Source organism: Paenibacillus sp. EKM10P (assembly GCF_011800655.1).
GTDB classification, from domain to species: Bacteria; Bacillota; Bacilli; order Paenibacillales; family Paenibacillaceae; genus Paenibacillus; species Paenibacillus polymyxa.
Genome location: NZ_JAALET010000003.1, coordinates 173,015 through 230,685, shown reverse-complemented (window position 1 = coordinate 230,685; position 57,671 = coordinate 173,015). Strand labels below are relative to the sequence as shown.

The window sequence follows — 57,671 nt, the reverse complement described above, 5'->3', positions numbered from 1 at the left end:
GAAGAAACTAAAAAACAGCCTGAAGCAGGCTGTCCCTGAGGTAAAAGAGTTACTGGAGCCGCTTATTCCATAAAAGCATCGTATTCTTGATCATATCGCAGTCCCTGCGCAATGTGTTGAATATCTGGCTCGCTTCCACTGCGGCGTAGCACTTCAATAACATCCTGTACAGTCGCTATCTCTAGCCAAGATTGCACGTGATGGTCTGGGAAACGGTCTGGCCCAGTGCTTCTAGGCTGTCAAAAGTTTGTATACTCATGTTTGGTAATGCTCTCCCTTAGACGCTTGTTTATGCTGTAGCTTTTGTAATATTTTTAAAATGGTCTGGCGATTTTTAGCATCCTTAATGTATTTGGGAATGGAATGGGAAGCCGTACGCATCATACCGGATGAGGGTTTTTCTCGCAACTCGGCAGAGATATAGGAGAGCAGGTAATTCAGGTGTATCCGGTTAAGAGCCCAGACTGGTTTCCCCCGATAGTAATCAAGGAAGTACAGCTGGAGCTGGAAAATAGGATCTTTCCCATTTTGGATCACGTCCGTATGCCATTCACGTGACTGCATACGATGCACCGGAACCTGATTGCGTGTCTCACAGTGCGGACAGTGTATATTTGTATTTTTGTGAGTAACCGTTCGGTCATCATGAATTTCGATATTAAAATACCGCTCACAGTGGCTGCATACGCCGCGTGCATAGAATTTATACGATTCTGGCTGCTGAAATGTGTAGTAACAATGAGAGCAGCGAACAACGTAATAACAGTCTTCCTTTGATTTGGAAATAGAAGCTTGACCCTGACAGCGAGGGCAGTGGACAGCTACCTGTTCTCCCCTCCAGATCACGGCGGCAAAGTCATATTTATATCCATATTCATCTTTGAAGCGTTTTTGCTCCATGTTCGTTCCTCCTTTTCGGAAAGAGCGTAAAAACGTACTTTTTATATATCGTATGTTATAATATTCCTTAACAACAGAATGGCTTAGATGGGCGGTCGGCTAGTCTCCTGTGAAGGAGGTGAGGGTCCTGATTCTTTCCTTCCATAAAAAGAAATAGACCGCCCGTGGTAGGAACCGGTCTATTTCATGTACCGTAAACTTGCAGCCACCGCCCTTAAAAGCGGCTGTTGCCAAAGAGTGGGGATGTTGACGCATCTTCACTCTTTTTTAGAATATACATCTTATTCCCATTTTAACACTTGAAAAAGGCCTTTTCAATGTGCCGAAGCGTGGAAATAGGATTACGTAGTGCAAAGGAGAATGGTGATATGAGCATTTTTACAGGTTTGCAGCGTCCGCAATTCCAGGCCTACTATGATAAGGAATTTCTTATAGAGCATCGTTTTGAAAACGGTCGAGGGTTTCCGCCTTCCTATATAAATTACGTCAAAACTCTCGGCTATGGGCGGTTATTCGGTCTATGGAACATCCATATTCCTCTCGGTGATCACCCGGATTCATGGCTCCATCGTTATTATGACTGGCGTGCCTGGTTTGATGATGTACTGGAATCGGAAGAGGTTTTACAAGAAGCGGCGCTGGAGCCAGATGGTTTCCCGGAACTATTGGAGCATGCAGTTCCCTTCGCTTCCAGTGAAGGAAATGACCTGCTGGTCTGGGATGTTCAATCGCCTGATGAACGGGGGGAATTCCCAATTTATGCTTTGAATCTGCGCACATGGGGCAACTTTCGGTATGCAGCCCCTGATTTGTATAGCTTCGTCGGAGCGCTGCTGGATGGGGAGCGTGTAAAGTCGGTTTTGGGAACACATCGTACACCATTCCCTTATACATTTGAACCCTTTTAGATCGTTAAAGAGCCACCCTAGTTTTCGAAGTCTAAGGTGGCTCTTTGCGTTGCTATTCTTCTAGCTTTTATGTTTGGCTAAATATTGCTGTACTAGCTCATATCCAGCCACGCCCATTACAGTATATTGATTATATTCTTCCAGTTCCAGATTGCGTATATATTCATCCCCGCAATACAGATGGCCCGCACAATTAAAATACTTTAGCTGCTGTTGCTCCTCGGATAGAGGGCGATGATCGATAATGGGCCATACTCCCTTCGTCAGATTTTGGGTAGCGGTGAATATAACCTCAAATCGACCCCGGTAATGTGTGAAGGAGAGATAGGTGGTTTCATCCTCGTACGTTTGATTCTGGCCTATGGATAGCACCCCAAAGGAGAACGCCTTTTTGAATCGACCATACAGCGCGCAGATCACCTGACATACCGCAAAGCGGCCGTCATGCATGGGGATAACAAAAATATCGCCTTCCTGATGTTTGATTCTTTTGAATATCATCGTCAGGCCAGCTCTTCCTGAATGATCTCTGTTTTTAGACCTTTAGCGCTGGTAATCGTAATACTGATCGCATCAAAACCGTTTCGCTTTACCTCTTCAAAATCACATCGTTCGCCGCTGATCAACTCCAGTTGCCCGTTCTCATCCACATCATCCGCAAACTCGTCATCCCAATCAACATTATAAAAAGCAGTCACGGTCACCTCAAAGGTATCTTCACCATCATCGTCCAGATAAGGTAGCAGGGGAGTGCGATTGTTCTGCTGTTCTTCCGTATACACTTCACACAGCAGTGCATCGTAACCATGGCGGGTTCCATCAAAAATCACGATCTGCTCACCTGTGACTGCATCTTCTGCAATAATGAGCTGGGGTGCAAACTCCGTTACAGCGATCAGCTCGTCCATGAACTCTCCATAATAAAAAATGTGGAATTTCGTATTTCCGGCCTGTGAACGGAGCTTACCTGTCCATTCCTGCTCGACCCATGCCTCCGGGTTTTCGGGTACAACCCAACCATCCAAATAAGCGGGTCCTAATTTAACATGATGTGTTTCTGTCATCCGTAGCGCCTTCCTTTCTTTTCGTTCATTATGACATGGACAGGGTCACGATTTTGTTGTCCTCGTCAACATCTACCTTCACGTTCACTCCCAGCTTGTCCTTAAACAGCTTACTGATATTGATATAGTTATCCTTTACCGCACGGCTTGAATTACCAGTGGTGCGAGTCATCCCAGCGGTGATGATGGAGCGAACATAGGTTTTGTCGAGCTTGGCTTCAGGATTGTAAGTATAAATAACCTGCTCTTGTTGATTGTAATAATGGGTTAACTCCGTATAGTCGTTGGCGTTCTCATACTGTTTTTCCTCACGCACATAATCGGGATGGTCCATGGTGTAGTGGATTCCCCCGTCCAGAAAAGGATTATCCTTGGAGGGTCTGAGTTCATATTGTCCATATGCGAGTTGAAACAGGTATTCTATGCCTGAGCCCTCTGCTTGATAGTAGAGCTGACGATGATCCCCTTTTTTATCGATCGCGGTATAGCTGCTGATTAAAGGCCAGGTATCATACTTTTTACCCTTTACCTCAACGGCAACCTTATAATGTATGAGCACCTTTTCATTTTGGAATAACCCAAAGCTGCTCATAATGAAATACGCAGGCACACATATAATTCCGATAATCAATATGAATATAAATATTCTTACACGCATGAGTAGAGTAATTCTCCTTTGGTTGTCGATTATGTGGACAGCTCTCGTTGGGCAGATGCGCCGAATTCCTCATGTTGCAATAATTGCTTCAGCGCATGTTGTGCAAAAGGGTGGGCTTTATGTGCGCGGAGCAGTGCAAAAGCGGCCCCCTTGACTAAGATATATGTATCACTGCAGATTATGTCCAAAGCTAAACGTAGCTCTGCTTCTGAACAAGGCATCCATGCCAAAGTTTGTAAAGCGGCGTTTTGCACATCATCATCTTCATCAGGCTTGCACAGCAGCTCGCGAATTCCTCGCATGATCATCGGCTGCTGGCTCTGATCTGCATATAGTCCGATGACCTTCAGCGCTTCTATACGAAGCAGATCCTCCTCGGATGATTGCTGCGCAAGCTGCAAAAGTAATGCGGTGGTGTCCTCCACAGGCTGGGGGATCGCTGTTAATTCGCGTAGTGATACCAATCGATCTTCATACGATAGTGTAGGGAAAATAGATAAAAATGTCTTTCCCTCATCATCGGTTTGTATGGACATATACCCTCCTTATTTCTTAGCCAGATTACTTTTGGCATTGTGTATTACCTACTCTTATGTCTGTAGTTCGATAAAGCCTCTTCCGTTCCGCCCCCCTCCAGCAGCACCATAATCGCATAGGAGATTGTATCAATCCAATCGCCAAGGGTACTAATCTGCTCTACGGTCAGCAGGTTGTTTCGCTGCAGCATACTATCAGGATACAACGCCCATGCCCGTGTATATTGGCAAATTCCCCACAGAGCGGATATAAGCTCCCGTTCTACGGTTGGTTTCTCCAACTCATCTGCCAGAACCTCAATGATAGTCATCAGCTCATGAAAATTATCCTCGATCAGTTCGCCTTGAAAGGGACGAAGCATCCCTAGAAATCCGCTTTGCATTTTGGGATGCTCCAAATCATCGTGAATAAAAGAATGACAGCGCAACAGCTCACGGGCTTCTTGTTTATTCATGAAGTTCCGTAATCTCTGCACGGATACCTCTGCACAGAAAGCTACCTGACAGTCCCGACAAGGCATCGATATCAACGACCATGTCTGCTTCTTCATAGCGGAAATCAAGCTGCAAGATAATATTTTCTGTTTCTACAGGGGTTAATACATGCTCTTTGGTTTCCAGAAATGTAAACGTCACTGCATAGCGTGGAATATCTTTGACTGGAGTTTCAGGAATCACAGGTGCCTCAGCCGAAGGCTCCAGATCCGGTGATTTAGGAACCAGCACACTAGCGGGGGATAGCTCAATCGTCAGTGTAATCTGGTCTTTGGTCATATTGGCAGCCGTGATTCGGTCATAGTGAAAAGGTGGAAAATAGCCGAGCTTTTCGACAATGCTGTCTGCACCTTGAATAGAAACGGTTGGAGAGAAAGCGAGTTCCAGTCCGATGGCCCCTGTCAGTTGGTCTTCATATTCTGGATTGATACGGATAAGGACTTGTTCCGATTCTACTTTCAAAATCGTACCTATAAAATACTGTTTGCCATGGATCAGGACAACATCATGCGGAACGAACGGCAGCGATCCCCCGGCTTGATAATGAATGAGATATTCGTTTTCTTTTTTTTCAACCTTGTGAACTTGAATTTGCATAAATTGCAGCCTCCTAGGATTAATGGGATGACGGATTGTTTAAGTGTGACATAAAGGGTACGGAGTCCACGATTGAAAAACATACTTCATATCCGGGGTATCCTTTTCGAGCATAAATGGGAGAATATCCATAATAGCCCTTGCTTTACTGCCAGCATAAAAGTTGCGGGAGCTATGTAACAGTTTGTTTGCCTTTATTAACTGGCTGAGCTGCAGCATAACGTTTTCCACGCTTGTTCGGTCAATACGTTCATAAACGTCCTGACGAATCGAAACAAGCATCCCGCAATTGTTGGAAGATCGGGACATGGTGTCATTGGACAAAAGAATGTACACTTCCGGCGTCGTCCCTTTGTTATAGGACGATTTGATACTAGGAGCCTCTATAACCAGCATCAAAGGAGTCATTTCATCATCGGTTACAATGCGGAGCAGCTCCTGCTTGTCCCAGCGGATCTTGCCGTGTTTGGCTTTCTTCGATTGATAGACAGACACACGGGTATTGCGGATTCCTGATATATTCAAGAGCGCTTCAAAACAATCGAACAAGTTAGTAAAGCAGTCTTCGGCAAACAAAGTGTGCTTCTCCGACAAGGAACCTGTCATTATGAAATTATAATGTAGGTTGTTAACCACAAGCATCCACCCTTTATTCATGAATTACCAATTATCCTACCATAATATATGACATGGTGATTGAATTCACCTTTTGCGGGATTCGTTAAAATCGTTTGGAAACCAGTTCAACTTCGCGTATACTAGGAAAGTCATATATGGAACGGCCTGAGCCGCCTTGCGGCCGTATGTTGAGTTACATGAACAGATTCAACGATAACGGATATGCTCCCTTCCTGAAAAGGGGAGAATGAGAACCGATACAAAAATGGGAATTCTGAACTATGGAACGATAGATGTCATATGGCACATGAACCTATTTTACGTGACACATATTGAATACAGATAAGGGAAGTGAATACAACTTGAAGAATTTTACAGCATTAGGCGTGGAGCAACATTGGGTAGAAGCCTTGAAAGAGCAAGGCATCTCAGCGCCAACACCTGTACAACAGGAGTCCATTCCACTGTTGATGGAAGGTCAGGATGTGATTGCCGAGGCACATACGGGCACGGGGAAGACGCTTGCGTTTTTACTGCCGATTCTACAAAAGCTGAATTTGGACAAGCGGCATCCGCAGGCGCTCGTGATTGCACCTACGCGTGAATTGGCGCTCCAGATTACAGAGGAAGCAAAATGCTTGGCTGCTGCGGAACCGAGTTTATCTCTGCTAGCTGTTTACGGAGGACAGGACGTGGAGCGTCAGCTTCGTAAACTAAAAGGTGGCGCACAACTGATTATTGGTACACCTGGGCGACTATTGGATCACCTGAGACGTGGCACGCTTGATTTAGGCGGCATTAAAATGCTGGTCCTGGATGAGGCTGACCAAATGTTACACATGGGCTTCTTGAACGATGTGGAAACGATTCTTCAGGAGGTTCCTTACCGGAGACAAACCATGCTGTTTTCCGCTACGATGCCAGCTGGTATTCGCAAGCTGGCTCGTGTCTATATGAACGAACCCGTTGATGTCAAAGTGAAATCGGCTTCTTCCGTTCCCGTGAGCCAAATCCGTCAGGTCGTTGTGCAAACAACAGACCGTGGTAAGCAACAGGCATTGGTAGATATGCTGAATACGGATCGTCCGTATCTGGCTGTTATTTTCTGCCGTACCAAGCGCCGGGCTTCCAAACTGAATGAAGAACTCCAGGAGATGGGGTTCGAGAGCGGTGAACTGCACGGGGACTTGTCCCAGAACAAGCGGGAGCAAGTGATGAAGGCGTTCCGTGAAGCGAAACTTCAATTGCTCGTAGCGACAGATGTAGCCGCACGCGGCCTCGATGTAGAAGGCGTCACGCATGTTTTCAACTATGACATGCCGCAGGATGCCGAAAGCTACATCCACCGCATCGGACGTACCGGTCGTGCCGGAGGCAAAGGCGTTGCGGTGACGCTCGCCACGCCAAGGGATGTTCCTGAGCTTCGGAACATCCAAAGAGTTGCTGGTGTCACATTCACCAGCAGTGAGGGCGGCGGGCAGCGTAGATCTGCTCCCGATACGGCTGAGCGGCAGGGTAGAAATGACCGCTCAGGCAGAAACGACCGCCGTTCCTTTGGCGGCAACGATGCTGGCGGCGGACGCCGCAGCGGCCGCGAACAGGCGGGTCGTCGTGACGGTGCAAGCGGCGAGCGTCGTTCCAACCGCAGTAGCAGTGAACGTGGCGGATATGACCGCAGCAGCGGCGGTTCTGCACGGGGAGGTCAAGGCCGCTCCGTAGAGCAAAGCAGCGGACGTGGCGGATATGACCGTAGCAGCGGCGGTTCCGCACGCGGAGGCCAAGGTGGACGCGGTGGACAAGCCAAAGGCGGTCCGCGTGGTGGTCAAGGTCAAGGAGGCCGACGCGGTCGGTCCAGATAGATAAAATGGGGGTATTCTCATAGAATGCTCCACTATGGTTATCATAATAGCCCCGGGGAGGCTCATCTTCCGGGGCTATTGTAATCTTCAACTATGCCGCTGCAAGAACAGCATCATAAGATAAAGAGCAACCAAAGATGCCCTGAGATAACCGAATAGCGGTCAGGACATTTTTTAAAAGATAATTTGGAGGGGTTATACATCATGCAGGAACAGGATATGGGCAAGCGTGCCATGGTCTCAGCATGGATCAGCCTGATCAGCAACATCCTCTTAACCGGCATCAAAATCATCGCAGGACTCATGTTCAACAGTAAGGTGCTGGTGGCTGATGGTGTGCATAACGCCGGGGACGTCATTGCTTCTGCAACGGCACTGGGAGCGATGAGAATATCCAGCCAGCCGCCGGATGAGGATCATCCTTATGGTCATGGCAAGGCAGAAGTAATTGGTGCTAGTGTAGTGGCGGTCATACTGTTCGGGGCAGGCATATTTATCGGCTATCATTCCATTGCCGCACTGTTCGAACCGATGCCACAGGAGCATATACTGGCATTGGTGGCCGCGATTATTTCCTTGCTCTGGAAACAGTGGCTGTATATCTACACGATTCGTATTGGCAGAGCGGCCAATAGTCAGGGCCTCATTGCGACGGCAAAAGATCACCTCGCTGACGTGTATGCCTCTGGAGCCGCTGTATTGGGCATCGGATTAGGGCTGATCGGGGAACATTGGGATATTCCGATTTTATCTTACGGCGACCCCATTGCGGGGTTTGTAGTGGCGTTGCTGGTTCTGAAATTGGCGTGGGAAATGGGCCGCGAATCCATAGATGTGCTCATGGAGAAGGCTATTGCAACCGAGGAAATCGAAAGCTACGCAGCAGCCGCACTGAGTGTAGCCGAGGTTCAGCGTATTGACCGTATCCGTGCCCGTGAGCACGGTCATTATATTATTGTAGATATCCGAGCTTCAGTGGATGCCTCTTTGACGATTCAGCAGGGACACGATATTATCCGGCTGATCAAGAGGGCCGTCATGAAGCGGGAGCCACGGGTTTATGAGGTGCTTGTCCATTTGAATCCGTGGTATGCAGACGACCTCCATGCTGTAAAATCAACACAAAAAGAGCCTGAAGATAAGGTGTAACCGATACGAATAACGCCCCTAGAACAAACGCCTCGAATTGACAGATAACTTGCCGGAAGGGTATGCTTTTAAAAGCCGAACGATGATGAATAAAAGCGAGGTTACCCGAAAATATGCGAAAATTTTTAAAATGGCTAGGTATTTCTGTGACTGCTGCAGTCCTTTTAGTGGGCGGATATTATGCTTATTCTATATATCATTTTACGAACCAAATTTCGGTTGCTTCCGGACAGGATTCGAAATTTAAACCGCAAACCCAAACTTCAACCAATGTACAACCTGTAGAGGTATCACTCCCACCGGAATGGGATGGAACAGAGAGAGTGAATATTCTGCTGCTTGGCGGAGATTCCCGTGGAGAAGATTCAGGGCGTTCTGACTCGGTTATGGTTGCTTCTGTTGATCCGGTTACGAAAAAGGCCACTCTGATGTCGATTCTTCGTGATACGTACGTCAAGATCCCGGGTCATGGGCAAAGTCGATTGAATGCTGCCTTTTCCTACGGTGGGCCGGATTTGACTAGACAGACTGTGAGCGACCTTCTGGGCATACCGATTCAATATTATGTATATACTGATTTTAATGGTTTCATTGCACTGGTTGACTCTGTAGGTGGTATTGACCTGGATGTCGAAAAAGATATGCATTACACGTCCAAGGCAGACAAACACCAGTTTGATATTGACTTGAAAAAGGGAATGCAGCACATGGACGGTAAAACAGCCTTGCAATATGTACGTTTCCGTCATGATGCGACTTCGGATTTTACACGTACGGAGCGACAGCGCAAATTCATTACCGAACTGGGCAGTAAAATACAATCGACCTCGTCGCTCATTAAACTGCCAAGTATTTTAAATAGCATTTCTCCTTATATTGAAACGAATCTGAGTACAACGGAAATGCTGCAGTTGGCTTCATTGGGTTTTAATATCGATGCTAAAACAGTAGCGAAGCAGCAAATCCCGCCAAATGAACTGGTGCGCGGGGAAACCATCAAGGGTGCACAGGTGTTGGGTGTGGATGAGCGGAAGCTCAAGCGGTTCATACAGAATCTTTTTGATCAAGAAAACAAACCTGTGACTACGACGGTGGAGGCTGCCACCACGACAAATGATACTCCATAACCATTCAAAGCAAGCGAAGTTCGTACAATAACGTACAACTTTGTTTGCTTTTGTGTTTATTGGGGTATAACCTTGTATATTTTGTTCCAAAAATATATCGTAATTATGAAGAACGTATACTCATCTGTCTAAAGAGAAGGGGAATGTCATGTGGAAATAACTCCGGCATGGAAAGACCGGTTTAAGAAGTTTTTTCTGAACAACAAGTTTGTGTTATTCCTGTTGGTACTGCTGCTGATCGGCTTGAATATCTTAGTGCTTACCAAAATTTCATACATATTTACCCCTGTCATCGTGCTGCTGAAAACGATTATTCTCCCTGTCATTTTGTCCGGTGTATTGTACTATCTGCTCAATCCGTTGGTAGATGTACTGGAGCGGAATAAGGTAAAGCGAGTATACTCCATTGTTGTTCTGTTTTTGCTCATTATAGGGATTATCGCTATTGTGGTTACGTCGGTGGTACCTGTGATCCGTGATCAGATACAGGGCCTTATCCAAAATGTCCCTGCTTATACCGAGCAAGTCAAACAACAGTTTGAGCGACTGATTGGCAGTAACTTTGTGAACCAGTTCCAGAACACCATTCAAATAGATCCATCTGAACTGGCCTCCAAAGCTTCTGAAAAGTTATCTGGCTTTATCAATAATGCATGGACGGGTGTGGGAAGCTTTTTGGGTGTGATTACGGAAACTGTGCTTGCGATCGCTACGGTTCCGTTCATTCTGTTCTATTTGCTGAAAGATGGACACAAGCTGCCGCAGTGGATTCTAAAAATGCTTCCACCTATGTTTCGTAAAGAGACAGATCGTATCATGACCGAAATGAATCATCAGGTCAGCTCGTACATTCGTGGACAAATTATTGTTAGCTTCTGTATTGGAGTGCTGCTATATATAGGTTATCTGATTATTGGATTGGACTACTCTTTGACGCTTGCGGTCATTGCGTCTTTTACGAGCGTGGTTCCCTACTTAGGTCCTGTCATTGCCATTACACCCGCTTTAATCGTAGCTATAGTTACCTCGCCGATCATGCTGCTCAAAATGGTTATCGTATGGACAGTCGTCCAGCTTATTGAGGGTAAATTTATTTCACCACAAATTATGGGCAAATCTCTTCGAGTACACCCGATTACGATTATCTTTGTTATTTTGACAGCAGGCAATTTGTTTGGTGTGGTAGGAATTGTACTGGCTGTTCCAGGTTATGCTGTCTTGAAAGTCATCGTGACCCATCTGTTTAGTTTCTTCCAAAAGCGTTCACATCTTTATGAAGCAGATAAAGTAAAGTAAAAAGCAGTCTCTATGAAAAGTAAACATGACTAATGGGCGTGGTAAATCTACTATTTTGCCCCTCTTGGTTAACTGTGGCTTTACGTGCTATACTTAATGCCTATTCTTATTCCAAAATAGAAAGGTCAGACTTTTTATGATAAAACTCAGCATTCTTGACCAATCTCCGGTATCGGAAGGCATGACACATGCACAAGCATTACAAAAGACTGCTGAGCTTGCTATAGAGGCAGAACGCTTGGGTTATCATCGCTTTTGGGTATCCGAGCATCATGCTGCCTCTAATCTTGCAGGGTCCAGCCCCGAGGTATTGATTTCACATCTGGCTGCTCGTACCCGGACGATTCGGGTAGGGTCGGGCGGTGTGATGCTGCCCCATTACAGCGCTTATAAAGTAGCGGAAAACTTCCGGGTACTGGAGGGATTGTATCCGGGGCGCATTGATCTGGGTCTGGGGCGAGCGCCTGGAGGAATGCCGATTGCTACCCGAGCTTTGCAGGAGGGGAAAATGCGGGGCGGCATTGATCTGTACCCCGAGCAGCTGGATGATCTGCTAGCCTACTTGCACGATAGCACAGGCAGCCAGCATCGCTTCGGTTCGCTACAGGCGATGCCGCTCGTAGAGACTGTGCCGGAAATGTGGCTGCTTGGCTCCAGCGGTGATAGCGCGGGTCTGGCCGCCGAGCGTGGCGTAGGCTTTGCGTTCGCGCAGTTTATTAATGGTGAAGGCGGCACAGGTGCTATGAAGGGATATCAGGAAAACTTCCAGCCTTCCCAGCATAGTGACCAACCGCGTTCGCTTGTCTCCGTATTTGCGATCTGCGCGGATACCGAAGAGGAGGCCAATCGTTTGGCATCCAGCATGGACTTGTCCCTGGTGCTTTTAGAACAGGGCACGCGTTCCGCAGGCACACCTTCTGTCGAAAAGGCGCTTGCGTATCCGTATACGCCATATGACCGGATGCGCATTCGTGAGAATCGCAAGCGTATGGTGGTTGGTTCACCCGCACAGGTCAAGCGTCAGCTTGAGCAATTATCCAAGGACTATAATGCGCAGGAGATCATGGTTGCGAGCATTATTCACGATTTCGATGCCAAAATGAAATCTATACGTCTCATGGCTGAAGCATTTGGACTGTCCTCTGTACAGGCTTAATGCGAATGGCCAGAATCAGAAGATCACAGCTTGAGGGCTGTGATCTTTTTTTGTGAGTTAACACTTGATAATGATTATCAATATCTTTATTATATAAAGATAGAATGAAGTTTTGATGAATGTCGTGCGTTAAGCCCGTGATTATATATATTGGATTAGGGAAAGGGATGATTCCAAATGTTTCGTCTGAAAACGGCAAATCTGGATATTGCTTATGAAGATCGATTGATAGTAGAAGATCTGAACGTAGAAATACCGCAAGGGAAAATTACAGCGTTGGTGGGTGCAAATGGTTCCGGTAAGTCGACCATTTTGAAAACGATGGCTCGCATCATGAATCCTAAAGGCGGTAGTGTTCTGTTGGATGGTAAATCCATTCATAAGCAATCCACCCGGGAGGTAGCCAAGCAGTTGGCTATTTTGCCGCAGAATCCGACGGCACCGGAAGGATTGACCGTGACGGAACTGGTATCATACGGACGTTTTCCCTATCAAAAAGGTTTTGGTTCCATGAAAGCGGACGATCGCAAAATGGTAGAGTGGGCCATCCAAGTAACAGGAATGAGCGAATTTCACGATCGTCCGATTGATCAGCTTTCTGGGGGGCAGCGTCAGCGTGCCTGGATTGCTATGGCGCTTGCACAAGATACGGATATATTGTTTTTGGATGAGCCGACTACATTTTTGGATATGGCGCATCAACTGGAAGTGCTGCATCTGCTAGAGTATCTGAATACTTCGGCAGAACGCACCATTGTTATGGTCGTGCACGACTTGAACCACGCAGCCCGCTATGCTCAGCATATGATTGCGATCAAAAAAGGGAAAGCGAAGGCGGTAGGAGCCCCGACGGAGGTTATGACCCCAGATGTGCTACGTGAGGTGTTCGGGATTGAGGCGGATATTGTTACTGATCCTCGTACGGGGGTACCACTCTGTCTTCCGTATGCTTTGGCTGGTCAGCCTGCGGTAAGCCAAGCAGTAAAGGGAATGAATGTAGAAGAGAAACAAACGGTGGGTTCTGTTGCCGAGCGGCGTGATGCTAGACCACAAGTAGCAGCAAGAGGTTAGAGGGTGCGCCAAGTGGCAGCATCATGGTAAGGGTTTGTGAATATTGGCATGTCCGTCACGTTTTGGGTAAAATAGGTTGAGAACCTAAACCAAGCGACATGAAGGAGGATGCTATATGTCTGTCTATTCATATAATGCCGTAACACCAGCCAATCAGGAGGTTTCTCTGGAAACTTACACAGGTAAAGTGCTGGTTATTGCGAATACCGCTAGTAAGTGCGGACTTACCCCGCAATATGGGGATTTGCAAAAGCTTTATGACGAATATAAGGATCGGGGACTCGTTGTTTTAGGCTTCCCTTGCAACCAGTTTGGCGGTCAGGAGCCGGGCAGCAGCGAGGAAGCGGCTGAATTTTGCCAATTGAATTACGGGGTTAATTTCCCGGTATTCGCTAAAGTGGATGTGAACGGACCAGATACAGCCCCTCTGTTTGAATATTTGAAGAAGCAACAGCCTGGAGAACAGGAAGATGGTACAATTCAGTGGAATTTTACAAAATTCATTGTGAATCGGGAAGGTGTGCCTGTGGGACGCTTTGAGCCCAAGGAGTCACCGGAAGCGATGAAAACGGCCATTGAGCAGTTATTATAATAGCTTCGTGTAATTCCAAAGTATATGTGTAAACAAGGTCTGATTTCCGCTTGTCTTAGGGGAAACGGACCTTTTTTTATTCCCTACATACGCATTTGCCTAAAGATTGACGTATCGTGTGAAAGTCTGTTCCAGGAGCATAATCAAGAGGCAGGTAGGGAAAACTGAATGGAGCAAAAAAAGATTTCAGCAAACGGCTGAGTTCAGATATCCTTGCCTTTTAAAATGTGGACAAATTGTGAATATCATAAAAAGCTATTGTAATGTGAAAAATATCACACTATAATAAGCGCATGAAGTGAAATAAATCACAAGAAGCAACGAGTTATCTAAGTGAAAGTATTCACAATTATTATACATTTTATGCCCACACACCAAGGAGGAATTCAACATGAAAGTAGCAGTTATCGGATGTACACACGCAGGTACGGCAGCCATAGTCAACACAGCTAAGTGTTATCCGGATGCCGAAATTACGGTCTATGAGCGTAATGACAATATTTCATTTTTATCTTGTGGTATTGCACTGTATGTAGGTGGTGTCGTCAAAGATCCGCACGGATTGTTTTATTCGTCCCCAGATCAACTGGCTGATATGGGTGTAGTGACCAAGATGCTTCATGAGGTAACGAGTGTAGATACAGCGGGCAAGACGCTGCATGCACGTAATCTCCAAACAGGTGAGGAATTTACGGATACATTTGATAAATTGATTGTGACTACTGGATCGTGGCCAATTATTCCGAAGCTGGAAGGCATTGAACTTGATCATATTTTGCTCTGCAAAAACTATAATCATTCGAATGAAATCATTGAGAAAGCCCAGCACGTACAGAACATTACTGTCGTGGGAGCTGGATACATTGGTGTTGAGCTGGTAGAAGCTTTTCAAATGAACGGTAAGAACGTAACACTGATCGACAGTGCTGATCGTATATTGAATAAGTATTTAGACCATGAGTATACAGACCGGATTGAGAATTCCCTGAGAGAACATGGCATTAAGCTGGTACTTGGCGAGACAGTAAGTCGTTTTGAGGGGACTAACGGTAAAGTAAGTAAGGTCGTGACCTCCAAAGGAGAATATGAAACAGAGCTTGTTATACTCTGTATCGGTTTCCGACCTCAAACGGATCTGCTCAAAGGTCAGGTAGATATGTTGCCTAACGGTGCGATCATTGTGGACAATTATATGCAAAGTAGCTGCCCAGACGTGTTTGCAGCAGGCGACAGTTGTGCAATTCGTTATAATCCGACCGGCAAAACAGCTTATATCCCATTGGCGACCAATGCGGTTCGTATGGGTACGCTGGTGGCACGTAATCTGGTACAACCTACCATTGCCTACATGGGAACACAAGGAACCTCGGGTATCAAAATTTACGAAGACAATATTGCAGGAACAGGAATGACGGAAGCCGCAGCAACGGACGAGGGGATGACTGTAGAAGCTGTAACCATTGAGGACAGCTACCGTCCTGAGTTTATGCCAACTTCTGAAAAGGTGTTGCTGAAGGTTGTATATGAGCAGGAGACACGGAGAATTGTTGGGGCACAAATTATGTCGAAGGTCGATTTGACGCAATCCATTAACACCCTGTCTGTAGCCATTCAAAATCATATGACCATTGATCAGTTGGCCTTTGTCGATTTCTTCTTCCAGCCGCACTATAACAAGCCTTGGAATTTCCTGAACGCGGCAGGTTTGCAGGCATTGCCTACACTATCCGAACGGAACCCAGTTACTGTATAATCCGATTTGTCTGTGACATTGTTCATAAGTTTGTCAACAATCTGAAAGCGTACGGATGAATCCTTATAGTACAATATAGAGAGCATAAGGATTAGGGGGAGAAGTAGATAATGGGTTTGTTTTATATCCTTTTTCTTGTAGTTGTCGCAGCCATCGGTCTGGGCGGAGTACTTTGGTTCTTGAAAGCCGTTGAAAAGGAAGAATACAATTAAATGTAAAGCGCATAGCAGCGCAGTAGCAGTAGATGTAATAAAATAGAAAGACAGTCCTTTTTCGAGGGCTGTTTTTTTTTATAGCTGAGAAAGTGATTTTTTTCACAAACAAAATCACTGATTTTAAATAAAATATGAAAGAAGAATATTTTGTTTAAAAGATATTAAAGGAGCGGGGGCAGATGGCAAGCTATAAACCGGGGCAAATTGCCGAAAAGACGGTGGAAACAGGAGTGGCCAAGGCGAACAACCCGTGGACTGTGGCGGTGGTATTGGGATTTTTGGCAGGTGCATTTATTGCACTCGGGTTTTTGCTGGATATACGCGTTATTGCAAGTGCACCTAAAGAATGGGGAAGCATTGCTACCTTTATTGGAGCTGCGGTGTTCCCTGTAGGTCTGGTGTTAGTTTTGATAGCTGGTGGGGAATTGCTGACCGGCAATATGATGGCAGTCCCTTTGGCGAGATGGGCAGGACGAATTAAGACAGGAGCCATGCTTCGTAATTTGGCAATTATTACGCTCAGTAATTTTGCAGGTGCATTATTTGTTGCGTTTTTCTTTGGGCATGTTCTAGGCTTGACCGAAACGGGTCCTTACCTGGATAAAGTGGTGGATATGGCAGGACATAAGCTGCATGAAAGCTTTTTGCAGTCTTTTATATCAGGTATAGGATGTAACTGGCTCGTAGCACTGGCTGTATGGATGGCATATAGCACAGACTCTATCGGCGGCAAAATTATGGGAATTTGGTTCCCGACCATGGCCTTTGTTGCTATTGGATTCCAGCACGTTGTTGCCAATATGTTTCTCATTCCGGCGGCTATATTTGCAGGTCATTTTTCGTGGGCAGAGTATGTTATGAATTTCATTCCGGTCTGGTTGGGGAATTTGGTAGGAGGCAGTCTGTTTGTGGCTGGAGCCTACTGGCTGGCCTATCTGAAAAAAACTCAAGCTAACACACATTCCGTGAATGAACCTCAAACTACTTCTTCAGTTACATCCAAGCCGTTGAGTGATCATGCATAATCACGTTACTTTATGAAGCAATAAACAAAGCAAATCCGCCATGACAGGCCCGGGGGAACGAAACCTGTCATGGCGGATTTTTTTGGGAGTGGTCCATGATTTGGCATGGAGGATGAGTGTGCTCTCGTCCATAATGCCTTGATCTCTTTTACCCTGGGTATGTAATGATGAAACAGAATGATAAAAAAATAATTATACTTTTTAAAATCCGTTTTGCTCTATGCAGCAGGCGGATTTTTTTATATTTTGGAGAACTGCTGTGTGGTAAAATCCTTCTCTTGCCATAGGCCAAAGCTGTAGATATGATAAGAACAGTGTAATTTTTGGAAACGGTAACGGAAAGGAGCATTTAACCATGGATCATCGCAATAGCGCGCCTCTTGAGGCCACACTTCAACAAAATCTACAAAGAGGACAGCGGATGACGGAGCAGCAGAATGGTATTTTTCCGGCTGTATGCCCGTTGGATTGCCCGGATACGTGTGGGCTCCTGCTTCACAAGGAAGATGGAAAGATAGTCAAGGTGACTGGTAATCCGGATCATCCCATTACCAAAGGGGCTATATGCAACAAAGTCCGCAATATGACCGAGCGCGTATATGATCCGGATCGGGTGCTTTATCCGTTGAAGCGTGTAGGTGCCAAAGGGGAAGGGAAATTTGAACGAATTAGCTGGGAGGAAGCGGTCGATACCATTACAGGTCGGTTCAAGGAGCTGATACGTACGGATGGACCGGAATCCATACTCCCCTACAGCTTTTATGGCAATATGGGCGTATTGAGTGTGGATGGAATGGATCGTCGCTTTTTCAATGCACTGGGTTCAAGCCAGCTGGATCAGACGATTTGTAGCGTGGCTGGGAATGAAGGCTGGGCATCCGTTATGGGGTTTAAGGGCGGCACGAGCCCGGAGGATACAGAAGATGCAGATCTCATTATTGTATGGGGTGGAAATGTCATAAGCACCAACATGCATCAGGTCGTATTGGCTGAGAAAGCACGTAAAAAAGGTGCTAAGGTGGTCGTAATTGATGTTCATCGCAACCGGACGGCGCAATGGGCGGATTGGTTCATTCCATTATATCCGGGTACGGATACGGCGCTTGCGCTGGGGGTTATGCATGTACTGTTTGATCAGGGACTGACAGACGACGAATTTTTACATCGCTATACTGTAGGTCACGAGGAACTGCGCGAGCATGTTAAGACCTATACACCAGAGCGGGTTTCGCGGATTACCGGCGTGCCGAAAGAGGATATTATCCGTTTGGCGGAAATGTACGGAAAGGCGCGAGCGGCCTATATCAATATTGGAAATGGGCTTCAGCACCATGATAATGGCGGTATGAACGTACGCGCAGTTACATGCTTGCCTGCACTCACTGGACAATGGTTGAAGCACGGCGGAGGAGCGTCGCGCTCCAATGGCGCTTATGCCAAGATTAACAGCGCCCATCTGGAGCGTCCTGATCTGCGACAGAACCCGGATGCCCGGGTGATCAACATGAACCGGATTGGAGAGGCGCTGCTACAGAAGGAACAGCCGATTAAGGCGTTATTCGTATATTGTAGTAATCCGGTAGTTGTAGCACCCGATTCGCAACGGGTAACGGAGGGATTTGAACGAGAGGATCTGTTTACGGTTGTTCATGACCTGTTCCTTACTGATACGGCCTGCTATGCAGATATTGTGCTGCCTGCTGCGTCTTCTTTTGAAGGAACAGATCTATACAAATCGTACTGGCACCACTATATCCAGATGCAGAAGCCTGTTATTGATCCGTTAGGTGAAAGCAAAAGCAATTATGAGCTATTTAGCCTGCTCGGACAGGCAATGGGCTTTGATGAAGCTGTCTTTACGGAAAGTGAAGAGGATATGATCGCAGGCGCGCTTGATAATCCAACGAACCCTTATCTCAATGGTGTAACCTTGGATGCCTTAACAAAGTCGCCTTTTGTAAAGCTCGATATGACGCCAAAGGCTACTTATTTGGAGCGTTTAACTACGCCTTCAGGCAAGATAGAGTTGTATTCGGAAAAGATGAAACAAGCAGGTCTGCCTGCATTGCCCTCCTATGTACCGCTGGTCGAAGGGTATGACGGAGAGCATCGGCCGCAAGCGGATGATCGTTTTCCATTGATGTTTGTTTCACCGCCAAACCATAATTTTTTGAATTCTACATTTGCTAATTTGCCCAAACATCAGCGCTTGGAACGGGAGCCCTTGCTGCAAATTCACCCGGAGGATGCTCAGGCAAGAGACATCGCAGATGGTGACCTGGTTACCGTCTGGAATGACAGGGGAATGTATGAATTGAAAGCCAAGGTCACCGATCTGATGCTGCCCGGCACGGTGATTAGCCAAGGATTATGGTGGAAAGGCAAAGGACGCAGACAGCGCGCCAATGCGTTAACCTCTGACCGGCTGTCGGATATGGGGCAGGGGGCTACTTTTTTCTCAACGGTGGTGAATGTGAAGCGCCAATGAGAAACTGCCTTTCATGGCGCCAGGTGCAAAAGGAGAAGCAAAACATATGAAATGGTTGGAGTCTTATCCGAAAGAAGTAAAAGTATTTCTCATTGCCAGCCTGATTAATTCCGCCGGAAGTTCCCTCATGTGGCCGCTCGTTAGCATGTATGTATTTGACGAACTGAACCGTAGTATGGAAGACGCGGGAATTGCAATTTTAGTGCAGTCTTTAGGCGGAATTTTTGGTCAAGTGCTGGGCGGGGCCCTTTATCATCGTATTGGAGCCAAGCAACTGATTGTCGGCTCACTGGCCATGAATGCGTTGGGACTTCTCTCGCTTCCATTTACCAGTGGTCATTGGGTGGCTTTTGTCATCATGATGGGCTTTATCGGCTTTTTTAATGTGGTATCTGTGCCTGCGATTCAGGCCTTTGTAGGTTTTCGTTTTGCTGACCGGCGTGGAGAGCTGTTTAATATCATTTATGTCGCGAACAATATTGGGGTGGCACTCGGAACGGGACTGAGCGGCGTTCTGGCCGACCTTTCCTATCAGCTCAGCTTTGTGATGAACGGGGTGACTTCTGCGGTATTTGCTGGATTCTTCTGGTCTTATCTAAGCAGGGTAGATCGGGAAGAGGGAGAAGTTCAGCTCAGCAAGTCTGTGATGAAAAAAGAAGAAATACCCGCTCGGTTGCTGTTTCGTGATACCAGGCTGTATCTCTTTGTGGGGTTAGGCTCGCTTTTTTTATGGTTCGGCAATTCGATCTGGAATACGGGAGTCTCTCCCCATATTATTGAACAGGGCTTGCCTAAAACGATGTATGGATTATTATGGACGTTGAATGGTATTCTCATTTTTGCCGCACAACCTATTATTTTCTGGATCAAACGGCTGTACGCTCATCACGCTTCTGCGCAAATGACATGGGCTGGAGGATTTTATTTGGCAGCTTATATTGTCATACTGGGCACACAGAACTATACTGGGATGATATTCGCTATGGTACTGGCGACTCTGGGAGAAATGCTGATTGCACCTGCGGTTCCAGCATTCCTGTCTGATCATGGAGGTCGGGGCGCACCCTTTTACATTGGACTTGTGGGGGGCATTGGTGCAGCCGGACGGGTGATGGGACCTTATTTTATGGGGAAGTTGTATGATGGCGGTGGGTTACCTCCTACACTTTGGCTGGCAGCGGGCGTAGCGGTGTTGTCGATTCTATTTTTCGTCCTGCATAGCTGGTTGAATCGTTACCGTCACAATATGGGTGATTTTGATACTTCTTCCAAGGTGGACGTTCCCAGTTCTTAAGTCCTAATAAAAGTTCAGTAATGAGCTGCGATTATGGTACAATAAGTGACGAATGGTTGCAGTTATTGCTCAGGAAAGCCTTCACAGGAAGGATTGAAAGGAATTGTTTACAAGTCAACCCTTGACGATACGTCATTCGGAGATGAAGGATGCTCCTGATCTGATTGCGCTGGATGAATTGGTATGGAATGAACGCACGGCTCCTGCTTCGCTGTCATGGAAGTCGCGCGGAGAGTTTCTGCGCAATACGCCTCCAGGCTCTCAACTGGTCGCCATCGAACAGGAAGTGCTCTGCGGGTATATTGGATTTCGTCCTCCAACGCTGTTGGCTAGTAATTGTCATGTACTCGAAATAAATATAGCTGTGCGTCCAGACTATCATCGCAAAGGTATTGGGACGGCGCTCATGAACTCCATGAAGGAGATTGCGGCTGCGGAGGGCATACGCAAGTTAAGTTTGCGTGTACTCTCCTGTAACACGGAAGCCCTTATGTTTTATGAAAAATGTGGTTTTGCAATTGAAGGGCGACTGCATGAGGAGTTTTATATCGCAGGTCAATTTGTGGATGATGTTCTAATGGCCTATTTCTTAAAATAGACCGGAGGATACAGACAGGCAGCAACATTCGGTTGTAATGTCCAGCTCATAATCAACAACGCCGCAGACCTGATCAGGCCTGCGGCGTTGTTGTGCAGTACAAGGCTATCGAAGTTGCTTCCATTCATTCTGGAGCATACCATACACTGCGTGGTTCATATAGCCATCTGGCAGCAACTCAGCTTCGCGTACAATGCCTTCGAGCACAAAGCCCAGTCGTTCTGGAATACCGCGGCTGCGGCGGTTTGTCGTTGCACAACGGATTTCGACCCGATGCAAGTCCAACTCCATCAACGCATATTCGACGAATACGCGGCAGGCACTGGTCATGAGACCCTGTCCTTCGTAACCGTGCCCAAGCCAGTATCCGATGCTAACCGAACGGTGAGCCCAATTGATCTCATGGTAGCTGATGATGCCAGCAAGCTCGTTGTCTATCCAAATTCCAGCGGTCAGGCTACCGTTCTCTGCGGCTTGTTTCAAGGCGCCTTGCACGAACTGCTCTGTATGGCTGATTTCCGTGGTGGAGTCTACCCATGGAAGCCATTGACGCAGACGGTCACGGGACATTTCGATCAGCTCAAACAGAGGCTGCACATGCTCCTTGGTGAGCGGCCGAAGGACTGTGCGTTCGTCCAACGCATATGTAAACATGATTAATCCCCTCTTTCACTCGGAAAATCGCTAAACCAGCCAGTCTAGCATTTAATCCCATGCTACCTTATTCTGCGAGAGTCGTCAAAAGGGAGAGGAAGCTTCAAATTTTATAGGTCCCACCCGGAACCGCCCCTGCTCGTATACATATTTCAGATCCAAATCCCCTACAAATTCGCTTGGCGATACGCTACCGGATAGAGTGGCATGGAGTGGGAATTGTTCGGCGTCATACATTACAACAGAGCTAAAATCGAGATGCTTTGTAAACTGGGCTGGATCATCGTAAAATACAGACGCTTTGAGGTCCATCGTGTGTGTAGTACCGTCAATCATAACAGCGATATGTACCTGGCGGTTGTGGTCACGCAGCTCCACGGAGCTGTGTACTCGCTGGGATATAGCATTTGCTGCTGATTCAATGGCATATTCCTCCATTGTTTGTACGTTAACAATATGCAACTCCTGCAATTCCACACCCGTTCCCGAGGCACGCGTGAGAATGACAACGGCTTCACGGATCCCGTCTTCGTTTACATCTCTGTAAAATAACTGTGGTGCGGTGGAAATATCCGCCGAGCCCGACCACTGGAATGTGCGGCGCTGCTGGCCAATTTCCAGTACGGCTGAATGAAAGAGCCCCTGAGACGGGCTCACGGCATATAAGCGGACAGATGAGTCTTCTGGCGCGCTGGCCAGCGGATGAGATAATGCAGTTTCGGTCACCATGCTTGAAGAAGGATGATCGGTAGTCATAACGGAAGAGGACAGTAGCATAGACAGCAGGATGACGATCAACAGCTTAAACACGGGTGGGTCTCCTTTTCCGGTAAAATAAAAGATATATACACTATAACGAATTTATTTGCCGAAAATGTTAACTCTTTTTCATAACTTGCATCTTTTTTTGCTGAAGAGAGCATCCCGATTTTCATTTTATTGAGTTATGCGGTGTGAAAGGGTATATTTAAGGGAACAGGTTGTATACAGATTATACGGAAGAAAGGTTGATTAGTGTGGAGAAGCCGATTACTCCCCCCAATTTTATTAAAAATGTTATTGAAGAGGATTTACGTACGGGTAAGGTCAAGGAGGTTGTTACACGCTTTCCACCTGAACCCAACGGATATTTGCATATTGGACATGCTAAAGCCATCTGGATCAATTTCTCGTTGGGAGATGAATTCGGAGGACGCACGAACCTGCGTTTTGATGACACCAATCCGGCGAAGGAAGACACGGAATACGTGAACTCCATTCAGGAGGACGTGAAGTGGCTTGGTTATGAATGGGAAGAAAAACATTTTGCTTCCAATTACTTTGAAGAGATGTACAAGCGTGCTATCCTGCTGATCCAAAAGGGGAAAGCCTACGTAGATGACCAAAGTGCGGACCAAATCCGTGAAACGCGCGGAACACTGACAGAACCGGGACAAAACAGCCCCTATCGGGATCGCAGTGTGGAAGACAATCTGAAGCTGTTTGAAGAGATGCGTGCAGGCAAATACCAGAATGGTGAGAAGGTGCTGCGTGCCAAGATTGATATGGCTTCGCCAAACATCAATTTGCGTGACCCAGTTATTTACCGCATTTCACACACGGCCCATCACAATACAGGCGATACCTGGTGCATCTATCCGATGTATTCCTATGCTCATCCGCTGGAAGATGCAATTGAGGGCGTAACGCATTCGCTGTGCTCGCTGGAGTTCGAAGATCAACGCCCACTGTACGATTGGGTTGTAGCTGAATGCGAGATGGAAAACGTACCTCATCAATACGAATTTGGACGGCTAAATCTAGCTCAAACGGTAACCAGCAAACGTAAGCTCAAGCTCCTGGTTGATGAAAAACACGTAGACGGTTGGGATGATCCACGGATGCCGACCATTTCCGGTTTGCGTCGTCGCGGCTATACGCCAGAGGCCATTCGCAGCTTCGTATATGAGACAGGCATTTCCAAAGCCTACGGAGTCATTGATTTGCAGGTGCTGGAGCATTTTGCACGTGAGGATTTGAAGCTTAAGGCTCCTCGTACGATGGCAGTTATAGATCCGTTGAAGGTGGTCATTACGAACTATCCTGAAGGACAAGTGGAAATGCTGGAGGCGGAGAACAATACAGAAAATCCGGAGCTTGGAACACGCCAAATTCCGTTTTCTCGTGAGATTTATATTGAGCGTGAGGATTTCATGGAGAATCCGCCGAGCAAATACTTCCGTTTGTTCCCTGGTAATGAGGTGCGTCTCAAACATGCTTACTTCATTAAATGCAACGATGTCATTAAGGATGCGGACGGTCATGTAACGGAGATTCACTGTACCTATGATATAGAAACCAAGAGTGGATCGGGCTTTACGGGACGTAAAGTGAAAGGTACAATCCATTGGGTTGAGGCTACTCAGGCTGTTCCGGCTGAATTCCGTTTGTATGAGCCATTGATTAACGCAGAGGAACCAGAGGTGCTGGAAGAGGATGGATCGGAAAAAACATTCCTTGATCAATTAAATCCGAACTCTTTGGAAATTGCTCATGGCTATGTGGAGCGGAATATGAAAGAAGCACAATCGCAGGACAAGTTCCAATTTTTCCGTCATGGTTATTTCAGTGTAGATCCGAAGCTTTCCAAACCGGGTGAGCCTGTATTTAACCGTGTGGTATCATTGAAAAGCTCTTTCCAATTGCCTAAGCAATAAGACGTTGGAAACAGTGGGACGGATGGTTGCTTCATGCGACCAAGTGAAAAAGGAGTCTGCCAACGGCAGACTCCTTTATTTTACGCACAACCGTTCTTCAGAACATGTCCATTGACTTGAAGACACTCTATTGTCGTTGTGGTGCTTCTTCTATTGGTTTATGCTCGCCTGGTTTGTGCTCGCCGCCATGCCCTGGCTGGTAGCCGTTCTTGTACAGCATATACCACATGATAGCGAATCCCGCAGAGCCCAGCAGGGCGAAGAAGACACCTGCATGGTACATCATTTCACCGCCGAAGTTCTGGAATAGCCAACCGCCAGCAAAACCTGCTACGATACCGGATATACCACTCCAAGTCAAGGTATATACGGCCTGTCCGGATGATCGGTATGCTGCAGGAGTGAACAGGACGGTTAACTGGGTGCCTACATAGAAATATCCACCGAAGGTGACACAATGAAGTGCCTGAATGAACACAATCTGGATCGGGTCTGTAGCCAGCGCCATGAGTTCCCAACGTAAGGCAAACAGCAAACTGACGAGTGCCAAACAGCCGACCATCACGGTCATTTTTTTCCTCAAGAAGCGATCAAACAGTAAAAAGACAATAATTTCGAATACCGATGACATAAAAACGGCAAAACCAAGCATCAGCTTGGACCCACCCAGTTCGGTGATGTACAAGGACATAAAGGCGCCGTTGATTGAATTAGGAATTGATACAAGGATGCCTAACAAAATGAAGGATATGAAATATCCGTTTAATATAATACTGCCAAAGCCACGCAAATGAATGGTTGCCGTCTCCACAGTGCTTTTCAGTGGTGGAATTGCCAAAGTGCAGATCAATGCAGCCAGAAGAAGTATCGTAAAGATAGTCGATATACTGGATACTCCTGTGTGGTCAACAACGATGCCGGCAACTGCCGCAGTCACAGCCCAACCGAAGGAACCCCATATGCGAAATGAACCAAATTTCCGGTCCGTGCCCTCAATATAACTGAGAATCAGGGTATTGCTTTGGGCAAATAACGGGCTTTGAAAAAAGTAAAAGCCAATCATCGACACATAAATCATGACATACGTGTGAACATGAAATAAAGCTTGGAGCAGTAACAGTGTACCTATAATCATAAATAGTAGGATACGTCGGAGATTTCGGCTGCGGTCGCTTGTATATCCCCAGAAAGGATTCGCGAATACAGATACAAAAGGTCCGATGGCCATCAGACTCCCGATTTCCAGCTTGTCCATGCCGATATCTTGTAGATACAACGGAAAGAAGCTGGAGAAAATGACCATAGCTCCATATAGAAAAAAGTTATATAGCTTTAGGGAATATAGGGGAGTCTCTTGAATTTCTCTCTTTTGCAAGACAAGCCATTCCTTTCTTAGCCCGATAGAGAACTACGCACCGATGTCGATCTGTGGGAATGTTCTTTATTCCAATGTATCATGTGTTGAAAGGGTTAACAAACCAATAAAATTACAATTATGTAAATTTCAATTTTGTCCAAAATTCCATATGCATATTTGTGATTGTTTTTAGAAAAAAAGGAGGAGTTTTCCGTGGAAGTGACTGGTATTATCATCGCAGGAGGACGTTCCAGCCGAATGGGACAGGATAAGGCCCTGCTTGAGATTGAGGGAGCTACTATGCTTGAACGGACATTTATTACCTTACAGCAGGCGGTCCAACGGGTGGTAGTAGTCACTCGTGACGATCAAGAATATGGACTGAGCGGTATTGAGACTATATCTGATATCTATCCGGGTATGGGACCCTTGAGTGGTATTCATGCAGGCTTATCTGCATCTACTACCGAATGGGGAATAGTCGTGGCCTGTGATATGCCTTTTGTACAGCTGGAAGTGCTGCAAGCCTTGCTCGTTTTAACTGAAAAGTGGGCGGCACCCAAAGAAGCAGCGGAATCACCACTGCAAGCGGTAATTGCTTCTGTGGCTGGACGTATGCATCCTTTGCTGGGAGTGTATCATCGGAGCATACTGCCATCTGCTGAGGAACGTTTGCGGAATAAACGGCTCCGTCTCACCGAATGGTTGGAAACGTTGAATGTTCGTTATGCCACTATAGAGGACATGCCGGGAGTGACAGAGAATATGTGGCACAATGCCGTGTTCAACATGAACAAACCTCAGGATTACAAGCTTGTGTTAGAGCAGTTCCGGAAGGATTAGAAGCATTTAGAGAATATTAAGCAATGAATTTGGGGGAGTACATAACATGCTGGAAGCTATTATTCATGCCGTTTTATTGGCATTGGGATTGATTTTGCCTTTAGGGGTACAAAATGTATTTGTGTTTAATCAGGGGGCGTCCCAGTCGCGGTTTCGCAATGCCTTGCCTGCGGTCATTACAGCGGGTATCTGTGACACCATTCTGATCACGCTTGCTGTTGGGGGTGTATCCCTTGTTTTGCAGCAATTTCTATGGCTCACGAATGTGCTTTATGCGGCGGGCTGTTTGTTTTTGCTGTATATGGCTTGGACTCTTTGGAGGTCCAAGGCTGCTTCCTCGGGAGAAAGCCAGCCGATGCTGCCGAAACGCCAGATGATTTTTGCTGCCTCGGTATCGCTACTGAATCCACATGCCATACTTGACACGGTTGGTGTAATTGGAACCAGCTCCCTTCAATATAACGGCGGGGAACGTTGGGCCTTCGGTCTGGCTGCCGTGTCAGTATCGTGGATATGGTTTGTGGGTCTGGCAACGGCGGGCCGGCTTGTAGGACGTATGGATTCAGAAGGAAAGTTTGGTACTATGCTCAACAAAATATCGGCACTGATTATTTTGGGTCTGGCTATTTATATGGCGATAACTTTTATGACTAGTATGTGACCCAAGCCTTGTTAGAAGAAAAATTTCAATAAAGCGAATACCCCGCTCAAAGCAAAGGGGACACCGATCAAAAACAACATAAAGGCCAGACAGCCTGCACCATTTACACCGCCAGCAATTCGGGCGTCCCGAGGGTTGGCCGGATTGTATAGTACCTTAATCTTGCTGCCAACCCGGTTGAGGCTGAGATTGGTACTATAAGGATTCCAGAATTCCACGACTTCACCTGAAGCGGTATAGAAGCGTACCTTTAATCGGCGGGTGTAGCTGGTATCTACCGGATCATCACGGTCAAAGGGAACGACATCTATGTCTACTTCGATATGCGCGTCAACGATTTGCCCTTTGGTACGGACCCAGTGGCGTTTACGATAACGGTGGCGACGGATCGTTCTGAATCCGAAATAGATGAGCAGCAGACCGATCAAGCTGAACAACGGCATGAGCAGATCGGAGCTAAAATGAAACCAGTACACATTGAAATCAATTGAAATGATAATCTACTCCTTCAAACCAAGTGATAAACAATATATCGGATATACTTAGGAATAGCTTAATTTTTCCATAGAGAATAAGGTGGAGATGAATGGAGTATAAAAAAAGATCCGCTTCCCTGGGAAGTGGATCTTTTTAATAGCTGTGCGGATTACTTCTTGCTCGATTGGGACATGTCAAAATCAACATCTTCGATAAATTCGATAACTTCACCATTAGGGCTGTGGACTAATGCATTGGTTACAACTAGAGGTGGTTCGCCAAGTGTAAGCTGATTGGGTTCCACAAAGGTTCTTGCTCCGTGGACAAGGGCTTTTTGGTATATTTCATCCACATTGTCTACGTAAAATGCGAGGTGTAATAAAGCCCCATGAGCAATGTCCTGCTCGGATGCAGCCTTTTTCCCTTGGGCAGGAATGACGGCATCGTTATCAAAGATCTCGAGACAGGTTCTTTGGTCAGGTGAGATCAGCATGGAAGCTTCTTGAATCCGAAAGGATGGAAGACTCCAGTGATGTCCTCTTTTAAATCCCAGTACTTCGGTATAAAATGCAATGGTTGCTTGATAATCACGGGCTTGGATGGCCACATGAGCTAGTCCCTTCACACTCATTTCAGATCCTCCTTATATGTAAGTAAACCTTATTATATGAATAATTATGTGCTACATATATATTTAAAATAAGCTTTTTATACTATATTGGTTATGAAACCGAAGATATTTTAGATGAAAAACGTTACTTTTTAAATTCGAATCAGGAGGTACTTGATATGCAGCATCACATAGACGAGATAGACTACAAAATCATGAAATTGTTACAGCATGATGCGCGAATAACGATTTCCCAAATCAGCAAAGAAATTTCGATGTCACAACCGTCCGTTAAAGAAAGAATGACCAAGCTCGAAGAACGAGGGATTATTTCTGGATATAATGCTGTATTTAATTTACGGGAACTGAATCGAGGGACAACAACGTTTATTCTGGTCAAGACAGAACATTGCCAAGAGCTGATTGATTTTTGTAAGGAGGCGAAGGAGGTTACCGATTTGTTTCGCATCAGCGGGGAATTTAATTATCTCATTAAGGTACAAAGCGCGTCTGTAGAGGAAATTGCAGAGTTTCAGGATTCGCTAGTCAAGCTGGGACCTTCGAAATCGCATATTTGTATGAAAAATATACTGGAAAACAGAGTTTTGTTGTAAGTCATCCGGCAACGCATATTTGGAGCATAAATCATTCAGAAAGCTATTATTCGTAACATTAAATTAAGCAAATAATTGGATGAAATAAAAAAAAGTGACGCTGAATTACACCAGCGTCACCGTAATTCCTTGCTTCAGACATTCCACGTCCTGAAGCTCGATCTTGCCAGCCATGGCGTGCAGAGCAGCCGCCGTGCCGCAGGCCGCTCCCTGCCGTAGCATGGCAGGGAGCTCCAGCCCCGCCACCGCGCCGCTAACCAGCCCGGCGACCATGGCGTCACCGCTGCCGAGCGCGCTGACAATGTCCGCGTCCGGCAGGCTTACGCGGTAGCGTGCATCGCGCGTTACCGCTAGCGCCCCGCGTGCGCCGAGCGAGATGACTGCCAACTGAGCTCCGGCTTCCAGCAGCTGTGATGCCGCCGCTTCAGCGGCATCTGGGCGCGTGGCGTCGATCCCCGCGAAGCGGGCGGCCTCTTCCTCGTTAGGCTTTACGAGGTCGGGCTTCCCGCGCAGCCCCAAGCGCAGCGCTTCGCCGCTCGCGTCCAGCGCCACGCGCGCGCCGCGTTCCTTTGCCAGCGTGCACAGCTCGGCATACAGATCGGACGGGCAGCCGGGTGGCAGGCTGCCGGAGAGAACGACCCAAGCCGAATCCTCGGCAAGGGTCGCGATTTTGCGCCGCAGTGCGGCTAGTTCAAGCGGCCCAACGGTCGGGCCGCTCTCAATCAGCTCGGTCTGCGTGCGGGCAGCCGGGTCGAGCACGGTTATGGCGAGACGGGTTTCCCCGTATGCCGTTTCGATGAAATCGGCGCTTACGCCCTCCGCGCTCAACCCGTCGATGAGCAGCCGTCCGGTATGTCCAGCTACAAACCCGGTCGCCCGTACAGGCTGACCTAGCGTGCGAATGACACGAGCGGCATTCACGCCCTTGCCGCCTGGTACCGTTAAGCCCCCTTCAATGCGGTGGACGGCATTCAGTCCAAAACCTGCAACCGTGTAGATTTTATCCACTGCTGCGTTAAGCGTTACGGTGGTAATCACAAGGCATCACTCCTTTAAGAAATCAGCTTTAAGCCCAATGCTGCGGCAAGAATCATGGCGATGAATAAAACACGCAGTACGCTTTTTTGCTCACCATACAAGAACATGCCTGTAATCGTACTGCCGACGGTTCCAATGCCTGTCCATACGGCATAAGAAGTTCCCATCGGCAAACTTTTCATGGCGAAGCTGAGCAGAGAGAAGCTAAGAATAAAGGATAAAATCATAAGTGCTAAAGCCTTCCACCCTTTACCGACCGTAACTCCCTTCATGCCGATGACTCCAAGCACTTCCGAGCAGCCCGCGATAACCAATGCAATCCAAGCCATTATGCACCACTCCCTTCCTGAGCATCACGATCGGTAACTAACTTCAAGCCGATCACACCTGCTAGCAAAAGGGCGATTAGCAGCGTTTTGGACCATTGAAACGGTTCCCCGAAAAGCAGCATTTCACCTACGACGGTTCCCCCTGTCCCCAGTCCGGTAAATACAGCATACACCGTGCCTACAGGCAGACGCTTTGCAGCCTTCATGATTAAATAAAAGCTGGCCACCACAGCCAGCACAGTTACAGCCCAGGTGAGTACAGAATCTGCATGCTTCAAGCCTGATACCCATACGACCTCAATCAGGCCTCCAACAAAAACGTAAATCCAACTGCGATTCATGATGAATTTCTCCTCAATTCAGTATAATTTTACAATTACATTAACTTCACCTTTCACGAGGTGAAGTTAACGTAATTCCACGCCAAAAAATAGGCCATGCAGCGTTTAGCCTTCGGTGGTAGTTGGTGCTTCCGCTGTACAGCAGCTCTACCATGATTCCATCCACCAGCGTCATGTAGGCTAAGGCCACATCCGCTGGCTTCATATGTCCAAAGGGTTCCCGATCCCGTACATTTCGGAGGCGACGAGTTAATTTTCGCTCCATTTGTTCCAGAAAAGGATTCACAATATTCAGTACCTCGTTATATAAAGATACAGGCGGAAAAAAGGAAAAACGAAGCATAAACTTGGCTGAGTTGTTGCCCTCATATTCCTGTTCCATCCAGAACAAGAAATTATGCAGTGTATGCTCCAGCGACTGTTCTTTGCGTTCCGTAAAGTATTCAAAAATACGTAAATTCTGCTCTTGAAACGCGTAACTTGCCACCTGCAAAAACAAATCCTCCTTACCCTGAAAATGCGCATATATAGACGGTTTTCGGATTCCAACCTCGGCGGCAATACTGCTCAAGGATGCTCCCTCATACCCATTGGCGGCAAATTGGAAAAGAGCGGCCTTTCGAATCTCTTCCATTCCCATTATCATCACCTACCTAACGTTCGTTAGTTTATTTTCACATGAAAAAAAGTAAGTGTCAACCCATCGACATTTCATTATGTACTCTGGATTTTTTTATTCAACATTTAAATAAAAAAGTGGGAAGAAATAAGGGGCTCATGTACAATATAATGAGGAATACCTGTTCAAATGCAGTCCATTGGAAGTGAGGTTAGTTATGAGGCGAAGCTTACTGGCCGTATTGATCGCGGCTATGGTGTTTATTATTTATTATTTTGGCTTGTTTAATTACATCGGTAAAAATGAAGGAACTGTCATCAGTATTTTCTCTACCTTGACGGTTATTTCCATAAGTCTGATTATTTTCACGGAGAATCGTAATCCTTCCACCACCATGTCATGGATTTTGCTGCTGGCGTTGTTGCCAGTCGTTGGACTTCCTCTTTATTTTTTATTTGGGCAAAATGTATTCAAGCGCCGTAAGTATGACAAAAAGGCATTGCGTGACCAACAGGCGTATGAGCGTATCGAAAAGGATGCTTTGCGGGTCAAACGAGATCTGACCTGCTTTACAGATGAGCAGCAGCAGTTAATGCGCCTGGCCCGGAGATTGGCCCGCTCCCCGATTTATTTTGCGACAGAAACCCAGATTCTGAATAATGGAGATGAAACCTTCTCCACGCTGCTCGAAGAACTGCGCAAGGCGCAGCATCATATCCATATGGAATATTACATTTTCCGCTCGGATGATATCGGTACCAGCATTCAGAAAATTTTGATTGAAAAGGCTAAAGCGGGTGTTAAGGTTCGGTTTATGTACGATGCAGTCGGTAGTATTCAGTTATCGAAGGCATTTTTGAAGGAAATGAAAGATGCAGGAGTCGAGGTTGTTGCATACGGCGGCGCTCGGATTTTGTTCTTCTCCAGTCGGGTAAACTACCGTAATCACCGTAAAATTGTAGTTATCGACGGTAATATTGGATTAATCGGTGGCCTAAATGTGGGAGATGAGTATCTCAGCCGCAATAAAGCCTACGGCTTTTGGCGTGACACACATATGATTGTGAAAGGCGAAGCTGTGCGGACGCTGCAACTTATATTTTTACAGGATTGGCTTCATATGACGGGCGAATCGGTGCTGGATAGCGAATATCTGTCTCCCGATATTGAACCGATCACGGACGGCGGCGTACAGATTATTGCCAGCGGTCCAGATAACGAGCGGAGAGTGCTTAAAAATCTCTTTTTCTCCATGATTACATCCGCTCGAAAATCCGTCTGGATTGCCACTCCTTATTTTATCCCGGATGAAGATATCCTGACTGCTTTGCGGATGGCTGCTCTATCCGGGTTGGATGTGCGTATTCTGTTCCCCGCGAAACCGGATAAATGGCTGCCTTTTCTCGCATCCCATTCGTACTTCCAATCGTTGCTAGAGGTGGGAGTCAAGGTATATGAATATGAAAAAGGGTTCCTTCACTCCAAGCTTCTCATTATTGACGGGGAAGTTGCGACTATTGGGACAGCCAATATGGATATGCGCAGCTTCCATTTGAATTTTGAAGTGAACGCTCTGTTGATTCAAACACACAGTGTGCAGCAGATGGTGAACGACTATGAGCGAGATTTGCACAATGCCAGCTTGATCGTACGTGAGGAATTCATGAAAAAGCGTCTGTTCAAACGTTTGATGGAATCGCTCGCTCGGCTGCTTTCACCACTGCTGTAATGTACAAACGATGAGCTGTGGATATGGAAGCAGATCTTAGAGTCAAAATGTAGTAAAGCCCAAAATATCCTGGAGACGGTATACAATATCTTTCCAAAATGTTGAATGATCCTCGTAAGCCGCCAGCTCCAGGCTGTATTCAGCTCCCCGGTTATTCCACAGCTTATCAAAATAGGCCGCCACCTGTCGGGTCAGCTTGCTGTCCGCCCGAGCGGCCACCCACAGTTCATTCTCCAGATTCAAATCATCCAAATTACGGGGGGTCAAATTGGTAGAGCCACCCCAAATCAAATGCTCTCCTTGTGCCTTGGCAATATAAATCAGCTTCGTATGGAATTGCTCATGGGTAGTATGATACCAACGAATTTGAATGTTTCCATCCGATTTATCGGACAACTCTTGGGCAACCGGACGATTAGGTATGCCTATTTTTTCCTGACCAAACGCGTTTTCATTGGGGTCCAGCAGCAATTGGATATTCACACCGCGCGCCGAGGCATCCAACAGGCTATTCAATACTTTGCGGTCAGCTAAATAAAACATGCCCATATGAATGCTGTCACCTTGCTTCGTATGCTTAATGCCATTCAAAATGGAGGTATACACTTTGCCTTCAGTGAGATATTTGATCCGGTAGCTGTCCTTACCTGATGGGACTAGGGGCTTTGCTTGAGGTGTGTAGACAGGAAGTTGCCCTCCGCCCGAGAAGTCCAATACCGCCTGCTCTGTTTGTAAAATATCTCCGATGATCGGCCCCTTCACCTCTAGGGCAACATTGGAATGATAGGCACTTGCATCGTGAACATTGCCTGTAGAAATGAGAGCAGTTTGCTCGTTGATAACCAATTTTCGGTGATTGGCTTTGACGTTTAACAGCTTTAAATAAGAGCGAGCCGTAACGTCAGGTCCGTCACTGGCCATCAGATTGGGAATCCAGCCTGTGCCATGCTGCCCGAACCACTGGAAAAAGGTACGCCACACCGCTGAATAGATAGGCGTGGAGTCCCGCAACGGGTCTACATCGGTCTGTACGACCTGAATTCCTACTTGCTTCATATTCTCCAACAAAGGATTGGGAGCAGAATTATAGTTGGTATTGACTTCATCTGTAATGAAAAAGATAGGCATCTCAGGATAAGCTTTCTTTTTGGCGATAAGATGATTAGTCATTTGTGCGCTAACTTCGGGGAAGTGCTGGCCTTTATGTTTATAATCGTTGAACAGAAACAGGTCAATGACGATAAATTGCTGGGCTTCATCAATGATTCCGAGCATACGATTCAAAATTTGCCCTTCATGTTGTACAGTACTTCCATCCCCGGTAGGGTAGGTCAAATCCGTCCAAAAGTTTACCTCATTCGTTGAATACTCCTGACTCTCATAAGAGACGAACGGAGGCAATGGTTTATGGGTTTGATACAGCATGACGGCAATCAGCCAGAGGATAAGCAGCAGAATAGCGATTTTAAGAGCACGGCCCTTGTACATGAATTTTCTTTGGGATTCCGGCGCAGAATGCAGCGGATTTTGTTTAGTCATACGACGATCAGCTCCTCCATTGAATGCTGCATTCCATTTTATCGTGACCGAACATGCAGATTATGATATAGATACTGTCTAATTATTACCGCAAGTCCACAGGATTGAAGCGGAATGCTGAACGGAATGAAATGAAGAACGTTTTATTAATTGAGGACATATGTCCTTTATAGGCAGGCTGACCTATACTTAAATATATACAAAAGTCATTTATATGGGGAGAATAACGATTTATGAGAGGAATCTTGTTTGCTTTTCTGGGAGGCGCTTGTATTACGTTACAGGGGGTAGCAAATACACGGATTAGCCAGGATATCGGGACATGGCAGGCGGCTACCGTTACTCAGCTAATAGGTTTTATTTTGGCAGCATTAGTTTGGATGTTTACAAAGGATGGCCGTGTGTCTGAAATGAAACAGGTAAAGCCGATGTATCTTTGGGGTGGTGCTTTTGCGGCTATCATTATATTTAGTGAAGTCACCGCCATTCAACATATTGGGGTTACGTTCACGATCTCGGCGCTGTTGATTGCTCAGTTATGCTTAACGTTTCTGGTAGACATCAAGGGATGGTTTGGCATCGTGAAGCAAAAGATGAAGCTGCCACAATTTATAGGTATTGGTATGATGATCGCGGGTGTCATTATTCTAAAGCTCTAAAATAAAACATTATTATAGAAAAAGCTTAGAACGTAGAATTGAAGGTGAGCTGAGGAATGAGGGAAATACAGGATCAAGAGCAGCTAAAGTATTTTTTGCATCTGCATCAGTTGGAATCCATACTCTACGAGCCACTACATCCCTATTTGTCGCTGTATCGTTTGGAGCAAGGGGAAAAACTCTGTTCGCAGGGAGACGCCATTGAACATCTGTATATTCTGGTGCAGGGCAAGGTCAAAATTTTTACCAGCTCTACAGAAGGGAAGACTCTGATCCTTTGCTTCAAAACCCCGATCGAGGTCATAGGAGATGTTGAATATATTCGTAATAGTCACGTCATCAATACAGTAGAGGCAGTGTCGCCGATCTATGTGATTGGTGTCCATCACCAATGGATGAATAAGTACGGCAGAGATTATGCTCCTTTGCTGCAATTTCTATTGGATATTGTCACGCGAAAGTTTTGTCTAGACTCTGATTTCTCCAGTTTCAACCTTATGTATCCGGTGGAAGTCAGGCTGGCGAGCTACCTGCTATCGGTTTCTTTTGACGAATCCAATTCAGCCTTTCATGAGGAACTACGGGCATCCAGTCTGGTGGATGTGGCGAATTTGATCGGAACCAGTTACAGACACCTTAACCGTGTCATTCGCAAAATGATTGAAGAGGGATTGGTTGAACGGGCAAAAGGCTATATTGTCATTAAGGACAGAAAAGGTTTGAGTGAACTGGCAGGCCATAATATTTATGAATCGTTGCAATCATAGTGCTTTGAAGTAGAGCAGCACAATAAAGGGACTATCAAGGGAGAGGTAAACATGTTATTAGGGCTCATATTGGCAGTTATCGCAGGTGCTTTGGTCAGTCTGCAAACGATATTCAATAATAAGGTGAATGAGCGGACAGGTTCATGGGCCACAACGACATTGGTACTGGGAACGGGCTTCTTGGCTTCCTTGCTCGGGAGTCTTATTTTTGAAGGGAAAAATACATTTGCTTTACATCATATGCAGCTATGGTATTGGTTCAGTGGCATGATTGGTGTTGGCGTTGTGTTCTGTTTGGTGCAAGGAATGAAGCGACTGGGCCCAACCTATGCGATTTCCATCGTATTGACGGCACAATTAGGTACCGCTCTGTTGTGGGATTCGTTAGGATGGCTGGGATTAGAAAAGATTCCGTTTACCTTCAATAAGTTGATCGGTGTAATCGTCATTATTGGCGGTATTCTCGTTTTCAAATTTGGACATGGGCGGACGAAGGAGCCACAAGAAAATATTACACCTATACCTAATTCGATGAAGAGCTAAAGGAGGTTGTGATGACCTTTATCCTGCTGTGATTGGGGTCCCGCTTTCGCAGGGGCATTTTGTAGAAAAGCTGCATCTTAAGCAGGTGCTGCTTTTCATCCCATAGGCAAGAAAAAATGTTCACAGTCATGTATATATTTTTCCATCCATGATACAATGAAAATATCTTAAAATAGTGCTTTAAGGGCTTAGATATTTGATATATGAGACGATAAATAGATCGGTTACCGTGTTCGGGAACGGTCTTATTTGTGCTTCATGAACCTGATGGAATAAACAGAGTGACTTTGGATGAGGTGGAACATAGATGAGTAATACAGAAAATAAAAAGGGATTATCTGACGGCTCAGACAGATCCGGTTCTTTGTTACCTGCCGCACGGACAGGTGAACGGAAGATTGAGCATGTCCGCCTTTGTCTGCAAGAAGATGTGGCCGGACATGGGGTCACCACCGGACTGGAGCGCTATGCTTTTAAGCACTGCGCTTTGCCTGAGCTGCATTTTGACGAGGTGCGTCTGGATACAACTTTTATGGGACGCGCTGTACGGACACCGCTGCTCATCAGTTCTATGACTGGCGGCAGCGCGGAGACGGGAGCGATTAATGAGCGATTGGCAGAGACCGCAGAAAGACGCGGCTGGGCGTTGGGCGTCGGCTCTGTACGAGCTGCGGTGGAAAAAGAGGAATTGGCTTCAACCTTTGCGGTCCGCCATCTAGCGCCCAGCATCCCGATCCTTGCCAATCTGGGAGCAGTGCAGCTCAACTACGGATTTGGTGTGGACGATTGCCAACGTGCAGTGGAAATTGCCGGAGCGGATATGTTGGTGCTGCACTTGAACGGATTGCAGGAGATATTCCAACCGGAAGGGAATTTGGATTTTAGCGGACTGCTTGATCGCATCAAAGAGTTGTGTCGTCGTCTTTCGGTGCCTGTAGGCGTGAAGGAAGTAGGCTGGGGCATAGATGGCGAGACGGCATCGAGATTGTACGATGCAGGCGCCGCTTTTATTGATCTGGCTGGTGCGGGCGGGACAAGCTGGAGCCAGGTGGAGAAATTTCGTAATCCTGATCCTGTACGCCGTGCAGCGGCAGAGGCATTTGCGGATTGGGGCAATTCGACCGCTGATTGTATCGTGGAGGTTAGAGCAGCTCAGCCTAATGGCACTCTGATCGGTAGCGGTGGACTGAAAAACGGTGTCGATGCTGCGAAGGCACTTGCTTTGGGCGCCGACATGGCAGGCTTCGGTCGCTCTTTGCTTGGCTCGGCGGTCACCTCCAGCGAGGCGTTGGAAGCGCGATTGGAGCAAGTAGAGCTGGAATTGCGCACAGTCATGTTTGGCATCGGAGTTGCTGGGATCGAAGGTCTTAAAGACACGACCAGACTAAGAAAGAAGGCGAACGGATGAGTGGATTCATTAAGTTGGTTCCGATGAACGCAGAGCAGTATGAACGCTTTGAGCAACGCTCACTCGCGGATTATGCGGAGGAGAAAATCCAGGCAGGCACGTGGACGGTGGAAGAGGCACCGGAACGGGCAAAGGAGAGCTTTGCAACATATTTGCCGCAAAGGCTAGACACACCCCATGCTCACCTGTACATGCTTGAGTATTCAGCTAGTGCGGGTCAGGGCCGAGAGGAAGTGGGATATATCTGGTTCAATATTACAGAAGGTACGCAGGGCAAAGAGGCCTTTTTGCTGGATATTCTCGTTTACGATTCATATCAGGGGCAAGGCCTGGGTACGTTGACGATGCAGGCGTTGGAACAAGAAGCTCGGAAGCTGGGTGCGGTTCGCATCGGTCTGCATGTATTTGGGCATAATGAGCGGGCTTTACATGTATATCGCAAGTCTGGTTATCGGGTTACGGATATCCAGATGAGCAAGGAAATCTAAATAAAGAAATCTAAATAGGGATGCGGCAAAACCCTAAATTCACAGTCATATGCTTGCCGCATGTATAGGTTCTCCTATATAATGTGGGTTGGTAAACTAACAGATGGTATAACGCATATTTTATATAAACGGGAGTTGTTCTGATTATGGCTTTAAAAGCGGGGATCGTGGGTCTGCCGAACGTGGGCAAATCAACACTGTTTAACGCAATAACGCAGGCGGGAGCGGAATCCGCAAACTATCCATTTTGTACAATTGACCCTAATGTAGGGGTCGTTGAAGTACCGGACGAGCGGCTGGATAAGCTGACTGAACTGGTAGTACCGAACAAAACGGTACCAACGGCTTTTGAATTTGTTGATATTGCAGGACTTGTACGAGGTGCCAGCAAAGGCGAGGGTTTGGGCAACAAGTTTTTGGCTCATATTCGTGAAGTAGATGCCATTGTTCATGTGGTACGCTGCTTTGAAGATGAGAATATTACCCATGTGGACGGCAAAATTGATCCGATCAGCGACATTCAGACGATTAATCTGGAATTGATTCTGGCGGATATCGAAAGTGTAGACAAGCGCATTGAACGTTCCCGCAAAAACATGAAGGGCGGCAACAAGCAGTATGCCCAGGAGGTTGAAGTACTGGAACGGATCAAGGAATCGCTGTATGCTGACAAACCTGCACGTAGCGTAGAATTGTCAGAAGACGAAAAGTTGATTATACGCGACCTTCATTTGCTTACAATGAAGCCTGTATTGTACGCGGCTAATGTCAGCGAAGATGGTGTAACGGAAGCTGACAGCAATCCATATGTGCAAAAGGTACGTGAATTTGCAGTGGCGGAAAATGCTGAAGTGGTACCGATCAGCGCTAAAGTAGAGGCTGAAATTGCTGAGCTGGAAGGCGAAGACAAGGCAATGTTCCTTGAGGAACTGGGGCTGGCTGAATCCGGTCTGAACCGTCTGATCAAAGCAGCTTACCGCTTGTTGGGACTGTATACGTATTTCACAGCAGGTGTGCAGGAAGTACGCGCATGGACTATTCACAAAGGAACAAAAGCACCTGGCGCTGCGGGCGTAATCCACTCGGATTTTGAACGCGGATTTATTCGCGCTGAGGTTGTATCCTATGATGATTTGGTCGCTGCTGGATCTATGAACGGGGCCAAGGAACGTGGTCAGCTTCGTTTGGAAGGCAAGGAATATGTGGTTCAGGACGGAGACGTTATGCATTTCCGTTTTAATGTTTAGGATGCATCTCGGCGTATAGCAAACAGGGTTTATATACAAACATATTAGGTCATTGTATATGTGTTATCCGCATGTACTAACTTACTTAGTCGCTGCCTGTCCCGGGCGGCGACTTTTTATTTGATTCGTATTCCTTTTTCCTGATTAAGAGTTAGATACCAAATCTTTAGCGGAATTTTGTTTATTCGACTTCAATTGATTTGTTGATTTTTGCAAAATCCTAAATTAGCAAGTATTTTATGTAGCTAATTAATCGATTAGTTGTTATAATAAAGAGCTGTAGCCAGTGAATTCAAAGCTGGTTTCATATTAATTTAACTGAAGAGGTGAATCGCTTGTTGGACCGATTGCAATCATTGGCGGACCGCTACGATAAACTGAGCGAACTGCTCTGCGATCCGGATGTGGCGAACGATAGCAAAAAACTTAGAGATTATTCCAAAGAACAGTCTGATTTACAGCCTGCTTATGAAGCATATACCGAATATAAAACTGTCGTTGAGGAGCTGGACGCTGCTAAAGCCATGCAGGCTGAAAAGCTTGACGACGAGATGCGTGAAATGGTCAAAATGGAGATCGAAGAGCTGAGTGCCCGTAAGCGGGAACTGGACGAGAAAATCCGCATTTTGCTGCTGCCGAAGGACCCGAACGATGATAAGAACGTTATTATCGAAATTCGTGGTGCTGCGGGTGGGGACGAGGCTGCACTGTTTGCAGCGGACTTGTACCGGATGTACACTCGTTATGCAGATACACAAGGCTGGCGTGTAGAATTGATGGATGCGAACATGAATGACCTTGGAGGCTTTAAAGAGGTTATTTTCATGATTAACGGACGCGGTGCCTACAGCAAAATGAAATTCGAAAGTGGCGCACACCGTGTACAGCGGATTCCGACAACAGAATCTGGCGGACGTATTCATACGTCTACCTCCACGGTTTCCGTGATGCCTGAGGCAGAGGAAGTAGATATCGAAATTTTAGACAAGGATATCCGCGTGGATACTTTCTGCTCCAGCGGTGCGGGCGGTCAGTCCGTTAATACAACCAAGTCGGCGGTGCGTGTAACGCATATGCCAACAGGTATTGTGGCAACCTGCCAGGACGGCAAATCCCAGAACTCCAACAAGGAGAAGGCGCTGCAAGTTTTGCGTGCCCGTATTTCGGATATGATGCGTCAGGAAGAGGAAGCCAAATATGCAGGCGAGCGTAAGAGCAAAGTAGGTACCGGGGACCGCAGTGAGCGTATACGTACTTACAACTTCCCGCAAAGCCGTGTAACGGATCATCGCATTGGTTTAACCATGCACAAGCTGGACCAGGTGATGAACGGAGAGATCGAAGAAATCGTATCAGCGCTCACGATTGCAGAGCAGGCTGATTTGATGGAACAAGAGGTTTAAGTTTTGGGGAACGAACGCGATTGTGTGTATCGGATGCCGCCGGAACGGAACATGAGTGTCAGAGAAGCCTTAGTTGAGGCTTCTTCTTTTTTAGGAAGTTGCGGCGTGTTGGAGCCGCAGCATAATGCCCGCTTGCTGCTGGAGCATGTGCTTGGGCTGGAAGGTACGAGGTTTTACGCCGCTCTGGGCGATCCGTTCCCTTCCTCCGTTAAGGAGACGTGGGAACGGATCATCGCCCGCAAAGCTGCGGGTGAACCGGCGCAGTATATTATCGGACGGCAGGAATTTTATGGCCGCCCGTTCGCGGTTTCACCGTCGGTGCTGATTCCGCGCCCCGAGACAGAGCTGCTCGTCGAGGCGATACTCCAGCACGGTGACCGGCTGTGGCCGAGCGGTGCTCCGCATGCGCTCGATATCGGCACGGGTAGCGGCGCGATTGCCGTGACGCTGGCGGCTGAGCGGCCGCGCTGGCACGTAGCAGCGGGGGATATTTCTGCTGCTGCGCTCGAAATGGCGTCCCAGAACGCCGCCGCAAACGGCGCAGCCGTAGAATTCCGCGAGGGCGATCTACTGATGCCGTTTGCGGGAACAGCGGTGGACATCCTCGTGTCCAACCCGCCATATATCCCGGCTGCTGACATCGCTGGCTTGCAGCCAGAGGTGCGCGACCATGAGCCGCGAATGGCGCTGGATGGCGGTCCTGACGGGCTTGGCCCGTATCGGGCAATGCTGGAGCAGCTGGGGCTCCTTCAGGCCCCACCCCGGCTAATCGGGTTTGAGCTGGGGATGGGACAGGCCCGAGACGTGGCTGACCTGCTGGAACAGGCAGGTCATTGGAAAAACATTCTAATCATTCCTGACCTTGCGGGGATTGAGCGACATGTCCTAGGCGTCTCGGAGTAATGCTGCATTTTCTTTTTGCGAGTCTTTCCTTTAGAATAAGAGGAGTATGACCGAGAAACGGCTCAGGGGGAAATCATGCTTCAGAAATTGAAAAAAATTGATGGTCCGGTTATTTTTATTCTGGTTTTGCTCATGGCGATTAGTATCATAACGGTATACAGTGCTGGTAGGGGTCCTACGAACTTGGCAGAGCACGGCAACGATTACCAGAAGATGATCGGGTATTATATATTGGGCTTTGTAGCGATCTTGGGTTTAGCGATAGTTGATTTTCGGATATTCATTAAAAAAGCCTTGTATGTATATGGAGGCGGGATATTTCTGCTGATTCTCGGCTTTTTTGGCGGGACGGTTAATAACTCTCAAGGCTTTTTGAAAATTGGTGGCTTAAATCTCCAGCCTGCTGAGGTATTCAAGCTGGTTCTTATCATTTTTTTGGCGTATATGCTGATTAAAAAGCGCAAGAGCAAGCTGTATTTTATTCAGGATGTCCTTCCAGTTGCTCTGGTGAGCTTTGTCCCATTCGCAATGGTCATGGCACAAAATGACTTGGGTAATGCGCTCGGTTACATTGTCATCGTCATTGGTATGCTATGGATTGGTAATGTGAAGGCGTCCCATGCGCTAATCGGATTTATCGTATTTGCAGTCGCCGTTGGTGGCGGGATCAAAGCGTATATTTCGTTTCATGATGAGATTGATTCCTTTATGAAAGGCATTGGACGTAGTCACTGGGTAGAGCGTTTAGACCCTTGGCTGGTACCAGAAGAAGCGACTGCGAAGGCATCTTATCATACGAAAAATGCCAAACTGGCCATAGCTTCTGGCGGTATGATGGGCAAGGGCTTTTTGCAAGGAACCTCGGTACAGTCCGGACGTGTTCCCTATACCTATGCGGATTCTATTTTTGTAGTTGTAGCAGAGGAGTTTGGGTTTGTAGGCTCATCCATTCTGCTATTGCTATATTTTATTTTGATTCATCGAATGATCCTGATTTCGCTGGAATGCCGGGATCGAGCTGGACCATATATTATTGTCGGGATTGTGTCCATGTTGCTGTATCAGATTTTTGAGAACATTGGTGCGTTTCTGGGCATTATGCCACTTACGGGGATTACGCTCCCGTTCATAAGCTATGGCGGTACCTCGTTGCTTATTAACATGGCTAGTATTGGCTTAGTTATGAGCATTAAGGTGCATGGTCAGGAGCTAGAGGATGACCTGCCGCAGCCTTCCAGAGTAAGCTTGACGAAGGCGAAAAAAGCCTAGTACAGGTGGGTTGTGGCTAAATATTGATAGTTATTTGTACGAGTTGAAACGGTGCAACAAAAGAGTCCAGATTGTGAAATCTGGGCTTTTTTATATTCCTAGGTGACGATCTAGCTTGCAATAGCCTGAATTATTTTACGAGATTCATAGGTTTAGGACTCTCCCAAACCGGACAGACTGATAGACATGATAGAGTTTGGGTTTGGGGGGACGAAGATGGGAAGTTGGATAAGGCAAGCTGCAATGATACTCTTTTGTATTTCAATATTAATGATGTCTTGGGAAGGTCAAAAAACAGATGCAGCTATGACCACGGGGGCAAGAGGAACTTTAGCATCTGGAGTGGCCACCACAGGGTTGAAAGTAATTCCGCACGATTCCATTCGACTGCGCATTTTGGCTAATTCAGATCGTCCGGAGGATCAGTTGGTTAAGCGCGAAATACGGGATGCCATTGTGCAGCAGATGAATGCGTGGGTGGGTGAGCTGGACAATCCACAAAGCCTAAATCAAGCCAGAGTGTTGATTGACGAACATTTACCTGAAATTGATCGCTTGGTAGGTGAAGAACTGGCTCTTCGCGGTATAGCGTATGATCATCAGGTGGAGCTGGCAAGTGTACCTTTTCCGACGAAAATGTACGGTGGTCTTGTCTACCCGGCAGGGAATTATGAGGCGCTTCGGGTTACACTGGGGCAAGGGAAAGGGCAAAATTGGTGGTGTGTGCTGTTCCCGCCGTTGTGCTTTATTGATGCAGGCAGTGGTGAAGCAGCAGCACAAACTGTATCGGCAAAAACAAGTCATGAAGACAATCGAACGAACGCCGCTGACAAGGAGCCGGAAGTACGTTTTTTCCTGTGGGATGCCCTTACGGGTCTGTTGAACTGGGTGAGTGGCTTGTTTGCTTAAATGTTTCGTCAGTGCTATGGAAAAGAGAACAACGAGTGTAAGTTTCCCCATATGTTATAATGGAACTTACGATAGATATACAGAGGACAGAGCCAATTCGAACTGATTTGTTAAAGTAGGTTTTTTGGGGATCAGGGCCATGAAATGGCCTGTATGACAATAAGATATGGGATGATCTGATATGAGTGATAAAGTGAATCAAATGCATGACATGCACGTAGGTTTTGTGAAAAAAGAGATAGCAGAGCAGGAGCAGGCGTTACAGCCTTCTCATACACACTGGTGGGATGTAAGATGTCTGGTTCCTGTAGAGAGCACGACTGTATCTGCTACCTCGTCTTTTGAGGTGGAAAAAGTGGATTCTGTTGGTTCTGTGAACAACACTGACGGGGATGGTTCTGACGAACTTTCAGCTGGACAGGCTCTGATCGCAGCGGAAAAGGGCATACGCGAGGCCGCCGTACTTCTCCAGGCTGGAGAGACGGTAGCCTTCCCTACGGAAACCGTGTACGGACTGGGGGCCGATGCACGCAGCACTAAAGCGGTGGAGGCGGTATTTGCTGCCAAAGGTCGTCCTTCCGATAACCCGCTCATTGTACATATTTCCGATGCTGCTCAATTAAAAGGCATGGTAGCGGAAATTAACGATACATCCCGAGCGCTGATGAATGCATTTTGGCCAGGACCGCTGACCCTCGTATTGCCGGTAGTGCCGCAGGCACTGTCATCGCGTGTGACAGCAGGCTTGGACACGGTCGGTGTGCGCATGCCGGATCATCCAATCGCGCTGCGCTTGATCACGGAAGCCGGTTGTCCGCTCGCTGCACCAAGCGCCAACCGCTCGGGAAGACCCAGTCCGACTCTAGCACAGCATGTGCTGGAGGACCTGGAGGGTCGCATCGGCGGTATTTTGGACGGAGGTCCCACGGGGGTGGGACTGGAGTCCACGGTAGTGCAAGTGGGTGACGACGGAACCGTCACCATTCTGCGCCCTGGCGGCGTGACGGCTGAACAGCTCGCTGCGGTTGCTCGTGCCGTCGTACTGGACCCGGCGTTGGCTGCCACAGCCGGGCGGGATGTCGACAGCCTGGCGCCGCGCTCGCCGGGCATGAAGTATACGCACTACGCGCCGCGAGGCCGCTTGAGCGTGGTACAAGGCCCGTCGCCTGTTGAAGTGACGGGCTGGATTCGCGACGCGCTGGCGGAGGCTGCCGCGCGCGGGGAGCGCACGGCGGTGCTCGCGTTCGACGACCATGCCGCCGGCTACGCCGGAGAACGGGTCTACACGCTGGGCAAGCTGGACGCGCTCCATGAGGCGGCGCAGCGCCTGTACGGCGTGCTGCGCCGCTGCGATGAGGACGGCGTCACCTACATTTTGGCGGAAGCCTGCCCGCCGAAGGGATTGGGAGACGCCGTCATGAATCGACTGCTTAAAGCGGCAGGTCATCGAATTATCCGATTGTAGCTTCTGTAAAGAATGGAGTCTCTTATTTTAATTCCTCCTCTCTCCTCGTCTCTGTTTTGGGTATTTTCAGTACCTGCTTGTACTGATTTGCCCCTTGTCCGCATAACGTGTACAAGAACAGACGGATAATGGAGGGATGGAGTATGCTGGCAGCCTCTGCCGATGCTGGGCAGGTTGTAACGATTCTGATCATGGCGGTAGCGCTAGGGATGGATGCGCTGTCGCTGGGCGTAGGGATCGGTATGAAGGGGATACGCCTGCGAGACGTGCTGCGCATCAGCATTGTGATTGGTTTTTTTCACATCCTGATGCCGTTGCTGGGAATGTTCACAGGCCATTATATGAGTTCTTTATTAGGCCATGTGACGACCTATTTCGCAGGGGGATTACTCATCCTTTTGGGCGGGCATATGGTGTACAATTCCTTCAAGGGAGACGGCGTACACGTATTGGATCATCGGTCGCCTTTGGGTCTTTTGCTATTTGCACTTGGGGTGAGCATTGACTCATTTTCTGTGGGAGTGTCCCTGGGGATGTTCCAGAGTGACCTGGTGCTGACTGTTCTGGCCTTTGGTTTTTGCGGGGGAGCGATGGCGATGCTGGGGCTGTTACTGGGGCGCAAGGTCAGCCGCAATCTGGGGGATTATGGAGAAGCGGTGGGCGGTGCCGTTTTGCTGGCATTCGGCTTTATGTTTATGTTTTGATTTTAACGTAGACAGTGTAAAATAAATACAGGATTTGAGTAATCCTCTGTTTATATATTTTTTCAACATACGGGGGGTGAAGACGTTGAAGAATATCTTATTTGTATGCACAGGGAACACCTGTCGCAGTCCAATGGCTGAGGGGATGCTGCGTAAGTTGGCTGCTGAGCATGGACTGGAACTAGAAGTGCGTTCCGCTGGAGTAGCTGCGATGGACGGGGCGTCGATATCCCGGCATGCAGAGGCGGTTCTACGTGATCACGATATATCCGATCAGATCACTTCAACCCCTTTAAGCGACGGACTTGCCGAGTGGGCACATCTGATCTTAACCTTGACGCAAGGACATAAACAGCATGTCATTCAACGGTTTCCACAAACGGCGGGCAAAGTATTTACGCTGAAGGAGTATGTGGAGGACCGGGACGCAGTGCTGAAGGACGTACAGGAATTAGACGGCTTGTATGCTTCACAGCAGTTGATGGCTTCACTTGGACAAGAGCTATCAGCGCAGGAACGTGAGCGAATGATTGAATTACATCAACGGATTCCGGGCTTCGATATCTCAGATCCGTTTGGCGGTTCGCGGGAGGACTACGATGTCACAGCTGCGGAAATCCGTGTAGCTTTGCATAAGTTGCTGGACAAGCTAAAGGGATCTTCCGAATAAAGTCGGTACCATTCCTCTATTTTGTACGGAATCTGTTGATTTTCGACAGTTAATCCGTTAAGATAAGGTGGAAAAATGAGAATCCGATGTAACTGGCGACAAAAGTGGGATTAACCACGATGGAGCATCGGATATACGGCCGGTCGCCTGGGCAAAAGAGCAATTCCACATAGGTGTGGACTGCTCTTTTTTCGTATACGAGCTACAGCAGATCTTCTGTTGCCTTCTTGTTCTTCCATTTTTTCTGCTCGAAATCTGAAACATCGGCTATAATATAGTCAGATTGTGATCAGGAGAGAGTGTGTTGAACTTGGGGCATGGGACCATGCCTAGTCTCTGAGAGGCTGTTCAACCAAAGGAGGTTCCAATGGTAGAACAATTGGATCATGAGATTTCACTCGAAGCACAGACCGCTTCTGTCGTGCGGGAAATTGCAGAAGTGGCCAGTCTTAAAGCTGGTCGCCTGCTGGTTATTGGCGCAAGCACGAGTGAAGTGGCTGGAAGTCGGATCGGCACAGCAGGAGCGCTGGATGTGGCTCAGCAAGTGTTGTCTGGAGTAGAATCCGTTCGCAGAGAGTATGGCTTTGATGTGGCGTTTCAATGCTGTGAGCACTTGAACCGAGCACTGGTCGTTGAACGTTCTCTACTGGAGCGATTAGGCCTGATGGAGGTTGCGGCTGTTCCTGTTCGTACAGCAGGGGGCTCTATGGCTACCGTTGCCTATCGCTCTATGGACGATGCGTGTCTGGCGGCGAATGTGCAGGCTCATGCCGGGATAGACATCGGCGAAACGCTGATTGGCATGCATTTGCGCCCGATTGCCGTTCCGTTTCGCCCAAGCCTTCGCTGGATTGGTGAAGCACGTGTGACGGCTGCGTTCACTCGTCCTCCACTTATTGGCGGACAACGGGCAGTGTACAGTCTGGAACAAGAAGCCGGTGGAAACTGCGATTAGCATTTGGCATGTCGGCATGTTTGTACTGATCTTTTTTGCATTGATGAAGAGGTACCCAACAGAGGAGCAGGCATTTGCTTGTATACCCAACAATTTGACCATGGAGAGGGAGTAATCAATCATGATGGAACATCTGCGTAAAAGTGACCCGGCAGTGATGGAAGCAATGGGGCTTGAACTGAAACGGCAACGCCACAATATCGAGCTGATCGCATCTGAGAATATCGTCAGTGAAGCAGTAATGGAAGCCATGGGCTCCGTGCTTACCAATAAATATGCTGAAGGTTATCCGAACAAACGCTACTATGGTGGCTGTGAGCATGTAGATATCGTCGAAGATATTGCACGTGACCGTGCGAAAGAACTATTTGGCGCCGAGCATGCGAACGTGCAGCCTCACTCTGGAGCGCAGGCTAACATGGCGGTATATCTGGCAGCTCTTCAACCTGGAGATACTGTACTGGGTATGAATCTGGCGCATGGCGGCCACTTAACACACGGAAGCCCGGTTAATGCCTCTGGTTTGTTGTATAACTTTGCTGCTTACGGTGTACGTGAAGACAACTTCCGCATCGACTACGATGAAGTGCGCAAAGCAGCCTTCAAGCACCGCCCTCGTCTGATCGTAGCTGGTGCAAGTGCATATCCGCGTACTATCGATTTTGAAGCCTTTGCTTCCATTGCTAATGATGTAGGTGCTTTATTCATGGTGGATATGGCACATATCGCAGGTCTCGTGGCAGCAGGGATTCACCCTAGTCCAGTTCCTCATGCCCAATTTGTGACAACAACGACACACAAAACGCTGCGTGGTCCGCGTGGGGGCCTAATTCTGACTCGCAAAGCGTGGGCGCAAGCGATTGATAAAGCTATCTTCCCTGGTACTCAAGGAGGACCACTGATGCACGTGATCGCGTCCAAAGCAGTTGCTTTGGGTGAAGCGCTCCAGCCATCATTCAAAACCTATGCGCAAAACGTAGTTCGCAACGCACAGGTGCTGGCTGAAACACTGCTGGCAGAGGGAATCAACATTGTATCCGGTGGTACGGATAATCACCTGATGCTGTTGGATACTCGCAATTTGAATATTACAGGTAAAGAAGCGGAGCATGTATTGGATTCCGTGGGTATCACGGTCAACAAAAATGCCATTCCTTTCGACCCAACGAGTCCGTTCGTTACCAGCGGCATCCGTATTGGTACACCTGCTGCAACTTCTCGTGGTATGGATGAAGAAGCTATGGTTAAAATTGGTAAAATTATTGCGGATACTCTTAAAAATCCAAAAGATGATACTGTATTGTCCAAAGCAAGCCAAGCGGTTGGCGAGTTGACAGACAAGTTCCCGATCTATCCAGGAACACAATACTAATTCATCGCCATTCCTTTTAATCTTTATATGATAAGGCTGTTTTCCTTTCGTTAGCGAAGGGAGAACAGCCTTTTTTAGATTCCAGACGACTCGAAACTTACGTTTTTGGGTAATAAGCGATTAAAGTAAGGATTTATGCGCATTTTCCTTCATGATCTACGACAAAGGAGTGATTGCATTGAGCCAAAGAAAATCCGCGCAATTATTGCAGCAGCTCATATTTGTAGGACCGATGGCGTTGTTTTTCGTCTTAATTATGGTCATTCCGTTCCTGTTGGGGCTATATTATTCCATGACGAACTGGGATGGCGTATCTGAACATGTCCGATGGCTCGGACTAGGGAATTACATTCATATTTTTAAAGATGATCCGGACTTCCGTAATGCATTTTGGTTTACGGTCCGCTTTACCGTATGTGGTGTCATTCTAACTAACCTGGTGGGCTTTTTCCTGGCCTATGCGCTTACAAAGCCGTTGCGTACCCGCAATGCACTGCGAACTGTATTTTTTATGCCTAATATGATCGGCGGCTTGCTGCTCGGCTTCATCTGGCAATTTATATTTGTACGCGGCTTTTCGGCGGTGGGAGAGGCCACAGGGCTTTCTTTTTTCAAACTGCCGTGGTTAGGTGATGGGCCGACTGCATTTTGGGGAACTGTCATTGTGTTTGTTTGGCAATACGCAGGTTATCTCATGGTTATTTACATATCCTCTCTAAATAATGTCCCGCATGCTCTTATTGAATCAGCCCAAATTGATGGTGCGAGCCGAAGACAGGTTTTGCGTCATATCGTGGTGCCGCTTATTATGCCAGCAGTGACCGTCTGCTTGTTCCTGGCGATATCCTGGTCCTTTAAAGTATTTGAGCTGAATTTGGCTTTGACAAAGGGTGGACCATTCAAGGCGACAGAGTCTGTAGCGTTGGACATATATAATGAAGCGTTTACAAATAATCGACTTGGATTGGGGACTGCTAAGGCTATGATTTTCTTTGTGGTCGTTGCGATCATTACCAGCATTCAGGTGCGTCTCACGAAGAAAAAGGAGGTCGAAATGTAATGGAAAAAACATCGAACTATCGTTTAAGCACATGGGTAGCTGAAATATTGCTTATTGTGGTTGGGTTGATCTTTCTAGTACCGTTCTATTTTTTGCTCGTAAACTCGGTTAAATCTTTTGGAGACATTTTGGCTCATTCCGCTTCGTGGCCGACGACCTTCCGTTTTGAAAATTTTGCTAACGCCTGGAATAAAATAAACTTTCCCACAGCACTGGGGAATTCACTGATCGTCACCATCGTCAGCAATGCGCTTTTGCTGCTGATCAGCTCGATGGCCGCCTACCAAATGGTTCGGCATGATACTCTTTTTAATCGGTTCCTGTTCGGTTTACTTGTGGCTGCGATGGTCGTACCTTTTCAATCGATTATGTTGCCGCTTATGGAAGTGTCCAACGTATTGAGCCTGAACAACAGCATACCAGGACTGATTTTGTGCTATCTGGGTTTTGGAGCACCTTTATCAGTTTTTCTGTTTCATGGTTTTATTAAAACGGTGCCTATTGAGGTTGAGCAAGCGGCGAGAGTAGATGGTTCCTCTCGTTACGGGGTGTTCTTTCGCATCGTTTGTCCACTGTTGCTCCCGATGTTCGTGACCGTACTTATTTTGAATACGTTATGGATTTGGAATGATTATCTGCTGCCTTCGCTCATTTTGAATGATCCTGAGCTGCGTACGATTCCGATTGCGACCTATATGCTGTTTGGTCAATATACCAAGCAATGGGACTTGGCGTTGCCCGCACTGGTGCTCGGAATCACGCCAATCGTTGTGTTTTTTCTGGTGATGCAAAAATACATCGTTTCTGGCATTGCGGCCGGAGCGGTTAAAGGCTGATGGGAGGGTTATCGGATGAAAAAGACAGTGCTGCTTGTCATCTCCCTGATGTTGCTGCTTACGTGTATGCTTGCAGGTTGTGGTAATACAAAGGCTCAACAGAGTGGGACCAAAACGATACACATTTATCAATTCAAAGTGGAGATTTCGGAACCGTTGAACAAACTGAAGGCTGAGTATGAAAGAACGCACCCTGGTATCAAGCTGGATATTCAATCTGTCGGTGGGGGTACGGACTACGGTGCTTCGTTGAAGGCTAAATTCGCCTCAGGCGACCAGCCGGACATTTTCACGAATGAGGGTTACCAGGATCGCGATACGTGGTTTGAGTATCTGGAGGATTTGTCGGATCAGCCATGGGTGAAGGACCTGGACGATTTCGCCCGTAAGCCGATGACGGTTAACGGTAAGATTTATGGACAGCCTATGAACCTGGAGGGACTTGGTTTTGTTTATAATAAGGATTTGTTCAAAAAAGCGGGTATAACCAAATTGCCTCAGACGTTAGATGAATTGGAGCAAGCAGCCAAGCGACTGAAAGCAGCAGGGATTATCCCTTTTGCTAACGGCTATGCAGAATGGTGGGTTCTGGGAAACCATTTTATCAATATCCCCTTTGCCAGACAGCCGAACCCGGAGAGTTACGTTGCGGATTTAAACCAAGGAACTGCTCGCATTCCTGGTAACCCCGTGTTCGATCAGTGGGTGAAGTTGCTTGACCTGACTTTAAAATATGGAAACCCCAATCCGCTCACGACGGACTACAATACACAAGTGACACTGTTTTCAACAGGCAAGGCCGCTATGATGCACCAGGGGAACTGGACGCAGCCGCAAATAGATGGAATTAATCCTAACTTGAATTTGGGTATCCTTCCTACGCCTATAGACAATAATTCTTCCACTGGAGACAAACTGGCTGTGGGAGTGGCCTCGAACTGGGTTGTCAACAAAAACTCGCCTGTGAAGCAGGAGGCAAAGGAATTTCTCAACTGGCTGGTCACATCAGAAACAGGCAAGCATTATATTACCAAGGAGTTTAAGTTCGTTCCTGCTTTCAAAAGTATCACGTCCAGTGACGAGACCACAGGTGATTTGGGTGCGGAAATATCACGGCACGTGAAGGAAGGCAAGATATGGAGCTGGAACTTCCAGAGATTTCCGAAGGGGCTAAATCAGGATTTAAGCAGTAGTATGCAAGCCTATATCGCAGGCGTTATTACGAAGGATGAAATGCTTCAGCAATTTCAGGGAGCGTGGGACAATCTGAAGTATAGATAAAGAATATATGCGTGGGATAGCAGAGGTTATATCTCAGGCAGGAAGTTTAGAACTGGTAGGCTTTGACGGTCAAGGACCGTCAGAGCCTTTTTATTGATTTCATATGACAAAAGTCACACGTAAATGGGCCTTGCCAAGTATTTTGCCTATCATATCTTTCCCTTGACAAAAGGTTGCAGTGGCAGGTGTTAAATCAATCAAGGGAATGTTATAATAAACAGGATTTACAGGCACGCATTGCATCTGTGCTTATTTGGTTTGTACAAATAGGTTACATAGATCCTTTCGAATCAGGATGTTCGATATGCTGGTGCGGAAGAACGTGACGATAATACCGGAGGGAATATATTATGGCAAAACTGGTGGTTTGCGATCACCCTTTGATCCAACACAAACTTACATTTATCCGCGATGTGCGGACCAACACGAAAGATTTCCGTGAACTGGTTGATGAAGTAGCAACTTTGATGGCTTATGAAATTACAAGAGATATTCCGCTGGAGAGCATTACGGTACAGACTCCAGTTGCTGAAACTGAAGGTAAAGTGATTTCTGGTCGTATGTTGGGCCTTATCCCGATTTTGCGTGCAGGCCTGGGTATGCTGGATGGTGTCGTAAAGCTTTTGCCTGCTGCAAAAGTAGGACATGTGGGGTTGTTCCGTGATCCTGAGACATTGCAACCCGTAGAATATTATACGAAGCTGCCTACGGATGTAACTGAACGTGAATTGATCGTAATTGATCCGATGCTCGCAACGGGCGGATCGGCGATCGCAGCGATTGATGTGTTGAAAAAAAGAGGCTGTACTCAAATTAAAATGATGAATCTGATTGCCGCTCCTGAAGGAGTGAAAGCTGTGCAGGATGCGCATCCTGATGTAGACATTTATGTCGCTGCACTGGACGAGCGTTTGGATGATCATGGTTACATCATTCCGGGTCTCGGAGATGCTGGAGACCGTTTGTACGGGACTAAGTAGACTGCTTTTAGCGGTTCGGCACAATCTTTGGACGCTAAGACAGATCATCTATCTGAATCACGGAAGATCTGGGAAGCAGACGTTTATTATGAAAAGGGGTTCAACGGAAAATGTCTAAAATTAAAGTGATGACCATTTTCGGTGTGCGTCCGGAAGCGATTAAGATGGCTCCTCTCATTTTGGAGCTTCAGCGCCATCCGGAGCATATCGAGTCCGTAGTATGCGTAACAGCTCAACATCGCCAGATGCTTGATCAGGTTCTGGAAGTTTTTAATATCCACCCTGACTATGATCTGGATGTAATGAAGGATCGCCAGACACTCAATGAAATCTCCATACGTGTACTTCAAGGTCTGGAACCCGTATTGCGTGAAGCCAAGCCTGATATCGTGTTGGTTCACGGCGATACGCTGACGACTTTCTTGGCTAGCTATGCAGCCTTTATGCAGCAAATTGAAGTAGGGCATGTGGAAGCAGGTTTGCGGACATGGAACAAGCTTTCTCCATATCCTGAGGAAATGAATCGTCAGCTCACAGGTGTGCTGTCCGATCTGCATTTTTCGCCTACTTCTTTATCGGCTGGAAATTTGCGGAAGGAAAATAAACCTGAATCGCGAATATATGTAACAGGCAATACAGTAACTGACGTGTTTCAGTATACAGTTCGCCAGGACTACGAGCATCCGGTACTGGACTGGGCTCAGGGCAAGCGCCTGATTCTCATGACAGCACATCGCCGGGAGTCCCAAGGGGAACCGCATCGTCAGATTTTTAACGCGGTTAAGCGGATCGCAGACGAATTTGAGGATATTGCTATTGTGTACCCAGTTCACCCGAGCCCGGCTGTGAAGGAACCTGCATTTGAAATTTTGGGCAACCATCCGCGTATTAAGTTGATTGATCCGCTGGATGTAGTGGACCTGCACAATTTTTATCCGCACACACATCTGATTCTTACGGATTCCGGTGGTCTTCAGGAAGAAGCGCCTTCGTTCGGAGTACCTGTCCTGGTGCTGCGTGATACGACCGAAAGACCGGAAGGAATTGAAGCGGGTACCTTGGAACTGGTGGGTACAAGTGAAGAGAACGTGTACAATCGGACCAAGGCTCTTTTGACAGATTCCGCGTTGTATGAGTCTATGAGTCAGGCAGCGAATCCTTACGGTGATGGACAGGCATCTGTAAGAATTGTCAATGCGATTTTGCACCATTATGGTGTTCAAACAGAACGTCCTGAAGAATTTCACACAATGTTCACAAAAGGCGTCCGTTCGTAATAATTAATCTTTACAAGGTAAGCATACAGTTAAACTGTACGGTTACCAAGGGATACAGCATTTTTAGATGCTTTGTCGACTGATTTTTATACTTTAGGGCGCTAAAATATCTCAATTGACAAAGCATCTTATATTTAAGTAAAATGGACTGGAATTGCAGGGGTGACATGAGAAAAGTGGTCAAACCTTCCAAGCAAAACAACAACCGAAACAACACCGGAAATGCCTTTAAGGCTATAGGACTGGTGAGCGCGATCGGCATTGATTTGACGATATGCACACTGGGTGGTTTCTATGCCGGAAAATGGCTTGATACCAAACTTGGTGGCTCCGGAATTTGGATTGGCGTAAGCGTTCTCGCAGGCTTGGTTGTAGGCGCATTAAGTATTGCCCTTGTGATCGGAAAGGTATTGAGGGATAACCATGAATGAGATGACCCGTATGCAAAAAATGTTATGGATCGTGGCGCTTGGTATTATGGCTCTGTGTTTCCTGGTCTCCGCCTTCATGCCCCAACATCGTGACATTGCTCACGGAATCATTCTGGGAACGGGAGTAAGCTGTCTAAATGTGCTGTATATGGCCTACAAAATTCGACAGGTTGCGAGTGCGGCCGCCGGTGAAAGAAAGAAGAGAGTGTTTGGTATTGGCTTTGGCGTTCGATTAGGGACCTCAATTTTGGCAGTGGTGCTGGCTATAGAATTCCCGGCCTATTTCCATGAGATCGCTGTAATGGCAAGCTTGGTGACCGGACAATTCCTTCTGTTAATTATAGGCATCATATTCGCGCTTCAGGAAAAATGATAGCTCAACTGAGAAAGGGGTGAGAAAACATGTTGCATGAATCACCGATTATCCAATTGGGCGGGTTTAACATTGACTTGTCCGTCATTATTATGCTGGTTGTGACCTGCGCGATTGTATTTGGACTGGCATTTGCTGCAACGCGCAATTTGTCTGTGGACAATCCGAGCAAGTTGCAAAATTTTATGGAATGGGTCGTAGAATTCGTTCAAGGACTGATTTCCAGCACGATGGATTTGAAAAAAGGGAAGCCATTCCTCTCCTTGGGGATGACGCTGATCATGTTCATTTTCGTGGGCAATATGCTGGGTTTACCGTTCGGCATTGTGACTGAATTCGATAATGTGCAAAGTGCCCAAGTATTTGGACATGAAATCATTCCAGTCAAAGAAGCATTAGAACAAGCACAGGCGTCTCACCCGGGCGAAGCTGCCCATGTAGGTATCAGCTGGTGGAAATCACCTACCGCAGATGCAGGGGTATCCATTGGACTGGCATTGATGATCTTTGTCCTGGTTCATTTCCTGGGGATCTTCCGTAATACCAAAGCTTACTTCAAGCATTACGTTCAGCCATTTCCGTTCTTTTTGCCAATTAACTTGATTGAGCAGTTCTCAAAACTATTGACACACGGTATGCGTCTATTCGGTAATATTTTTGCCGGCGAAGTTTTGATTAGTGTTCTGCTGAAAATGACAGCACTTGGTGTGGGAGGTATGGTTGCTTCCGTATTGGGACTCGTAGTCTGGCAGGGATTCAGTATTTTTGTCGGCAGTATCCAAGCGTTCGTCTTTACGATTCTAACGTTTGTATATATTTCGCAGTCCATTGACACGCATGAAGAAGAGCATTAGACAAGCACGTTTTCCGGTTTTTAGTTAAGTTCAGGAGTACGCTTCGCGCTTAACTGCAAATACATGTAAAACACAAATACACATCACTAAGGAGGATTTTTTAAAATGGGAGTTTGGGCATATATCGCAGCTGCAATCGCAGTAGGTTTGGGCGCTTTGGGCGCAGGTATTGGTAACGGTCTGATCGTAAGTAAAACAGTTGAAGGTATTGCTCGTCAGCCTGAAGCTAAAGCAACATTGCAAACGGTAATGTTTATCGGTGTAGGTCTGGTCGAAGCCCTGCCAATCATCGGGGTCGTTCTGGCATTCATTTTCTACGCAGGTGCTTAATTGAATGGAAGCAAGGTTTGGCGGGGAAGGCACAGCCATCCGCGCCTTCTTTGTTCGTTTGAACATGAAAGACCCAGAACCGACGTTCACCGGAAAGGAGTGACTTCAATTGAGTTTAAATTGGACAAGTATCGTTTTCACTATCATTGCATTTTTGATCTTGTACTGGTTACTGACGCGCTATGCATTTGGCCCTCTCTTTTCCGTTATGGAAAAGCGGCGTCAACTCGTGTTACAGCAAATGAATGAGGCGGCACAAACACGTGAACAGGCTGTTGCTTATGTTGAGGAGCAAAAGCAGGCTCTCCAGCAGGCGCGTAAGGAAGCCTACGATATTATAGAGCAGTCAAAACAAACAGGTAACAAGCAAGCGGAACAAATTATTATTCAGGCCAAAGACGAAGCTGTCCGCCTGAAAGACGAAGCTGTTCGTGAAATCACAAGCGAGCGTAATAAGGCAGTTGCCGAATTGCGCAGCGAAGTGGGTAAAGCTTCGGTACAAATTGCTTCCAAACTGATTCAAAAGGAAATTAAGGAAGACCAAGTCCAGGGAGAGCTTGTCGACCAATACCTTAAAGAGG

The 57,671-nt window shown here is 47.1% G+C and carries 63 protein-coding genes and 1 riboswitch (2 of these 64 running past the window's edge); of the genes, 44 read left to right on the top strand and 19 right to left on the bottom strand.

The genetic code is table 11. The features are described from left to right. On the top strand, positions 1-73 hold the 3' end of the coding sequence (locus HFE01_RS10435) for a DUF6138 family protein (RefSeq protein ID WP_167437873.1). Its footprint begins 1,562 nt before the window's first position; the window shows 73 of its 1,635 coding nt (coding positions 1,563-1,635); the start codon falls outside the window, past its left edge; it ends in the stop codon at positions 71-73. Here the strand turns inward: HFE01_RS10435 and HFE01_RS27590 are convergent. Beyond that, positions 63-197 (bottom strand): hypothetical protein, encoded by a 135-nt coding sequence (locus HFE01_RS27590; protein WP_019688851.1) that lies wholly within the window; start codon positions 195-197, stop codon positions 63-65. The genes HFE01_RS10435 and HFE01_RS27590 overlap by 11 nt on opposite strands. A 58-nt stretch (positions 198-255) precedes the next feature. Continuing rightward, positions 256-900: a hypothetical protein gene (locus HFE01_RS10425; RefSeq protein ID WP_167437872.1), complete on the bottom strand. Its 645-nt coding sequence runs from the start codon at positions 898-900 to the stop codon at positions 256-258. A gap of 368 nt (positions 901-1,268) precedes the next feature. Here HFE01_RS10425 and HFE01_RS10420 point away from each other — a divergent pair, with 368 nt between their 5' ends. Beyond that, entirely contained in the window at positions 1,269-1,808 is a 540-nt protein-coding gene (locus HFE01_RS10420; RefSeq protein WP_167437871.1) for an SMI1/KNR4 family protein, read from the top strand. A gap of 60 nt (positions 1,809-1,868) precedes the next feature. Here the strand turns inward: HFE01_RS10420 and HFE01_RS10415 are convergent, their stop codons facing one another. The 7 genes from HFE01_RS10415 to HFE01_RS10385 are packed head-to-tail and all read right to left on the bottom strand — an operon-like array spanning position 1,869 to position 5,815. Continuing rightward, complete coding sequence (locus tag HFE01_RS10415) at positions 1,869-2,309, bottom strand: immunity 26/phosphotriesterase HocA family protein (protein WP_167437870.1); 441 nt, start codon at positions 2,307-2,309, stop codon at positions 1,869-1,871. Positions 2,310-2,311: 2 nt separating this feature from the next. Continuing rightward, complete coding sequence (locus HFE01_RS10410; protein ID WP_044786187.1) at positions 2,312-2,872, bottom strand: hypothetical protein; 561 nt, start codon at positions 2,870-2,872, stop codon at positions 2,312-2,314. 28 nt (positions 2,873-2,900) lie between these two features. Further along, positions 2,901-3,530, bottom strand: coding sequence for a hypothetical protein (locus HFE01_RS10405; protein WP_045244673.1), 630 nt, complete (start codon positions 3,528-3,530; stop codon positions 2,901-2,903). Between the two features lie 29 nt (positions 3,531-3,559). Further along, positions 3,560-4,066 (bottom strand): HEAT repeat domain-containing protein, encoded by a 507-nt coding sequence (locus tag HFE01_RS10400; protein ID WP_167437869.1) that lies wholly within the window; start codon positions 4,064-4,066, stop codon positions 3,560-3,562. A 44-nt stretch (positions 4,067-4,110) separates the two neighbouring features. Beyond that, entirely contained in the window at positions 4,111-4,521 is a 411-nt protein-coding gene (locus HFE01_RS10395; RefSeq protein ID WP_167437868.1) for a hypothetical protein, read from the bottom strand. Continuing rightward, entirely contained in the window at positions 4,514-5,158 is a 645-nt protein-coding gene (locus HFE01_RS10390; RefSeq protein WP_167437867.1) for an immunity 50 family protein, read from the bottom strand. Before HFE01_RS10390 ends, HFE01_RS10395 begins: the two co-directional genes overlap by 8 nt. 39 nt (positions 5,159-5,197) lie before the next feature. After that, positions 5,198-5,815, bottom strand: coding sequence for a hypothetical protein (locus tag HFE01_RS10385; protein ID WP_167437866.1), 618 nt, complete (start codon positions 5,813-5,815; stop codon positions 5,198-5,200). 323 nt (positions 5,816-6,138) lie between these two features. On the opposite strand from HFE01_RS10385, the gene HFE01_RS10380 reads away from it, so the two are divergent. The 12 genes from HFE01_RS10380 (at position 6,139) to HFE01_RS10325 (ending at position 21,399) form a co-directional block, all read left to right on the top strand. Continuing rightward, the gene (locus HFE01_RS10380) at positions 6,139-7,635 is read left to right on the top strand and encodes a DEAD/DEAH box helicase (protein ID WP_167437865.1); all 1,497 of its coding nucleotides are present in this window, start codon (positions 6,139-6,141) and stop codon (positions 7,633-7,635) included. A gap of 204 nt (positions 7,636-7,839) precedes the next feature. After that, positions 7,840-8,784 (top strand): cation diffusion facilitator family transporter, encoded by a 945-nt coding sequence (locus HFE01_RS10375; RefSeq protein ID WP_167437864.1) that lies wholly within the window; start codon positions 7,840-7,842, stop codon positions 8,782-8,784. Positions 8,785-8,897: 113 nt separating this feature from the next. Further along, positions 8,898-9,911 (top strand): LCP family protein, encoded by a 1,014-nt coding sequence (locus tag HFE01_RS10370; RefSeq protein WP_016822838.1) that lies wholly within the window; start codon positions 8,898-8,900, stop codon positions 9,909-9,911. A gap of 150 nt (positions 9,912-10,061) precedes the next feature. Beyond that, a complete protein-coding gene (locus HFE01_RS10365) occupies positions 10,062-11,207 on the top strand; it encodes an AI-2E family transporter (RefSeq protein WP_016822839.1) in 1,146 nt (381 codons plus the stop codon). Positions 11,208-11,343: 136 nt separating this feature from the next. After that, on the top strand, positions 11,344-12,363 hold the full coding sequence (locus HFE01_RS10360; RefSeq protein ID WP_167437863.1) for an LLM class flavin-dependent oxidoreductase: 1,020 nt from the start codon (positions 11,344-11,346) through the stop codon (positions 12,361-12,363). 177 nt (positions 12,364-12,540) lie between these two features. After that, complete coding sequence (locus HFE01_RS10355) at positions 12,541-13,434, top strand: ABC transporter ATP-binding protein (protein WP_016822843.1); 894 nt, start codon at positions 12,541-12,543, stop codon at positions 13,432-13,434. A 115-nt stretch (positions 13,435-13,549) separates the two neighbouring features. Beyond that, entirely contained in the window at positions 13,550-14,026 is a 477-nt protein-coding gene (locus HFE01_RS10350; RefSeq protein ID WP_016822844.1) for a glutathione peroxidase, read from the top strand. 391 nt (positions 14,027-14,417) lie between these two features. Further along, on the top strand, positions 14,418-15,779 hold the full coding sequence (locus HFE01_RS10345) for an FAD-dependent oxidoreductase (protein ID WP_167437862.1): 1,362 nt from the start codon (positions 14,418-14,420) through the stop codon (positions 15,777-15,779). Positions 15,780-16,173: 394 nt separating this feature from the next. Beyond that, positions 16,174-17,019: a formate/nitrite transporter family protein gene (locus HFE01_RS10340; protein WP_016822847.1), complete on the top strand. Its 846-nt coding sequence runs from the start codon at positions 16,174-16,176 to the stop codon at positions 17,017-17,019. A 355-nt stretch (positions 17,020-17,374) separates the two neighbouring features. Continuing rightward, a complete protein-coding gene (locus tag HFE01_RS10335) occupies positions 17,375-19,507 on the top strand; it encodes a molybdopterin-containing oxidoreductase family protein (protein ID WP_025366030.1) in 2,133 nt (710 codons plus the stop codon). A gap of 46 nt (positions 19,508-19,553) precedes the next feature. Then, positions 19,554-20,801, top strand: coding sequence for an MFS transporter (locus tag HFE01_RS10330; protein WP_019688840.1), 1,248 nt, complete (start codon positions 19,554-19,556; stop codon positions 20,799-20,801). Between the two features lie 103 nt (positions 20,802-20,904). Further along, on the top strand, positions 20,905-21,399 hold the full coding sequence (locus HFE01_RS10325; protein ID WP_016822850.1) for a GNAT family N-acetyltransferase: 495 nt from the start codon (positions 20,905-20,907) through the stop codon (positions 21,397-21,399). A gap of 105 nt (positions 21,400-21,504) precedes the next feature. On the opposite strand, the gene HFE01_RS10320 is transcribed toward HFE01_RS10325, so the two are convergent. Both HFE01_RS10320 and HFE01_RS10315 read right to left on the bottom strand, forming a co-directional pair. Beyond that, entirely contained in the window at positions 21,505-22,053 is a 549-nt protein-coding gene (locus HFE01_RS10320) for a GNAT family N-acetyltransferase (protein ID WP_013373475.1), read from the bottom strand. Between the two features lie 84 nt (positions 22,054-22,137). Beyond that, complete coding sequence (locus HFE01_RS10315; RefSeq protein ID WP_167437861.1) at positions 22,138-22,863, bottom strand: copper amine oxidase; 726 nt, start codon at positions 22,861-22,863, stop codon at positions 22,138-22,140. A 206-nt stretch (positions 22,864-23,069) separates the two neighbouring features. Here HFE01_RS10315 and HFE01_RS10310 point away from each other — a divergent pair, with 206 nt between their 5' ends. Continuing rightward, on the top strand, positions 23,070-24,749 hold the full coding sequence (locus tag HFE01_RS10310; protein ID WP_025366028.1) for a glutamine--tRNA ligase/YqeY domain fusion protein: 1,680 nt from the start codon (positions 23,070-23,072) through the stop codon (positions 24,747-24,749). Positions 24,750-24,876: 127 nt separating this feature from the next. Here HFE01_RS10310 and HFE01_RS10305 read toward each other — a convergent pair whose 3' ends face one another. Then, a complete protein-coding gene (locus HFE01_RS10305; protein WP_016822853.1) occupies positions 24,877-26,124 on the bottom strand; it encodes an MFS transporter in 1,248 nt (415 codons plus the stop codon). 195 nt (positions 26,125-26,319) lie between these two features. Here HFE01_RS10305 and mobA point away from each other — a divergent pair, with 195 nt between their 5' ends. Beyond that, positions 26,320-26,949 carry a molybdenum cofactor guanylyltransferase gene (gene mobA, locus HFE01_RS10300; protein ID WP_107733808.1) on the top strand — a complete coding sequence of 210 codons (630 nt, stop codon included), beginning with the start codon at positions 26,320-26,322 and terminating at the stop codon, positions 26,947-26,949. Positions 26,950-26,995: 46 nt separating this feature from the next. Continuing rightward, a complete protein-coding gene (locus HFE01_RS10295) occupies positions 26,996-27,610 on the top strand; it encodes a LysE/ArgO family amino acid transporter (protein ID WP_025366026.1) in 615 nt (204 codons plus the stop codon). Between the two features lie 11 nt (positions 27,611-27,621). Here the strand turns inward: HFE01_RS10295 and HFE01_RS10290 are convergent, their stop codons facing one another. Beyond that, positions 27,622-28,086 (bottom strand): DUF3592 domain-containing protein, encoded by a 465-nt coding sequence (locus HFE01_RS10290; RefSeq protein WP_016822856.1) that lies wholly within the window; start codon positions 28,084-28,086, stop codon positions 27,622-27,624. A gap of 170 nt (positions 28,087-28,256) precedes the next feature. Next, complete coding sequence (locus HFE01_RS10285; protein WP_016822857.1) at positions 28,257-28,718, bottom strand: VOC family protein; 462 nt, start codon at positions 28,716-28,718, stop codon at positions 28,257-28,259. A 158-nt stretch (positions 28,719-28,876) separates the two neighbouring features. On the opposite strand from HFE01_RS10285, the gene HFE01_RS10280 reads away from it, so the two are divergent. Further along, on the top strand, positions 28,877-29,311 hold the full coding sequence (locus HFE01_RS10280; protein ID WP_102997514.1) for an Lrp/AsnC family transcriptional regulator: 435 nt from the start codon (positions 28,877-28,879) through the stop codon (positions 29,309-29,311). 105 nt (positions 29,312-29,416) lie between these two features. Here HFE01_RS10280 and HFE01_RS10275 read toward each other — a convergent pair whose 3' ends face one another. The 4 genes from HFE01_RS10275 to HFE01_RS10260 are packed head-to-tail and all read right to left on the bottom strand — an operon-like array spanning position 29,417 to position 31,659. Next, positions 29,417-30,349: a 1-phosphofructokinase family hexose kinase gene (locus HFE01_RS10275; RefSeq protein ID WP_102997515.1), complete on the bottom strand. Its 933-nt coding sequence runs from the start codon at positions 30,347-30,349 to the stop codon at positions 29,417-29,419. Between the two features lie 14 nt (positions 30,350-30,363). Then, on the bottom strand, positions 30,364-30,678 hold the full coding sequence (locus HFE01_RS10270; RefSeq protein WP_016822860.1) for a DMT family transporter: 315 nt from the start codon (positions 30,676-30,678) through the stop codon (positions 30,364-30,366). After that, positions 30,678-31,019, bottom strand: coding sequence for a DMT family transporter (locus tag HFE01_RS10265; protein ID WP_016822861.1), 342 nt, complete (start codon positions 31,017-31,019; stop codon positions 30,678-30,680). Before HFE01_RS10265 ends, HFE01_RS10270 begins: the two co-directional genes overlap by 1 nt. 46 nt (positions 31,020-31,065) lie before the next feature. Further along, on the bottom strand, positions 31,066-31,659 hold the full coding sequence (locus HFE01_RS10260) for a TetR/AcrR family transcriptional regulator (RefSeq protein WP_013373463.1): 594 nt from the start codon (positions 31,657-31,659) through the stop codon (positions 31,066-31,068). Positions 31,660-31,855: 196 nt separating this feature from the next. Here HFE01_RS10260 and cls point away from each other — a divergent pair, with 196 nt between their 5' ends. After that, entirely contained in the window at positions 31,856-33,367 is a 1,512-nt protein-coding gene (cls, locus tag HFE01_RS10255) for a cardiolipin synthase (RefSeq protein WP_017427147.1), read from the top strand. A gap of 42 nt (positions 33,368-33,409) precedes the next feature. On the opposite strand, the gene HFE01_RS10250 is transcribed toward cls, so the two are convergent. After that, entirely contained in the window at positions 33,410-34,906 is a 1,497-nt protein-coding gene (locus tag HFE01_RS10250; protein ID WP_167437860.1) for a phospholipase D family protein, read from the bottom strand. A gap of 233 nt (positions 34,907-35,139) precedes the next feature. On the opposite strand from HFE01_RS10250, the gene HFE01_RS10245 reads away from it, so the two are divergent. From HFE01_RS10245 to atpF, 25 genes are all read left to right on the top strand, one after another. After that, positions 35,140-35,565, top strand: coding sequence for a DMT family transporter (locus HFE01_RS10245; protein ID WP_167437859.1), 426 nt, complete (start codon positions 35,140-35,142; stop codon positions 35,563-35,565). Between the two features lie 56 nt (positions 35,566-35,621). Further along, the gene (locus HFE01_RS10240; RefSeq protein WP_129550125.1) at positions 35,622-36,332 is read left to right on the top strand and encodes a Crp/Fnr family transcriptional regulator; all 711 of its coding nucleotides are present in this window, start codon (positions 35,622-35,624) and stop codon (positions 36,330-36,332) included. Between the two features lie 51 nt (positions 36,333-36,383). After that, positions 36,384-36,875: a DMT family transporter gene (locus tag HFE01_RS10235; protein ID WP_167437858.1), complete on the top strand. Its 492-nt coding sequence runs from the start codon at positions 36,384-36,386 to the stop codon at positions 36,873-36,875. A gap of 307 nt (positions 36,876-37,182) precedes the next feature. Then, positions 37,183-38,283, top strand: coding sequence for a type 2 isopentenyl-diphosphate Delta-isomerase (gene fni, locus HFE01_RS10230; protein ID WP_167437857.1), 1,101 nt, complete (start codon positions 37,183-37,185; stop codon positions 38,281-38,283). Next, positions 38,280-38,771 carry a GNAT family N-acetyltransferase gene (locus HFE01_RS10225; protein ID WP_025675607.1) on the top strand — a complete coding sequence of 164 codons (492 nt, stop codon included), beginning with the start codon at positions 38,280-38,282 and terminating at the stop codon, positions 38,769-38,771. Before fni ends, HFE01_RS10225 begins: the two co-directional genes overlap by 4 nt. Positions 38,772-38,917: 146 nt before the next feature. After that, on the top strand, positions 38,918-40,018 hold the full coding sequence (gene ychF / locus HFE01_RS10220) for a redox-regulated ATPase YchF (protein WP_013373455.1): 1,101 nt from the start codon (positions 38,918-38,920) through the stop codon (positions 40,016-40,018). Between the two features lie 335 nt (positions 40,019-40,353). After that, positions 40,354-41,421 carry a peptide chain release factor 1 gene (gene prfA / locus HFE01_RS10215; protein WP_013373454.1) on the top strand — a complete coding sequence of 356 codons (1,068 nt, stop codon included), beginning with the start codon at positions 40,354-40,356 and terminating at the stop codon, positions 41,419-41,421. Positions 41,422-41,424: 3 nt separating this feature from the next. After that, positions 41,425-42,324, top strand: coding sequence for a peptide chain release factor N(5)-glutamine methyltransferase (prmC, locus tag HFE01_RS10210; RefSeq protein ID WP_107733813.1), 900 nt, complete (start codon positions 41,425-41,427; stop codon positions 42,322-42,324). 75 nt (positions 42,325-42,399) lie between these two features. After that, positions 42,400-43,593: an FtsW/RodA/SpoVE family cell cycle protein gene (locus HFE01_RS10205; protein ID WP_013373452.1), complete on the top strand. Its 1,194-nt coding sequence runs from the start codon at positions 42,400-42,402 to the stop codon at positions 43,591-43,593. A gap of 216 nt (positions 43,594-43,809) precedes the next feature. After that, positions 43,810-44,502 (top strand): stage II sporulation protein R, encoded by a 693-nt coding sequence (gene spoIIR, locus HFE01_RS10200; protein ID WP_167437856.1) that lies wholly within the window; start codon positions 43,810-43,812, stop codon positions 44,500-44,502. A 181-nt stretch (positions 44,503-44,683) separates the two neighbouring features. Continuing rightward, on the top strand, positions 44,684-45,967 hold the full coding sequence (locus HFE01_RS10195; RefSeq protein ID WP_107733815.1) for an L-threonylcarbamoyladenylate synthase: 1,284 nt from the start codon (positions 44,684-44,686) through the stop codon (positions 45,965-45,967). Between the two features lie 143 nt (positions 45,968-46,110). After that, positions 46,111-46,671, top strand: a complete 561-nt coding sequence (locus HFE01_RS10190; protein WP_016822873.1) for a manganese efflux pump MntP — start codon at positions 46,111-46,113, stop codon at positions 46,669-46,671. A gap of 85 nt (positions 46,672-46,756) precedes the next feature. Continuing rightward, positions 46,757-47,341 (top strand): low molecular weight protein arginine phosphatase, encoded by a 585-nt coding sequence (locus HFE01_RS10185; RefSeq protein ID WP_016822874.1) that lies wholly within the window; start codon positions 46,757-46,759, stop codon positions 47,339-47,341. A 78-nt stretch (positions 47,342-47,419) separates the two neighbouring features. Next, positions 47,420-47,501, top strand: a riboswitch (ZMP/ZTP riboswitch). 207 nt (positions 47,502-47,708) lie between these two features. After that, a complete protein-coding gene (locus HFE01_RS10180) occupies positions 47,709-48,296 on the top strand; it encodes a TIGR01440 family protein (protein ID WP_016822875.1) in 588 nt (195 codons plus the stop codon). 121 nt (positions 48,297-48,417) lie between these two features. Then, positions 48,418-49,668 (top strand): serine hydroxymethyltransferase, encoded by a 1,251-nt coding sequence (locus HFE01_RS10175; RefSeq protein WP_016324828.1) that lies wholly within the window; start codon positions 48,418-48,420, stop codon positions 49,666-49,668. Between the two features lie 178 nt (positions 49,669-49,846). After that, positions 49,847-50,728: a carbohydrate ABC transporter permease gene (locus HFE01_RS10170; RefSeq protein ID WP_019688821.1), complete on the top strand. Its 882-nt coding sequence runs from the start codon at positions 49,847-49,849 to the stop codon at positions 50,726-50,728. Next, positions 50,728-51,564, top strand: coding sequence for a carbohydrate ABC transporter permease (locus HFE01_RS10165; protein ID WP_107733816.1), 837 nt, complete (start codon positions 50,728-50,730; stop codon positions 51,562-51,564). Before HFE01_RS10170 ends, HFE01_RS10165 begins: the two co-directional genes overlap by 1 nt. Positions 51,565-51,579: 15 nt before the next feature. After that, a complete protein-coding gene (locus tag HFE01_RS10160; protein ID WP_107733817.1) occupies positions 51,580-52,845 on the top strand; it encodes an ABC transporter substrate-binding protein in 1,266 nt (421 codons plus the stop codon). A 350-nt stretch (positions 52,846-53,195) separates the two neighbouring features. Further along, positions 53,196-53,825 (top strand): uracil phosphoribosyltransferase, encoded by a 630-nt coding sequence (upp, locus tag HFE01_RS10155; protein WP_013312332.1) that lies wholly within the window; start codon positions 53,196-53,198, stop codon positions 53,823-53,825. A gap of 110 nt (positions 53,826-53,935) precedes the next feature. Further along, positions 53,936-55,102 carry a non-hydrolyzing UDP-N-acetylglucosamine 2-epimerase gene (gene wecB, locus HFE01_RS10150; protein ID WP_016822881.1) on the top strand — a complete coding sequence of 389 codons (1,167 nt, stop codon included), beginning with the start codon at positions 53,936-53,938 and terminating at the stop codon, positions 55,100-55,102. Between the two features lie 167 nt (positions 55,103-55,269). Next, on the top strand, positions 55,270-55,533 hold the full coding sequence (locus HFE01_RS10145) for an AtpZ/AtpI family protein (protein ID WP_016822882.1): 264 nt from the start codon (positions 55,270-55,272) through the stop codon (positions 55,531-55,533). Next, positions 55,526-55,906 (top strand): ATP synthase subunit I, encoded by a 381-nt coding sequence (locus HFE01_RS10140; protein WP_013312329.1) that lies wholly within the window; start codon positions 55,526-55,528, stop codon positions 55,904-55,906. The genes HFE01_RS10145 and HFE01_RS10140 overlap by 8 nt, the downstream gene beginning before the upstream one ends. A 29-nt stretch (positions 55,907-55,935) precedes the next feature. Further along, positions 55,936-56,760, top strand: a complete 825-nt coding sequence (gene atpB, locus HFE01_RS10135; protein ID WP_016822883.1) for a F0F1 ATP synthase subunit A — start codon at positions 55,936-55,938, stop codon at positions 56,758-56,760. 105 nt (positions 56,761-56,865) lie between these two features. Then, positions 56,866-57,090 carry a F0F1 ATP synthase subunit C gene (atpE, locus tag HFE01_RS10130; RefSeq protein ID WP_007432750.1) on the top strand — a complete coding sequence of 75 codons (225 nt, stop codon included), beginning with the start codon at positions 56,866-56,868 and terminating at the stop codon, positions 57,088-57,090. Positions 57,091-57,199: 109 nt separating this feature from the next. After that, on the top strand, positions 57,200-57,671 hold the 5' portion of the coding sequence (gene atpF, locus HFE01_RS10125; protein WP_013373436.1) for a F0F1 ATP synthase subunit B. 17 nt of this gene lie beyond the right edge of the window; 472 of the gene's 489 nt are visible here — the first part of the coding sequence; the start codon lies at positions 57,200-57,202; its stop codon lies off the right edge, out of view.

Coding starts and splice junctions, on each gene's coding strand:
- HFE01_RS10425 (WP_167437872.1), bottom strand. CDS start 900: ATGGAGCAAAAACGCTTCAAAGATGAATATGGATATAAATATGACTTT.
- HFE01_RS10420 (WP_167437871.1), top strand. CDS start 1,269: ATGAGCATTTTTACAGGTTTGCAGCGTCCGCAATTCCAGGCCTACTAT.
- HFE01_RS10415 (WP_167437870.1), bottom strand. CDS start 2,309: ATGATATTCAAAAGAATCAAACATCAGGAAGGCGATATTTTTGTTATC.
- HFE01_RS10410 (WP_044786187.1), bottom strand. CDS start 2,872: ATGACAGAAACACATCATGTTAAATTAGGACCCGCTTATTTGGATGGT.
- HFE01_RS10405 (WP_045244673.1), bottom strand. CDS start 3,530: ATGCGTGTAAGAATATTTATATTCATATTGATTATCGGAATTATATGT.
- HFE01_RS10400 (WP_167437869.1), bottom strand. CDS start 4,066: ATGTCCATACAAACCGATGATGAGGGAAAGACATTTTTATCTATTTTC.
- HFE01_RS10395 (WP_167437868.1), bottom strand. CDS start 4,521: ATGAATAAACAAGAAGCCCGTGAGCTGTTGCGCTGTCATTCTTTTATT.
- HFE01_RS10390 (WP_167437867.1), bottom strand. CDS start 5,158: ATGCAAATTCAAGTTCACAAGGTTGAAAAAAAAGAAAACGAATATCTC.
- HFE01_RS10385 (WP_167437866.1), bottom strand. CDS start 5,815: ATGAATAAAGGGTGGATGCTTGTGGTTAACAACCTACATTATAATTTC.
- HFE01_RS10375 (WP_167437864.1), top strand. CDS start 7,840: ATGCAGGAACAGGATATGGGCAAGCGTGCCATGGTCTCAGCATGGATC.
- HFE01_RS10370 (WP_016822838.1), top strand. CDS start 8,898: ATGCGAAAATTTTTAAAATGGCTAGGTATTTCTGTGACTGCTGCAGTC.
- HFE01_RS10360 (WP_167437863.1), top strand. CDS start 11,344: ATGATAAAACTCAGCATTCTTGACCAATCTCCGGTATCGGAAGGCATG.
- HFE01_RS10355 (WP_016822843.1), top strand. CDS start 12,541: ATGTTTCGTCTGAAAACGGCAAATCTGGATATTGCTTATGAAGATCGA.
- HFE01_RS10350 (WP_016822844.1), top strand. CDS start 13,550: ATGTCTGTCTATTCATATAATGCCGTAACACCAGCCAATCAGGAGGTT.
- HFE01_RS10345 (WP_167437862.1), top strand. CDS start 14,418: ATGAAAGTAGCAGTTATCGGATGTACACACGCAGGTACGGCAGCCATA.
- HFE01_RS10340 (WP_016822847.1), top strand. CDS start 16,174: ATGGCAAGCTATAAACCGGGGCAAATTGCCGAAAAGACGGTGGAAACA.
- HFE01_RS10335 (WP_025366030.1), top strand. CDS start 17,375: ATGGATCATCGCAATAGCGCGCCTCTTGAGGCCACACTTCAACAAAAT.
- HFE01_RS10330 (WP_019688840.1), top strand. CDS start 19,554: ATGAAATGGTTGGAGTCTTATCCGAAAGAAGTAAAAGTATTTCTCATT.
- HFE01_RS10320 (WP_013373475.1), bottom strand. CDS start 22,053: ATGTTTACATATGCGTTGGACGAACGCACAGTCCTTCGGCCGCTCACC.
- HFE01_RS10295 (WP_025366026.1), top strand. CDS start 26,996: ATGCTGGAAGCTATTATTCATGCCGTTTTATTGGCATTGGGATTGATT.
- HFE01_RS10285 (WP_016822857.1), bottom strand. CDS start 28,718: ATGAGTGTGAAGGGACTAGCTCATGTGGCCATCCAAGCCCGTGATTAT.
- HFE01_RS10280 (WP_102997514.1), top strand. CDS start 28,877: ATGCAGCATCACATAGACGAGATAGACTACAAAATCATGAAATTGTTA.
- HFE01_RS10270 (WP_016822860.1), bottom strand. CDS start 30,678: ATGGCTTGGATTGCATTGGTTATCGCGGGCTGCTCGGAAGTGCTTGGA.
- HFE01_RS10265 (WP_016822861.1), bottom strand. CDS start 31,019: ATGAATCGCAGTTGGATTTACGTTTTTGTTGGAGGCCTGATTGAGGTC.
- HFE01_RS10260 (WP_013373463.1), bottom strand. CDS start 31,659: ATGGGAATGGAAGAGATTCGAAAGGCCGCTCTTTTCCAATTTGCCGCC.
- cls (WP_017427147.1), top strand. CDS start 31,856: ATGAGGCGAAGCTTACTGGCCGTATTGATCGCGGCTATGGTGTTTATT.
- HFE01_RS10250 (WP_167437860.1), bottom strand. CDS start 34,906: ATGACTAAACAAAATCCGCTGCATTCTGCGCCGGAATCCCAAAGAAAA.
- HFE01_RS10245 (WP_167437859.1), top strand. CDS start 35,140: ATGAGAGGAATCTTGTTTGCTTTTCTGGGAGGCGCTTGTATTACGTTA.
- HFE01_RS10240 (WP_129550125.1), top strand. CDS start 35,622: ATGAGGGAAATACAGGATCAAGAGCAGCTAAAGTATTTTTTGCATCTG.
- HFE01_RS10235 (WP_167437858.1), top strand. CDS start 36,384: ATGTTATTAGGGCTCATATTGGCAGTTATCGCAGGTGCTTTGGTCAGT.
- fni (WP_167437857.1), top strand. CDS start 37,183: ATGAGTAATACAGAAAATAAAAAGGGATTATCTGACGGCTCAGACAGA.
- HFE01_RS10225 (WP_025675607.1), top strand. CDS start 38,280: ATGAGTGGATTCATTAAGTTGGTTCCGATGAACGCAGAGCAGTATGAA.
- ychF (WP_013373455.1), top strand. CDS start 38,918: ATGGCTTTAAAAGCGGGGATCGTGGGTCTGCCGAACGTGGGCAAATCA.
- HFE01_RS10205 (WP_013373452.1), top strand. CDS start 42,400: ATGCTTCAGAAATTGAAAAAAATTGATGGTCCGGTTATTTTTATTCTG.
- spoIIR (WP_167437856.1), top strand. CDS start 43,810: ATGGGAAGTTGGATAAGGCAAGCTGCAATGATACTCTTTTGTATTTCA.
- HFE01_RS10195 (WP_107733815.1), top strand. CDS start 44,684: ATGAGTGATAAAGTGAATCAAATGCATGACATGCACGTAGGTTTTGTG.
- HFE01_RS10190 (WP_016822873.1), top strand. CDS start 46,111: ATGCTGGCAGCCTCTGCCGATGCTGGGCAGGTTGTAACGATTCTGATC.
- HFE01_RS10180 (WP_016822875.1), top strand. CDS start 47,709: ATGGTAGAACAATTGGATCATGAGATTTCACTCGAAGCACAGACCGCT.
- HFE01_RS10175 (WP_016324828.1), top strand. CDS start 48,418: ATGATGGAACATCTGCGTAAAAGTGACCCGGCAGTGATGGAAGCAATG.
- HFE01_RS10165 (WP_107733816.1), top strand. CDS start 50,728: ATGGAAAAAACATCGAACTATCGTTTAAGCACATGGGTAGCTGAAATA.
- HFE01_RS10160 (WP_107733817.1), top strand. CDS start 51,580: ATGAAAAAGACAGTGCTGCTTGTCATCTCCCTGATGTTGCTGCTTACG.
- upp (WP_013312332.1), top strand. CDS start 53,196: ATGGCAAAACTGGTGGTTTGCGATCACCCTTTGATCCAACACAAACTT.
- wecB (WP_016822881.1), top strand. CDS start 53,936: ATGTCTAAAATTAAAGTGATGACCATTTTCGGTGTGCGTCCGGAAGCG.
- HFE01_RS10145 (WP_016822882.1), top strand. CDS start 55,270: ATGAGAAAAGTGGTCAAACCTTCCAAGCAAAACAACAACCGAAACAAC.
- HFE01_RS10140 (WP_013312329.1), top strand. CDS start 55,526: ATGAATGAGATGACCCGTATGCAAAAAATGTTATGGATCGTGGCGCTT.
- atpB (WP_016822883.1), top strand. CDS start 55,936: ATGTTGCATGAATCACCGATTATCCAATTGGGCGGGTTTAACATTGAC.
- atpE (WP_007432750.1), top strand. CDS start 56,866: ATGGGAGTTTGGGCATATATCGCAGCTGCAATCGCAGTAGGTTTGGGC.